Source organism: Aeromonas sp. 602200 (genome assembly GCF_049173895.1).
In the GTDB taxonomy this organism is placed as follows: Bacteria; Pseudomonadota; Gammaproteobacteria; order Enterobacterales; family Aeromonadaceae; genus Aeromonas; species Aeromonas veronii_A.
Genome location: NZ_JAAKSL010000012.1, coordinates 1 through 57,671, shown reverse-complemented (window position 1 = coordinate 57,671; position 57,671 = coordinate 1). Strand labels below are relative to the sequence as shown.

The following is a 57,671-nucleotide window of genomic DNA, read 5'->3' as shown; positions in this document are numbered from 1 at the left end:
ACCGCCCTGGGAGTTGATGATGCGGTAATCCTGATAGTGGCCGAGCCCCTTGTGCTTGGCCTCGGGCAGGCTTTTGCGAATGCCGAGCAGGTAGCCGTAGAGGTTACAGAAGGTCCCCCCCTGGGTGAAGATGCCGGTGGCCCGCTCGGGATCATAGCCTGCCAGCAGCGCAATCTGGCGCACCACCTTCTTCTCCAGCTCCTCAGCCACTCCAGCGTATTCGGAGTAGACCAGATTGGGGTTGGCCAGAATGCCCATCTGGGCGCCGTAGATGGCGGGATCCGCCGACATGGTGATGACGTTCTCGACGCTGGAGGGATTCTCCCAATCCTTCGACAGGGCGGCGGCAAACAGCAGCTCGGCCATCGGCTCGCCCGGGGTGCGCATGGTGGCGGGCACCGGCATGGTCTCGCAGAGATCGGCCAGACGGGCACGGCCATCAGGCCAGGCGTTCAGGCGGGCATCCGGCGCCAGGCCACGGGCCCGAAATTCATTGAGGGTGGCAAATCCGGGTTCGCGAAAGACGGGCCAGAGATCGGGATTGCGCGAAAAAAAGTTGGCTTTGACGGTGGCGAAACGGGCGGAGAAATCGGGGTGGACGGCATTGACGCTTTCGTCTTGCAGATAAACTAAGTCACTCATTTTTATACCATTAGTACAGCAAATGTGTGGCCGTTATACCCCTGTGCCAGCGGGGCTGACAGTGACAATATCTAATGGCCTACCCTACTTTTTGTCATGTATCAGCCATCACAAGGGCTGGCAAAAAGGCGCCTTTGAGGCGCCTCTTTATATTTCGTGATCTTGCTCCCATCCTGGCTGACAGCGCCCTCACTACCGGACCGCCATCAGCGCAGCCCTCAACGCAGGGAGGCCAACAGCCACTCGGCAAACTCCGCCAGCTCGCCCTGCTGTTGCGGAAAGGCCGCCAGCCAGGGATGCAGACGGGCGGCGACAGCGTCCGGTCGATAGCCGCAACCCGCCAGTTCGGCCGCCAGCAGATCAAACGGGGCCGGCTCCAGAGTATCGCTAAAGAGCTGCGCCCGGGTGATAACCCCTTTCTCCACATCAAAGTGCAACTCCACCCCGCCCCAGCTGAACCGCTCCTCCAGCAGATGGCTGAACGCCGGTGCATGACCGTAGTTCCACTCCCAACTGCGCTGACGGGCGAAGGTCTCGGCAAAACCGGGCAGATCCGGCATCTGCACCGGGGAGATATACTCGGGCTCAACTCGCGCACCGTAATGGTGGAAAAAGGCCTCCTGCAGCGCCTTGCTCACCTGTTGATGGTTGATCCCCGGTAGCAGTTCGCACAGATTGGCCACCCGACCGCGCACCGAGGTGATCCCCTTGGCTGCCAGCTTCTTGGGGTCGGGGTTGAGGTAGTTGGCGAGCCGACCGAGATCGGCGTCCAGCAGCAGGGTGCCGTGGTGGAATCCGCGATCCAGAGTCTCCCGATAGGCCGACCCCGATACCTTGCGCTCCCCGTCCGGGGTCGCCACCAGCAGATCGTTGCGACCGGAGGCAAAGGCTTCTATCCCCAATCGCTTGAGCCCGTCCAGCACGATGGCGGTGGAGACGCTCTTGTCATACTCCGGCTTGCCCGCCATGAAGGTGAAGCAGCTGTTGCCAAGGTCGTGGAACACGGCGCCACCACCGCTGCTGCGACGCGCCAGGGTGACCCCGTCTTCTTCCATGCGGCGGGTGTTGCACTCCTTCCACGGGTTCTGGGCACGGCCAATCACCACGGTATTGGCATTGCGCCAGAGGAACAGCACCCGCTGGCCGGGGTCCATCTGGCGGAAGATGCACTCCTCAACGGCCAGATTGAACAGGGGATCGTGAGAGTCGGAGACAAGCAGACGCAAGCGGGACATAAAAAGACCTTATCCGGAACTGGGGGCAGCATGATAACACTGACGGGGTACCATCACTGAGCTGTCGCACATTAACCGGTGCGCAGCAGCCGCGACACATTTGCGTCACACCTGACCGCCCCATAAAAGTATCTATTGATATAACGACACAGCTTGACGTGCAACCACGGAAAAAATGCAGTCAAGCCACAATGACAACGATAAAAACGGGAAAAAGTGGCTAGAATGCGACCACTTCGATAGGCCATATGACTCTCTTATTGGTCACATAACTTGCAAAAAAACGGCATGTATCCATCCCGTGTGATGAACGACACAAAAATGACTTTCCAACCCCCCTATACCCTATTGCAAACGCCTTTTCTCCCCTTGCAGGTGACACAAAATTGCTTGAATCTAGCCTAGACATCGCTCCCGAGAGAAACGTTGTATGACGGAGAACGCAGCCCCCCGCCAGCCCCTCAGCTGGTTTATGCCAATGCTGGTCAGTATGGTCATCGCGACCCTGACCTCTCCCCCCGTGCGAGCCGGCGAGCAGGTCATCGTCCAGTTGCCGTGGCAACACCAGTTCCAGTTTGCCGGTTACTACGCGGCCATCGCCAAAGGGTTTTATCGGGAGGCCGGTCTGCATGTCACCCTGCGCGAAGCGGACTCCCGCACCGATGTGGTCAGCGAGGTAATCTCGGGAAAGGCCCATTTTGGCATCAGCGGCAGTGATCTGCTGCTGGATCGGGCTGCCGGTCGTCCGGTGGTGGTGCTCGCCGCCCTGCTGCAGCACTCGCCGCTGGTTTTGCTCACGCTGGATCGGCCAGATATTCGCAACCCGGCCGATCTGGCCAACAAGCGACTGATGCTGGAGCCTGGCTCCAACGAGCTGCTGACCTACCTTTCTCACCAGACCCGCAGCCGCGCCTGGGTCACCCACCCCTACAAACAGGGGATACAGGCACTGCTGGCGGGCAAGGTGGATGCCATCAGTGCCTACAGCACTACCGAGCCCTTCTATCTGCAGCAAAGAGGCATCCCCTATCGGGTCTTCAGCCCGCGCACCATCGACTTTGACTTCTACGGCGACAACCTGTTTACCTCCGAGCGGGAGCTGATCACCCGACAGGATCGGGTCTACGCCTTCCAGCAGGCCAGCCTCAAGGGGTGGCGCTATGCGATGGACCACCCCGAAGAGATGATCAACCTCATCATGGAGCAGTACCCGACCGGGGCTGGCCGTGAACAGCTGGAGTTCGAAGCTCGCGAAACCAGAGCGCTGATGCAGCCAGATCTGCTCGAACCCGGCTACATGCAGCAGGAGCGCTGGCTGCAGATCGCCAAAACCTATCTGGAAGCGGGCATGCTCACGGTATTGCCCAACCTCGACCGCTTTATCTACGACCCGGCTCAGGAGCGGCTGCGCCAGCAACGGCTGCTGCTCGACAAGAGCGTGGCGGTGGCCATGCTTATCACCTTTACCCTGATGACCCTGCTCGGCATCTTCTTGCACCTCTATCTGCGCCTGCGCGAGGAGGCGCGGGATCGCCAGCGGCTGACCCGTGAACTGGCCCAGAGCGAACAGCACTATCGCTTCGTGGCGGAGAACAGTGCCGATGTGATCTGGACCATGGATGCCGCCAGCTTGCGCTTTCGCTACGTCAGCCCGGCCATCACTCCTCTGAGCGGCTACGAGGCTACAGAGCTGTTTGCCCTGCCCCTCAAACAGCTGCTGCCGGATGCCTCAAGGCAACTGCTGCGCGAGGAGATCTCCGCCACCCTGGAGGCCTGGCAGCGGGGGGAACATGACCAGACTCGCCGGGTCATTCGCACCCAGCTGCGCCACAAGGATGGCCATCTGGTGGCGACCGAAACCATCACCACCCTCCATGGCAACCACAATGCCCAGCCGGAGGCGATCCTCGGGGTCACCCGGGATATCACCGAGCGGGCAGCGCGAGAGGAGATGATGCGCCGCCTCGCCTTCTACGACCCCCTCACCGGGCTGCCCAATCGCCGCTTGCTGCAGCAACGGCTCAAGGAGCTGATGGAGCAGGAGGCACCCCGTCCGCTGGCGCTGATGTTTATCGATCTCGATCACTTCAAGCCGATCAACGACACCTTCGGCCATGAAACCGGGGATATTCTGCTCAATATGGTGGCCGAGCGGATGAGCCACTGCGTGCGCAAACAGGATCTGGTGGCACGGCTGGGGGGCGACGAGTTCGTTATCTTGCTGCCGGAGACCGGCGACGAAGTGCTGGCGGTGGCTGACAAGCTGCACCAGCAGCTGCGTCATCCGTTCCAGCTGGAGGGACAGGAGCTGCTCATCTCCAGCAGTATCGGGCTGGCGCTCTATCCCGAGCACGGGGAGGATGCCAAAACCCTGATGCACCACGCCGATCAGGCCATGTATCAGGCGAAGAATCGCGGCCGCGGCCGGGTCTGCCTCTATACCGAAGGCCTTGATCCCGAGCAGGGCGCACTGCTGTGGCAACCCGGCCACGAGTGCGGTCACCCGCGCATCGATGCCGAGCATCGCCAGCTCTTCGTATTGACCAACCGGCTGCTGGAGCGGATGAAAGATCAGCACGAGGATCCGGCCCCGTTTCTGGAGAGTCTGGAGAGCCTGTTCGACATGGCCCGTCATCACTTCGCCTTTGAAGAGCAGATGCTGGCGGAGATCGACTATCGGGAACTCGTCAGCCACCGTCAGGATCACCAGCGCCTGCTCAACAAGGCAGGCCAGCTGCTGCACGCCGCCAAAGCGGGGACTCTGGGCAACGACGAGCTGCTCAACTTCATCATTCAGGAGCTGGTGGTCGGCCACATGAGTCAGGCCGATCGCCGCTACTTCCCTCTGTTCAGATCTGAGCGCAGCCTGTCGGTTGCGGAGGTGGTCACCTAGTCCCCCCTGTTCAGACCCGAGCGTAACGCGCCTCTTGCGAAAGGGGCGACCTAGTCACCGCGCAGGGCAACTACTGGGTCGAGACGCACTGCCCGCAGCGCAGGAGCGACCCCGGCCAGCAGGCCCACCAGGGCGCTGCAACCGAGCGCCAGCAGCAGATAGAGAGGATGGAGGGTGAGCGGCAAGCCGGCCGCCAGCAGGGTGAGCAGCAGCTTGAGCCCGCCGAGCAGGGCCAACCCCATGGCTCCGCCCAGCAGCGCCAGCACCACGGCTTCGAGCAGGAACAGCAATAGAATGCGCCGCCGTGGACAACCCAACGCCATCAGCAAGCCCACTTCGGGGATCCGCTCCTGCTGGGCGATGCTCATGATGCTGAAGATGCCGACCGCCCCGATCAGCAGTGAGATAATGCCGAGCCCGCCAACCGCCAGCTTGATGATGGAGAGTATCTTGTCGAGGCTGGTCAGCATGTCCTGCTGGGAGGTGAGGGTGAAATCCTCGGCGCCGTGGCGGGCGATCAGCACGCGCCGGATCTGGGCGGTGATCTCGGCTTCCGTCTGTCCGGCGCGATAGATGACGTCGATCTCCTGCAACCCCTCCTTGTTGAACAGCGCCTGGGCGTGAGCGGCGGGCAGATAGATCATGTCGTCCAGATCAAAGCCGAGAAATTGCCCCTTGGGGGCCAAAACCCCGGCCACCCGAAAACGGCGATCACCGGCGCGCAGCAGGTTCCCCGGTGCATCGCCACCGGGGAACAGCTCTGCTGCCACCTTGGCACCCAGCACCGCATAGGCGCGGGGCATGGCACTGTCGTCCGCGGGCAGAAAACGCCCCTGCACCAGGGTGAGTCGCCAGCCTGAGAGCGCCGCCGAGCCTGTGCCCAAAATAGCGGTGCTGCGGGTGAGCCCGCGGCTGCGCACCTCCCCCTGCCCCTGCACCACAGGGAGCGCCGCCTCTACCCCTGCCAATCTGGCGAGGGCATCGGCATCCTCCAGCAGCAGGGGACGGCTGCTGGAGAGGATGCCTGGCGGGCCGCCTGCGGTTTCGGTCTTACCCGGGGTCACGGCGATCAACCGGGTGCCAAATTGGGAGAAGCTGTCGAGCAGATAGAGCCTGAGCCCCTCGCCGATGCCGGTGAGCAGGGTCACCGAGGCGATCCCGATGGCGATCCCCAGCGCCGACAGCAGACTGCGGCTGCGCCCCGCCAGCAAGGCGTGCCAGAGCCAGAACAGCAGATCAGCGGCGCGCATCAGCCACCGCTCCACTGCCCGCTGCGCAGGCTGCTGACCGGATCTTGCCGTGCTGCACGGGAGGCGGGCAGCCAGCTAAAAAACAGCCCGGTCAGCAGGGCCGCCGGTATGGTGCAGAGGGTCGCGAGCAGAGGGACAGCCGCCGGAAATCCGGGCCAAATCACTCCGGCGAGGGCAACCAGGGCATAGCCCAACACAGTGCCAAACAGCGCGCCACTGCCGCTCAGCAGCAGCGCCTCCCACAAAAACAGCTGGCGGATCTGGCGACTGTCAGCCCCCAGCGCCTTGAGCAGGCCGATCTCGCCGGTGCGCTGGCGAGTGCTGATCAGCGCAAGATTCATCATCATGATGCCGGAGACCAGCAGGCTGATGGCGCCGATGCCGGCAACTGCCAGGGTGAGGGTCGAGAGAATGGTGGAGAAGGTAGCCAGCATGGCGTCGCGGCGCACCACGGTCACATCGAGCACCCCGTGGCGCGATTGCATCAGCTGCTCCAGTCGCTTGACCAGCGGCGGCACCGCTTGCCCCGCCAGCGGCTGGATCAGCAGCCGAAACAGCCCCTCGGTGTTGAACAGCCGCATGGCGCTACCGACCGGGATCAGCGCGGCCTCGGCCATGTCCATCCCCAGATTGCTGCTCTGGCTGGTGAATACCCCCACCACCCGAAAGCGGCGATTGTCAAAACGCAGCCACTGACCGACCGGATCGACCTGACCGAACAGCTCACGGGCCACCTTGGCCCCGAGCAGGACGGCCGGTCGATCCTCTGCGGCATCCCCCGGCAACCAGCGGCCGGAGAGCAGCTCCAGCCCGTGGGTATCGCGCAGCCCGTTGCTGCTGCCAAGCAGCATGGTCTGGCGCAGCCGTGCCCCTTGTTTGGCCTCGGCAAAGCCCATCACCAGCGGCACCAGCCGCACGTTTGGCTGGTGCTGGCCAAGGTAGTGCATATCATCGAGAGTGATCTGCCGCAGACTGTTGCCGGTGACCGGCGGCAGCCCGCCGGTGGTCTCCTTGCGGCCGGGGAACATCACCAGCAGATCCTTGCCAAGGGAGCTGAACTGGTCGGCCACATAGCGCCTCGCCCCCTCCCCCAGCGCGGTGAGCAGCAGCACCGAGGTGACGCTCAGACTCACCGCCAGGATCAAGACCAGCGCCCGTGAACGCTGACGCAATAACGCCACGGCGGCAAAGCGGATCACATCGGGCCGCCGCATTCAGCCACCGCCGCTATCAATGTTGATGCGGCCATCGTTCATCAGGATCCGCCTGCCCGCCCGCTCACCAAGGCGCGGATCGTGGGTCACTACCACCAGCGTGATCCCCTGCTCCCGGTTGAGCCCCTCCAGCAGGGTAATCACCTCCTCCCCGGAGCGGGAGTCGAGATTGCCGGTGGGCTCGTCGGCCAGGATCAGCCGCGGCGCCATTGCCATGGCCCGGGCGATGGCTACCCGCTGACGCTGACCGCCGGAAAGCTCGGCAGGGCGGTGTCCGGCCCGGTTCTCCAGCCCCAGCTCTCCCAGCAACTGCTGGCTTCGGCGATGGCGCTCGGCGGGGGCGATCCCGCACAGCATCAGCGGCAGCTCGACGTTTTCACGGGCGGTGAGGCGGGAGATGAGGTGAAACGACTGGAACACGAAACCGATGCGATGGCCGCGCAGCTGGGCCAATGCGGGTTCTGACAGGGTGGCGGTATCCTCCCCTCCCAGCCAGTAACGCCCCTCATCGGGCCGATCCAGCAGCCCCAGCACATTGAGCAGGGTCGATTTGCCGGATCCCGAGGGGCCCATCACCGCCAGATACTCCCCCTCGGCAACCCGCAGGGAAACGCGGTCGAGGGCAGCCACCTCGCTCCCCCCCAGAGTGAAACGACGGCTGACGGCATCAAGGCGAATGAGATCACTCATCCGTCTGCTCCGTGGCGGCGCTGAAAGGGCCCTCCCCGACAATCTGTCCGGGCTGGGCTGCCAGCCGATCACCGGCAGCGAGCCCCTCGGCCACCTCAATCCAGTTCCAGTTCTCCACGCCCCAGCGGGGCACCACCCGCACCAGCGTATCCCCTTCCAGCCGCAGCACGCTGCCATCGTCGGCCCGGCTGCTGGCCGCAACCCGCAGCACATCGGTGGCGCGGGTCACCTCGACCTCAAGATCGGCGCTGTAGCCGATAAGCAGGGGCACATCGGTGGGCAGGGCAGTGAGCGATGCCTCCACCTCGACGGTGCGGGCCTGCTTCTCCAGCTCCTTCACATAGGGGGCGATACGGGTGACGGTAGCGGCAAAATCGCGCCCGGGCATGGCATCGAGCAGTACCCGGGCAGACTGGCCCACCTTGAGGCGGGCGGCATCCACCTCATCGATGGGGGCTGAGACATACAGACACTTATCATCGATAAGATCGATCACCGGAGGCATGGCCACTCCGGGCGGTGAGGGGGTCATGTATTCGCCCAGCTTGCTGTTGACCTCCGCCACCACGCCGGCAAACGGCGCCAGCAGGCGACGCTCGCTCAAGCGAGCCTCCACCTGGGCGACCTGCGCCTCGTCGACCCGCTCCTGCTGACGGGATGCCTGACAGACATAGCGGCGGGTATCGGCCAGATTCTGGGCCTGCTCAGCGAGGGTGCGGGAGGTGAGATTTTTGGCCAGCAAGGTGGCCAGCCGGTTGGCCTCCCGCTCGTAGTAGGCCGCCTCGCTGCAACGCTCCTCGCGCTGGGTCTTGCCAAGGGCCTGCTGGGCACGGGCACGGGCAAGATCGGCGTGAATGTCGTCACTCCAGAGGGTCAGCAGCAGATCTCCCTGCGCCACCCGCTCCCCGGCCTTGACGGCGATCTGCTCCACCACGCCGCCACCGGGCAGACTGAGCCCGGCCCGCTGACACGACTTGATGGTGCCAGCCCGAGTGTTGACCACAGTGACCAGCACATCCCCCCGCCCGACCTCTGCCAGCCTGATCGGCGTCGGCTGCGGTCGCCACCACCATGCCACAGCAGCCACCGCTACCACGGCGCCACTTCCCCACCACAACCAACCTCTCTTCATCGCGCATCCTTTCGCTAGTGACTCCCGTCATGAGCGTCGGGAGAGCAGGGCATAATAGAGCAAGGGTATCACCACCAGGGTGAGCAAAGTGGAGACCAGGATCCCGAAAATCAGGCTGATGGCCAGTCCGTTGAAGATGGGATCATCAAGGATAAACAGAGCCCCGGTCATCGCCGCCAGCGCCGTCAGCATGATGGGTTTGGCCCGCACCTGCGCCGCTTCGATCACCGCCTGCTCGAACGCCACTCCGGCGCTGCGCTGCTGCTCGATAAAGTCCACCAGCAGGATGCTGTTGCGTACGATGATCCCGGCCAGGGCGATCATCCCGATCATCGAGGTAGCGGTAAACTGGGCTCCCAGCAGGGCGTGGCCCGGCATCACCCCTATGATGGTGAGCGGAATGGGAGCCATGATGATGAGTGGCACCAGATAGGAGCGAAACTGGGCCACCACCAGCAGATAGATGAGGATCATCCCCACCCCGTAGGCGATGCCCATATCGCGGAAGGTCTCGTAGGTGATCTTCCACTCCCCGTCCCACAACAGCGCCACCTCTCCCAGTTTATCCGGCTGCTGCACGTAATATTGGGGCAGGTCGATATCGGCACCGGCTGCAAACATGCCGTAGAGCGGGCTGTCGGTATGGCCACCCATGTCGGCCACCACCATCACCATGGGCTGCATGTTCTTGTGCATGATATAGCTGGGGGCCACCTCATCACGGCGACTCACCAGCTCGGAGACCCGCACCAGCTGGCCGCTCTGGCTGCGCACCTTGAGGGCCAGTACGCCCGCCAGATCCCGTTTGTCACCGGGTGCCAGTTCGATGCGGATCGGCACCGGATACTTGGCACCGTGCCCCTGCAGCCAGCTGGCATCCTGATAACCCACCCCGCCATTGAGGGTGTTCACCAGATCCCCGAGATCGACCCCGAGTAGGGCCGCCTTGCTGCGCTCCACCACCAGCCGCCACTTGGGCTGCGGGTCGGTCAGATAGATATCCACGTCCACCAGATCCGCCGTGGCCACAAAACGGGCCTGTACAGCGCGAGCGGCCGCTTCGCGGGCGGCCTGAGTCGGGCCATAGATCTCGGCAACGATGGGGGACCAGACCGGCGGGCCAGGCGGTACCTCAACGACTTTCAGGTTGCCCCCTGCCGCACTGGCGATGGCCTGCAGCGGCTCCCGAACCGACTGGGCAATCTGGTGGCTGCTGCGATCCCGTTCATGCTTGTCCACCAGATTGACCTGAATATCCCCCACGTTGGCGCCGCTGCGGATAAAGTAGTGACGCACCAGCCCGTTGAAATTGATGGGGGCGGCTGTGCCGGCGTAGATCTGGTAATCCTTCACCTCCTCCACCTTGGCAAGCTCACGCCCGACCGCCAGCAGGGTGCGCTCGGTCTGCTCCAGGGTCGCCCCCTCCGGCATATCGAGCACCAGCTGAAACTCCGACTTGTTGTCAAAAGGGAGCATCTTGAGCACCACCCACTGCACCACCGGCATGGCGGTAGCCGCCCCGACCAGCAGCAACACCACCAGCCAGAGTTTGCGTCTGGCGCGCTTGGCGCCATCACCAATCAGGAAAGGGGTCATCAGCCGGTGAAAAAGACCCGCCTTGGCCTCGCCGTGGGTACCGAGCACCGAATCCTTGAGCAAATGGCTCGCCAGCCAGGGTGAGAAGATGAAGGCCACCAGCAGGGAGATGAGCATCCCCATGCTGGCATTGATGGGGATGGGGCTCATGTAAGGGCCCATCAGGCCGCTGACAAAGGCCATCGGCAACAGGGCCGCAATGACGGTCAGGGTCGCCAGTATGGTCGGCCCCCCCACCTCGTCCACCGCCCCCGGAATAAGCGCCTTGAGCGACCCCTTGCCCAAACCGCGATGGCGGTGGATGTTCTCCACCACCACAATGGCGTCATCCACCAGAATGCCGATGGAGAAGATCAGCGCAAACAGCGACACCCGGTTGAGGGTAAAGCCCCACGCCCAGCTGGCAAATAGGGTCAGCGCCAGGGTGATGACGATGGCAACGCCCACCACCAGCGCCTCGCGCCAACCCATGCTCGCCAGCACCAGCACCACCACCGCCGTGGTGGCAAAAATGAGCTTGCCGATCAGGGTGTTGGATTTGGTCTCGGCGGTGACGCCGTAGTCCCGGGTCACCGTCACCTCAACCCCGGCAGGGATCAGTCGGTTCTGCAAACTTTCGACCCGCGCCTCCACCCGCTTGGCCACCTCGACCGCGTTCTGGCCCGGCTGCTTGCCAATGGCCAGGGTCACCGCCGGATAACTGGCTTGCCCCAGCCCCATCCAGCTGCGCTTGGTCGGAGTCTCCTGACCCAGAGAGACCCTGGCCACCTCCCCCAGATAGACCGGCTTGCCGTCGTGCAGCCCCACTACCAGCTCGCGGGCCTCCTGCTCGCTTTGCAGAAACTGCCCCACCTGCACCTTAATCTCACTGTTGTTCTGCTCGATAGCCTGTGTCGTGCCCACCTGATTGGCGGCCGCAAGTCGCTGGCTCAGCTCGCCCCAGCTGATGCCGTGGGCACTGAGGGCCGCCGGATCCGGCATCACCCGCAGCACGGCGCTCTGGCTGCCCAGCGTGTAGATATCGCGGGTACCGGGAATGCGCTTGAGTTCGGTCTCCAACTCATGGGCGACCCGGGTCAGCTCGGGTGCCCCCAGTTGCTTGCTCCCCTCTTTACTCCATAAGGTCAAACTGACGATGGGGACATCATCGATCCCCCGGGGTTTCACCAGCGGCTGACCGACTCCGATCCCCTGTGGCAACCAGTCGCGGTTGGAGTCGAGCTGGTTGTTGAGATCGACGATGGCCTGCTCGCGGCTCACCCCCACCTTGAACACCACCACCAGCAGGGCGCCATCGGGTTGGGAAAAAGAGTAGAGGGTATCAATGCCCTTTATCTGGGAGACCACCTGCTCGGCAGGGGTGGTAACGAGAGAGGCCACTTCAGCCGGGCTGGCTCCCGGGAAGGGAATATAGACATCGGCGAAGGTGACATCGATCTGCGGCTCCTCCTCCTTGGGGGTCACCAACACCGCAAACAGGCCGAGCAACAGCCCCACCAGCGCCAGCAGCGGAGTGATGGCCGAGCCCTGAAACAGGGCAGCCAGCCGACCGGCAGGTCCCAGCCTCTCCTTGTTGCCATTCAGCTCGCTACTCATGGGCCACCTCCTGCTGCTGCGCCCAGGCATCGGGAGCCAGCTTGTCACCGGCTTGCAGCCCGGCCAGGATCTCGCACTGTCCCTCGACGCAATGGCCGACCCGCACCGGCGTCAGGGCCCAGCCAGCGGGCTGCTGCAGATAGACGCCATTGAATTCCCCTTGCCGCAGCAGGGCGCGATCCGGCACCTGCAACACCTGACGTTCACCCTGCTTGAGCTGCACCTTGAGCCACATGCCGGGCAATACCCCGGCGGTTTGCGGCGGCAAGTCGAGGCGCAACTTGAAGGCGTGGCTCTGGCTGTCGGCATAATTGAAGCGGGTCAGTTTGACCGGGGTAACAAGCTTGCCATCCGGCAGCAGCACCTGCACATCCGCAGGCTCACGAGCCAGCGTCAGGGCGGATTGGGGCAACTCCACCTCCACCCGCAAGGTGTCGAGAGAGAAGCCGGAGAGCAGCGGGGTACCGGGGGCGACAGTCTCCCCCAGCTCTACCAGCCGTTTGGTCACTACCCCTGCATAGGGAGCCAGAATGCGGGTATAACCGTAAGCCTCGCGGGCCTGAGTGAGGGCCGCATCGGCAGCGTTCACCTCGGCGCGGGCGGCGCGATCAGTCGCCTGGGCATTATCGAGCTGGGCGCGGGTGATCACCCCCTTGGCAATCAGCGCCTGAAAGCGGGCAAGCTGGCGCTCGGCTTCCACTTGCTGAGCCTGCGCCCGCGCCAGCCGCGCCTCGGCACCCGTGACGGCGGCAAACTGCTCCTTGCCGCTGATCTCCAGCAGCGGCTGCCCCGCCTGCACCTGATCGTTCACATCCACCAGCATACGGGAGACCCGGCCGCTGGTCTGGGCCGCCACCGTCCCCTGATTGATGGCACTGACGGTGCCATCCAGCGTCAGCCAGTCGGTCACCGCCTGTGGCGCCACTGTCAACAGGGGCACTGTCAGTGGGGCAATAGGCTCCCCGTCTGCGGCAAGGGCCCGGGGGGATGTCATGGCCTGCGATGTCATCACCATCAAGGTGATCCCCAGCAACCGGATCTTTTCCATCATTATTCTCCTTCCCTGGCATCATCAGTCACTTCACGGGATCAGGCGGTATGGGACTGGCGCACCTTATCCTTTCCCCGAGCTGGCGCCTTGGTCAGCACCCTGGCCAGCCCTCTGTCAAACAGCAAGATCCCGGCCACCATGGCCGCTATAAACAACATTATCATGGGCTGCCCGCTGGAAATGAGACTCAGAGCAGGCCCCGGGCAGATACCCACCAATCCCCAGCCGATGCCAAACAGCGCGGCCCCGCCGATCAGACGGCGATCCAGCCGAGGGGCTGGTACGGCGACGATGGGCTCACCCAGCACACTCTGGCGACGGGGTTTCACCAGCAGAAAATAACCCGGCATAAAGACCAGCAGGGCCCCTCCCATCACGAAGGCGAGGCTGGGATCCCAGGCCCCGGCCAGATCGAGAAAACCGGTGACCCGGGCGGGATCCATCATGCCGGAGATGGCCATCCCCAGTCCGAACAACACACCCGCAAACAAACTTGTCAGCAACTTCATGGCGATCAGCCCCTTACAGCAGATGATGAGTGACGAAGACGGTGATAAAGCCAGCCGCCATAAAGGTCAGGGTGGCGACGATGGAGCGCAGGGAGAGCCGCCCCATGCCACAGATGCCGTGGCCGCTGGTGCAGCCATTGCCAAGACGGGTACCGATGCCGACCAGCAGACCGGCCAGCAGCACTACAGGCCAGCCGGGCAAGGTGGTGAATGCGGGCATGGTGGCCCAACCCAGAGTCAGCGCCAACCAGGCGCCCGCCCCCAGCCCCAGCAGAAACAGCACCCGCCACGGTGCACTGTGTTGCAGCGCGCCGGCCAAAATGCCGCTGATCCCGGCCACCCGGCCGTTGAACAACATCAGGATCAGGGCCGACAGCCCCGCCAGCATGCCACCGCCCAAAGAGAGCAGCCATTGGCTTTCCATCATCAAGATTCCTTATTTTCCGAGTGACAAAAATGGGTTTGCAACGCTCCCAGTACATCGGCCGCCGCCTCGCTCACCAGCGAGTAGTAGATCTGCTGGGAGACCTTGCGCGAACGGATAAGGCCGTAGCGCTTCAATACCGAAAGTTGCTGGGAGAAGGCCGACTGCCCAAGTTGGCTATGGGCCAGCAGCTCCCCGACCCCCTTCTCCCCCTCCACCAGCTGGCAGAGCACCATCAGGCGTTCGGGATGAGCCAACGCCTTGAGCAGGGAGGCGGCGGCTGTCGCATGTCTGTTCATCTCGTCGAATTGGCTCATAAGAGTAAATTAGCAATTGCTGATATTTGTTCTATTGTATAAAACAACCCTAAATTAGCAATATCTAAAGTAGATAAGGAGAAAGACCATGACAGTAGATAACGGAGTCAGAATCGTCGCGGGTTGCATGTTGCTGCTCTCGCTGATCCTTACCACCTGGGTTCATCCGGGCTTTGTCTGGTTGAGCGCTTTTGTCGGGGTCAACCTGATCCAGAGCGCATTCACCGGTTTCTGTCCGGCCGCCATGCTCCTCAAGCGCCTGGGGCTGAAGTAACAGGTCGCGCAAGACAGGGGCGGTCCTGCTAGCGGGGCGTCATCGCGCGGCGATGGCTATCGTCGCTCCCTGATGCTTATGGAGGTAGCCAGTCGGCCCCATTATTGACAAACTTGTATCTAAATGTTGCTGGAAGGTCGATAAGGCTTTACCTCACCGCTCTGGATGAGTACCATTTTGCCGTTCTTAACACAGCGGAGACCATCAGTGGGCAACTCATCAAGTGACAGTTGTAGACCGACCCTCATCGTCGGTACCAAGGTCGCGAGCTAGCCGCAGGTCTTTCTCTGCCGTATGCTCGCAACCCTGCGAGAAGCGGAAATCCACTCCCCTCTTCTCCCTTTTTACACTTGACGTCAGGTGGTCTGGCTTTGCCATGACACCTTGCCTGCATAGTTTCTGCTTCCCACAAGGAGGCTGCTATGCGTTTTATCTCAATCAAACCGGCTGCGGATCGCGCGGTCGCAACAGGTTCTGTTGCACCCCGGGCTCACCCCCTGCTGAGCAAGCTGGGGCGCGGCATGTTGCCACGCTGGCTGGGCGGCAAACCGCGCCAGCACCACTATAGGCTGCAGATCCGCTGCGAGGATCGCGCCGATATGGAGCAAGTGCTGGATATGGTGAGCCACACCCTGCAACCGGCCGGACTGCAACCGATGCAATCGATGAAACCGGGTCGCGGCGGCGGGCGAGAGCTGGTGCTCAATGTGCACTGCACTCCACCCCAGCGCCGCTATCTGGTGCAGTTTGTTCATCAGGTCGGAGTAGCGCATCCTGTGCGCTGGGAGCTGCGTCCGCGCATCGACACGACTCCCGAACTCAACTGACGCGCATCCTGCTGCACTAACGACCGTTCAAGGGGCCAGCCACGCTGGCCCCACTTGTTGCGTCCTCTCCGAGCGTCAGGGCATCTGATGATGCTCGCGCCCCGGAAGCTAAACCCGGGACGCTGCGTTTTTCTGCTGGCCATCCGCTCAATCCCCCTCTGATCCATCCGCCACCCGGCGTTTCATCATGGATTGTGCCAAGCCAGCTTTCATAAGAAGGAGTACGCCATGAAGATGTGGCAACAACTAGACATGCTCTCACTGCTCGACACTCTGGCCAGCCTGCTGCTCGCCTTTGTGCTCGGCAGTCTGGTCGGGCTGGAGCGCCAGTACCGCCAACGTACCGCGGGCCTGCGCACCAACGTGCTGGTCGCAGTGGGAGCAGCCCTGTTCGTCAGCCTAGCCCAGCGAATCTATGACCTGCACGGCGGCAACTACAACGTGGTCCATGTGGTGGCCTATATTGTCTCCGGCATCGGCTTTCTCGGCGCCGGCGTCATCATGCGCGAGTCGGGCAATATCCGCGGCATCAACACCGCCGCCACCCTGTGGGGCGTGGCAGCGGTCGGCGCCGCCTGTGGCGCCGGGCTCGCCATGGAGGCCATTCTGGGTGCCCTGTTCGTGCTGGCCGCCAACACCCTGCTGAGACCGCTGGTCAATCAGATCAACCGTCGCCCGGTAGACAATCTGGACACAGAAGTCACCTACAAGGTGACAGCCCTGACCCCCCGTGAGCATCAAAAGGAGGTGCTGCACTGGCTCGAAGAGATGCTGGAGCAGGCCAACTATCCCATGAGCGAGCTCGACATCGAGCCATTTGGCGAGAGGGATCTGGAGATCTCGGCAGTGCTGCTGGCTACCTCCATCGATGGTGATGAGCTCGACGCCCTGATGGTGAAACTCGGCATTCATCCCCATATCAAGCAGATATTCTGGCGCGCCAGCACCACGGATTGAGTTGTCGGTCAGAGGAATGGCTCCATCAACCAACGGCAAAAAGCCCCGCCAGCAATGGCGGGGCTTTCTCATATGGATGAGCGAAGAGTGGCTAGCGACGACTGCGCCAGCGCACCTTGGGGGCGATCACCTGGGCAGTCTGCGCAGGGGGATTACCCGCAATCAGTTGCTGCATCAGCTCGAAAGCGGCGTGGGCCAGCGCCGGACAATCCTGCGCAACCGAGTCGATGCGCATAGGAATGCAGTCGAGCAGGTCGTGATCATCGAAGGTACACAGCCGCATCCCCGTCTCCATCAACCCCGCCTCGTTGAGGTAACGTAGCACCCCTTCCAGCAGGGTAAAGGAGGCGGTAAAGAGCCCCTTGGGGGGCGCTCCCAGCTCGGCCACCAGCTCGGCCATCAGCTGATAACCGGAGCTCGGCTGATAGTCACGATGGCGTACCCGGGCTGCATCGGCTTCAAAACCGGCGCGATGGAGCCCCAGCTCATAGCCCGCCAGCCGGTGACGGCTGGGGGAGAGATCCAGCAGGCCGCCGAAGTAGTAGATCTCCTCGCCGCACTCGCTGGCCATGTCCCGCACCAGTTCTGCGGTGGCCTTGCAGGCATCCGAAATCACCATGGGCAGGCGCGACTCGCCGATATGGCGGTCGAGCTGCACTACCGGCAGACGATCGTGGATACGGGCATAGATGTCATCACTGTGGCCACTGGAGGCGACAATCAGCCCATCCACCTGACGGCTGATCAGGTTATCCACCACCCGCTGCTCGAGGGCGGGATCATCTTCGGAGCAGGCGATCAGCAACTGGATGCCCGCCTCCCGGCAGTGGGTCTCGAGGGCACGGGCGATGCGGGCAAAACCGAAGTTGGTGAGATCGGGGATCACCAGCCCCCAGGTGTAGCTGCGGGTCTCGCGCAGGGAGCGGGCGTGAAAGCTCGGCAGGTAGTGACACTCCTCCGCCACCGCCTGAATACGCTTGCGGGTATCGTCGGCAATCCGGTACTCCGCACTCTTCCCGTTGAGCACCAGACTGGCGGTCGCCTTGGACACCCCCGCCAGTTCGGCGATCTGGGCAATCGTGATCCGTTTCTTCTTCTCCACCTGGCCTCCCGGCTGACTAGAACCGGGCTATTGTACTAGGCACGCCGACAGCGGCCAGTGATTGAGGCAAATTTTGCTGCCATCATCGCCGTTACCTGATGAAAGTTGCGGCTTTTCTCCGGGGAAGTAGCGCGCCGACAGGCTGTGTCGCCCCTCATCGATGAAGCACTCCAGACTGGAGCGATCACACAGGACGGTGATCCGCCCGCCAGCCCATGGGCTGCTGCGAGTCTCCCACGCCCCGCTCTGCCAGTTCTGGCGCCGCAAGGTGATGCGCCCCGGCTGCCACACCAGCTCGGCCACGGCACCGAACCAGAGGCTCCCCTCACCGCAGAGATCCAGATCGAGCCAGGCCGAGTCGATGGCCAGCCCCGGAAACTCGCCGAGCGTCCCCTCGAAGCGGGTCAACTCTCCCTTCAATGCCGCAAGCTCCGCCACAGGCCGCTGGCAGAGCCACTCATCCTGCCAGAATAGCTCCCGCGGGCAGCTCATCTGATGGATCCAGCCATAGGGGATAGTGGGTTGGCTCATCTCGTTCTCCTCCGGCAGCCCCAGCCAGCCAAACAGGAGGCGGCGACCCTGAGTGTCCAGGGTAGTTTGCGGCGCATAGAACTCGAAGCCCCGGTCCAGCTCGTGGAAAGCCCCGTGCTCGAAACGCTCGCCGTCGAAGTTGCCAGAAAGCCAGCCGCACTGGTAGAGGTTGCGATAATCCTCGCCTGCCGGGGCAATCCCCTGCGGGCAGCTGATCAGCACATGACTCTCCCCCAGCGGGAAGAGATCCGGGCACTCCCACATATAGCCAAACTCACCGAGACCGCCATGTCCGCTACCGGCGATGGGGCCCACCCGCTGCCAGCTTTGCAGGGTGTCGCCGCGATAGAGCAGCACTTCCCCCTTGTCATCCAGGGTGCGCGCGCCCAGCACCATCAGCCACTGCAGGCCGTCGTGCCACACCTTGGGGTCGCGCACGTGGCCGCTGTAGCCTGCGGGCAGGTCCAGAACGGGCCCCAGCTTCTCGAAGCCTCCCTCACTGTCGGCGCGGGCCAGACACTGATAGGCGGTGCGGCTGCCATCCGGGTATTTGACATTGCCGGTGTAGATAAGGGTCAAACGCCCCTGCTCATCGCTCACCGCCGAGCCCGAATAGCAGCCGTGGCTCTCATAGGCTTCGGTGGGCAAGAGCGCCACCGGCTCGTGGTGCCAATGCAGCAGATCGGTGGAGGTGACATGGCCCCAACCCTTGTTGCGGTGCTCGCAGCCCAGCGGATTCCACTGGTAGAAAAGGTGGTAGCGCCCGTCATGCTCGATAAAGCCGTTGGGATCGTTGAGCAGCCCCACCGGGGCTGCCAGATGCCAGCGGGGCCGATGGGGATCGGCCGCCGCCTTGAGCTGTCCGGCCAGCAGCGACCGGACAATCTGGTTGAGAAGATCGCTTTCCTTCATCACTCCACCTTGTACTTGAGCAGGTAGGATGCGGCGAAGGCGGCACCAAAGGCGATCACCAGCCCGATGATGTAGTGAATAAGGCTCATGGGCTGGACGATGGCCATGCCGGGAATACCGGTCAGCCCTACCGCCGTCATCCCCACCTTGGCCGCCACCACGTAGGCGCCGCCGCAGGCCCCGCCAAACAGACCGGCGAGGAAGGGTTTGATGTAGCGCAGGTTGACGCCGAAGATCGCCGCTTCCGTGATACCCAGCAGGCAGGACATGGCCGCCGGCACGGTAATGGCCTTGATCTTCACATCGCGGGTCTTGAAATAGACCGCGAGGCAAGCCCCGCCCTGTGCCACGTTGGCCATGGCCCAGATGGGCAGCAGGAAGTTGACGCCAATTTGCGGATTGGCCAGCAGCCCCGCCTCGATGGCGTGGAAGCTGTGATGGATGCCGGTGATGACGATAAGCGAGTAAGTGCCGCCAAATACCAGCCCCGCCAGCCAGCCCGCCTGCTCATAGAGGGCGCTCAGACCGAACGAGATGCCATCCCCCAGCACCCGCCCAGCCGGGCCGATAAAGAGCAGCGCCACGAAACCGGTGATGATGACGGTGAGAAACGGGGTGAGGATCAGATCCAGCGCATCCGGAATGCGCTTGCGCAGCTGTTTCTCCAGATGGGACATAAACCAGACCGCCAAGAGCACCGGGAAGACGGTGCCCTGATAGCCGATCATGGCGACATCGAGCCCGAAGAAATCCATGGTCTTGAAGCCACCGGCCACGCCCCAGGCGTTGGTTAGCGCCGGGTGGGTGAGGATGCCGCCAAGGGTCGCCCCGAGGTACGGATTGCCGCCAAACTCACGTGCTGCCGTAAAGCCGATCAGAATGGGCAATATGATAAATGCCGCCGAGCTGAACATGTCGAGCATCACAAACAGAGCGCTGTCGGCATTGGCCCAGCCGTAGGTGCGCACCATGCCGAGCAGCCCCATCAGCAGGCCCGAGGCGACGATGGCCGGGATGATCGGCACGAAGATGTTGGAGAGGGTTCGCGCCAACCGCTGGGCTACGTTGAGCTTGGCCGCCGCCATGTCGGTCAGCTCCGCCTTGCTGGCGGTGCCGGTACCGGTCAGCGCCACAAACTCCGCATAGACCTTGTTGACCAGACCGGTGCCGAAGATCACCTGAATTTGGCCCGCGTTGCTAAAGCACCCCTTAACCCCCTCCAGCTTGTCGATGGCGGCCTTGTTTACCTTGCTGTCATCGGCCAGCACCAACCGCAGCCGGGTGGCGCAGTGGGCAGCGCTGACGATATTCTCCTTGCCCCCGAGCAGGGGCACCAGATCCTTGGCTATCGCACTGATATTCATATTCTTCCTCTTATGACCCGCCACGCTGGCGGGCCCTTGTCACATGAGAGTAGGGGCTGTCGAGCCGGGCTTCTAGCCGCAGCTCAACAGCCGCTTGCGCTTGATCGCAAAAAGGCATCCAGTTCGGAGCGGGTCGGCAGCGCCGTCATCGCCCCCTTGGCGGTGGTGGCGAGCGCCCCGCAGCCGTGGGCCTGAGCCAGGATGGCGGGTAGCTCGGCCAGAGTCGGCAGCAACGAGCGCCCGGCCAGCGCCACCAGCAGACCGGCGACGAAGGCATCCCCCGCCCCCGTGGTGTCGATGGGCGTCACTTTCTGCCCCACCCACTCCAGCAGCTCGCCACCCAAACGGGCCACCACACCGGCCGCCCCCCGGGTCACCAGCACCAGCGCCGGGCCAGAGAGAGTTGCAAGCCCGGCGACCAGATCGTCCTCACCGCTCAGCAGTTGCAGCTCCTCAATGGAGAGCTTGACCACATCCGCCTGCGCAATGGCATGACGCACCAACGGCAGCATCTCGGCGGGGTTGCCCCACACCTCGGGGCGCAGGTTGGGGTCGAAGCAAACCCGCCCGCCTGCCGTCTTGATGGCCGCCATGGCCTGCAGGCAACTGGTGCGCACCGGCTCGTTGGCGAGCGCGATGGAGCAGGTGAGCAACCACTGATCGGCATCGAAGCGGGGCAACTCATCCGGGGTGAGGAACTGGTCGGCACTGGGGCGCACCATAAAGGTGAAGCTGCGCTCCCCCTCGTCATCCAGTTCTACCAGCACGGTAGAGGTGCGATGGTCAGGATCGAGCCACAGTGCACCGATATCCACCCCCTCCCCGCTCAGGGTGTCGGCCATAAAGCGGCCGAACGGGTCAGCACCGACCCGGCCGATAAAGGCCGCATCACCACCGAGCCGTGCCACGCCGACCGCCACATTGGCGGGCGCACCACCCGGACACTTGAGGTAGTGCAACGCCCCTTCCGGGATCAAGTCCACCACCGCATCCCCCATTACCCACACACGATTCGTCACCTTGCTACTCCACTGCTGCATCGGATCCACGGTCAAACCCGAACTCTGTTCTGTTGGCTGGCATTATCAGCTAAACCGTTTTAGCCAACCAACAGATCTCGGCACCGGTTGCCATTTTTGTGATCGGGATAACGAACTAGAACCAGGTTTCCATCTGCACGCCAAAGTTCCACTCGCCACCGGCGGTGAAGTTGCTCTGGCCCATGGCATCGTCGCTGGCGTAGTTGTCGAGCTCGGAGGACCAGTCCATCCAGCTGGCGAACACCCGCAGCTCGGGCCGCTCGAAGAAACCGGCGGTCTGCGCCTTGAAGGTGGGGGCGAAGGTGAGCTTGGTGAAGTTGCCGTTCACCGCCTGGCGTCCCTTGTAGCCCTTTGGATCGAGATCCATGTATTGCCAGGCTGCCTCGTAGACCAGCTCGACGTTCTGGCTCAACACCTGCGCCACCCGGGTATTGAAGGTGAGCCAACGGTACTCGTCCCCTTTCACGTAGCGATCCTGACTCTGCTCGGCCAGCAGGGCCGGGGCAAAACGCCAGCGCGGATTAAGATCGGTGGCGCCAAACACGGCGACCCGCACCGCATCGGCGTCCGGCAGCAGTTCGCTGTCAGAGCCCAGCCCCTTGACCTCGGCCCCCAACCCATGACCGTACAGCACCGCCGCCTTGGCAAAACCGGGGTTGATGCCGAAGAAGCTCTCGCCGTGGTAGGCCAGCAGGGTGTGTGCCCCCTTGTCCGCCGCCTCGCTGCCCACCCCCTTGTCATTGATGCGGGCGTCATTGTCCTTGGCCGAGAGACCGTTCACCATCCACTGCCAGTTACCGACCCGGTTGTTCATGGTGAGGATATAGCTCTCGATATCGGAGAGACCGCTGGCGCTGATGTCGCCGTAATCCCGGCCATAGAGGGAGAAGTTGGCCTTCCAGCTATCGGCCAGCTGCACGTCGTAAACGCCGCCGCCGGTACCAGCCAGGAACACCACGTCGGAGTCGAGCCAGTGGATGTCAAAGTTATCCCGATCAAAGCGCTTGCCCGCCCACAGTACCGCATTCTTGAAGGGGCCGTAGAAGCTCGCCAGATTGCCGATCTCGGCAAACACCTGACGGGTATTGAGGCTCGAATCGCTGGCGGTCCAGTCGTTGCTGGTCTCCACCCCGTCCGCCAGCATCAGCTTGTAGCGGGCCCAGCTGCCATCCTCGAAGGTCTGGGTTTTCAGCAGGTTGGCCTCCATGTAGGTGTCATCCTCGTTGCCAAGGCGACCGACAGCCCCGCCCACGGATCCTGCCGGGGTGATGTAGGGGCCACCGCGCCCGCCGTTGCCATTACTGTTTACCAACAGGCCCGAGCGGGCATAGCCGTGAAACTCGAAGCCCTGGGCACCAGCGGTCTTCTCATCCACCTTCTGGCTGCGGTTGTCGGCCACCTGCGCCTGCTCGCTCGCCGCGCTCGCCTTCACTTCCGCCTGACTGGCACGGCTCTCTGCCGCTTCTGCTCTCGCTTCAGCCGCCTGTACCCGCGCCTCCAGCGCCGCCAGTCTGGCCTCGACACTCTCACCTGCAACACTCGCCTGCGCCGCCCACAGCGGACTGCTCATCCCCAATCCCAGCGCTACCGCCAGCGCCAACTTGCTCTTGAACATCATCATCTTCCTCACCTGTCATCTGTGGCCCGAACGGGCGCTGTTGTTATCGACAGCCAGAGCATAGCTAAACCAATTTAGCTAACTCAATACGACAACTAAACCGTTTCAGCAACAGTGTGAGCGGGATAACATTTGTACAGCAGGAATTGGCGGGAGTTGTGAGGAGGATCCCTCATCAGGATCCACTCAATAGGGCGGATCCTGGCGAAATGACGGGCAAAAAAAGAGCCAGCACAGGCCGGCTCTGTTTATTCGGGTCGCTGAAATCAGCTGGTCAGATCGTCGAAGAAGCGTTTCACCCCTTCGAAGAAGCCTTCCGATTTCGGCTTGTGGGTCTTGGCAGCAGCACCGCTGAACGACTCGTCCAGCTGGCGCAGCAGCTCTTTCTGCTGCTCGGTGAGGTTGACCGGGGTTTCGATCACCACCTTGCACATCAGATCCCCTACCTGACCAGAGCGCACTGACTTCACGCCCTTGCCGCGCATGCGGAACATCTTGCCGGTCTGGGTCTCCGGAGTGACCTTGAGCTTGACGCGGCCATCCAGGGTCGGCACTTCAATCTCGCCACCCAGGGCAGCTGCGGTGAAGCTGATGGGCACTTCGCAGTAGAGGTTGTTGCCGTCACGCACGAAGATCTCGTGCTCTTTGACGTGCACCTGTACGTAGAGATCCCCTGCCGGAGCTCCTGCTTCCCCCGCTTCCCCTTCGCCGGAGAGACGGATGCGATCGCCGGTATCGACGCCCGCCGGAATTTTCACCGACAGGGTCTTGGTGCGCTGGTAGCGACCTTCACCGTGGCACTTGCGGCACGGATCCTTGATGATCTTGCCGCGACCGTGACAGTGCGGGCACGCCTGCTGCACCGCGAAGAAGCCCTGACGCATCTGCACCTGGCCGGAGCCGTGGCAGGTCGGGCAGGTCTGGGCACTGCTGCCGGTGTGGGCACCGGAGCCGTTACAGACTTCACAGTGAACCAGGGTCGGCACCTTGATCTCCTTGGAGACCCCGCGTACCGCCTCTTCCAGCGTCAGCTCCATGGTGTAACGCAGGTCGGAGCCACGGGCCGGGCCACGACGGGCACCACCACGGCCACCGCCGAAGATGTCACCGAATACGTCACCAAACATGTCGGCGAAGTCGGCACCGCCGCCAAAGCCACCGTGGCCACCGCCACCCTGGCTCGGGTCGACACCGGCATGGCCATACTGGTCGTAACGGGCACGCAGGTTGGCATCGGTCAGGACCTCGTAGGCTTCCTTGACCTCTTTGAACTTCTCTTCGGATGCGGCATCACCCTGGTTACGATCCGGGTGATACTTCATGGCCAGGCGCTTGTACGCCTTCTTGATCTCGCGATCGTCGGCATCTTTCGCCACACCCAGTACTTCGTAGAAATCGCGCTTCGACATACTCATCCTGTGGTTACGCAGACGGGCGTTGGTTACCCAACGCCCGTGAATTCATTGACCAAGCCGATGGGCGAAGCGGACTCCGCCCATCTGGGTAGGGCTTACTTCTTGTCGTCTTTCACTTCTTCGAACTCGGCGTCGACTACATCGTCGTCAGCCTTGGCAGAAGAGGAGGACTGACCGGCATCAGCACCGGCTGCACCCTGGGCCTGAGCCTGCTGCTGGGCAATTTCCATCAGCTTCTGGGACGCTTCCAGCAGAGCCTGCTGTTTGGCTTCGATAGCAGCCTTGTCGTCACCCTTGATGGCCGCTTCCAGCTCGCTCAGAGCGGCTTCGATCTTGGTCTTGTCGTCGGCAGGCAGGGCTTCACCGGCTTCGGTGATCTGCTTGCGTACGGAGTGGACCAGACCATCAGCCTGGTTGCGAGCCTGTACCAGCTCTTCAAACTTCTTGTCCTCGGCCGCGTTGGCTTCGGCTTCGCGTACCATGCGCTCGATCTCGTCATCAGACAGACCAGAGGAGGCCTGGATGGTGATCTTCTGCTCTTTGTTGGTCTCTTTGTCTTTCGCAGAGACGTGCAGGATACCGTTGGCATCGATGTCGAAGGTAACTTCGATCTGCGGCAGACCACGCGGTGCCGGACGGATGCCTTCCAGGTTGAACTGGCCCAGAGACTTGTTGTCGCTGGCGCGCTTGCGCTCACCCTGCAGCACGTGAATGGTCACGGCAGACTGGTTGTCTTCGGCAGTGGAGAACACCTGGGACTTCTTGGTCGGGATAGTGGTGTTCTTCTCGATCAGCGCAGTCATCACACTGCCCATGGTTTCGATACCCAGAGAGAGCGGGGTGACGTCCAGCAGCAGTACGTCGGTCTTGTCACCGGACAGTACGGCGCCCTGGATGGCAGCACCCATAGCCACGGCTTCGTCCGGGTTAACGTCTTTACGCGGCTCTTTGCCAAAGAACTCGGCAACGGTCTTCTGAACCAGCGGCATACGGGTCTGACCACCAACCAGGATCACGTCGTCGATCTCGCCAACTGCCAGACCGGAGTCTTTCAGGGCGACACGAACCGGCTCCAGAGAGTCCTTCACCATGTCTTCTACCAGGGATTCCAGCTTGGCGCGGGTCACCTTGATGTTCATGTGCTTCGGACCGGTGGCATCTGCAGTGATGTACGGCAGGTTGACGTCGGTCTGCTGGGCAGAAGAGAGCTCGATCTTGGCTTTTTCGGCGGCATCTTTCAGACGCTGCAGAGCCAGCTGGTCGTTGCGCAGGTCGATGCCCTGCTCACGCTTGAACTCGTCTACCAGATAGTTGATGACGCGGTTGTCGAAGTCTTCACCACCCAGGTGGGTGTTACCGTTGGTCGCCAGTACTTCGAAGGTGGTTTCGCCTTCAACTTCGTCGATCTCGATGATGGAGATATCGAAAGTACCGCCACCCAGGTCATATACGGCAACCTTGCGCTCGCCCTTGACCTTGTTCACGCCGTAAGCGAATGCAGCAGCAGTCGGTTCGTTGATGATGCGTTTTACATCCAGACCGGCGATGCGACCGGCATCCTTGGTAGCCTGACGCTGGGCGTCGTTGAAGTAGGCCGGAACAGTGATAACGGCTTCGGTTACCGGCTCGCCCAGGTAGTCTTCAGCGGTCTTCTTCATCTTCTTCAGCACTTCGGCAGAGATCTGCGGCGGTGCCATTTTCTTGCCCTTCACTTCAACCCAGGCGTCACCGTTGTCAGCTTTGGCGATGGCGTACGGCATGATTTTCAGGTCACGCTGCACTTCTTCATCTTCAAAACGACGACCGATCAGACGCTTGATGGCGAACAGGGTGTTTTTCGGGTTGGTGATGGCCTGACGCTTGGCCGGCTGACCAACCAGGATCTCGCCATCATCGGCATAGGCAATGATGGACGGAGTAGTACGATCGCCTTCTGCGTTCTCGATCACGCGAGCAGTGTCGCCATCCAGAATAGCGACGCAGGAGTTGGTAGTACCCAGGTCAATACCGATGATTTTACCCATTTGACGAATCTCCAAATACTTTGAATAAACTGGCGAGGAACTCGCCTTAATGCGTTAACGGCTAGGTGGGGGCTGCCAATCTGGCTTTCAAGCTCCCGGCATCAAATTTTTTGTGCCGCCGCGGCCTTGCTACCTATATGGGGTCGCCGGACGCAGCTTCAAGTCCCAACCCTAAAAAACCACACCCTTTGTCATGGTTGCGCGGTCACGTTGAGCCGTAAAACCGGGCAAGATGAACAGGTGCTGCACTGCGAAACAAAAAGCCCGCCACAGGGCGGGCTCGGGCACCCACAGCCAATCAGTCGACCGCTTTGGCGATCATCACCATGGCCGGACGGATCACCCGACCGTTGAGGTCATAGCCTTTCTGCATCACTGCGATCACGGTGTTCGGCGCCACATCGGCACTCGGTACCATGCTCATCGCCTGATGGGCATTGGGGTCAAACGGCTGGTTGATCGGGTCGAGCGCCACCAGACCAAACTTGGCCACGCCGCTCTGCATGGATTTCAGGGTCAGCTCGACACCTTCGATCATCGGCTTGAGGGCTTCGTTCTCCTTGTCGGCCAGTTCGATGGCTCGCTCAAGGTTGTCCAGCACCGGCAGCAGTTCGTTGGCGAACTTCTCCAGAGCAAACTTGTGCGCCTTCTCCACATCCAGCTCGGTACGACGGCGCAGGTTCTCCATCTCGGCGGCGGTACGCAGGGCGCGTTCACGCTCTTCCGCTGCTTTTTGGATGGCGGTTTCAAGCTGCGCTTCCAGTTCGGCAATACGGGCCTGCTCGGCTGTCACTTCACTGTCTACATCGGTCGGCTCGACTGGCTGGGCTTCCACTTGCTCCATCGCTTCAACCTTTTGCTCTTCGTGGTTCATGACATCTCCAATTCCGGGGTTACTTATGAGGGCCCTGACGTCTGGTTGAGCGACCGGACGACAACAGACCGACTATGTTGGCGCTATTATGGGGATGCATCCCCGGCTTTCAAGGGGTAAAGGGCAATCAGGGTTGCTGAATAGCCGCAACCGTCGGTTTATCCGGGTTACCGCTCATCGTTTAACCAGTTGCCTCAAGGGGATAGCCACCCCCGTCACACGGGAAAGCGTCACAAGCGGAGCAAAGCACTGTATACTGGCCCGCAATACCCATCCCAGATCTGACTGACTATGGATTCTCCGTTCAAAACCATCGCCCTGATTGGCAAACCCCACCATGAGGGGGCCAACCAGACGCTGACCGGCCTGCATCAATACCTGACCGCCCGCGGCTTTCGGGTTCTGGTGGAGAGCCGGGTCGCCCAGACCCTGAGCATCCTCGATGAAAACGTGATGGATCTGGTGCAACTGGGCCAGCAGGCCGATCTCGCCATCGTGGTCGGCGGCGACGGCAACATGCTGGGGGCGGCGCGAGTGCTGTCGCGCTTCGATGTGGCGGTGATCGGGGTCAACCGGGGCAACCTCGGCTTTCTGACCGATCTCTCGCCACAAGATTACCTGCTGCCGCTGGAGCAGGTGCTCTCCGGTCACTACAAGAGCGAACACCGCTTCCTGCTGGAAGCCTCGGTCTATCGCCACGGCGAGCGCAAATCGAGCAATCTGGCGGTCAACGAGGCGGTACTGCACCCGGGCAAGATCGCCCACATGATCGAGTTCGAGGTCTATATCGATGGCAGCTTTATGTATAGCCAGCGCTCGGACGGCATCATAGTGGCCACCCCGACGGGCTCCACCGCCTACTCCCTGTCGGCAGGTGGCGCCATCCTCACCCCCAAGCTCAACGCCATCACGCTGGTGCCCATGTTCCCGCATACCCTCAGCAGTCGCCCCATCGTGCTCGATGCCGACAGCGAAGTACGGTTGCTGGTCTCACCGGACAATCAGGACGATGCCATGCAGGTCAGCTGTGACGGTCAGGTGACCCTGGCGGTCCACCCGGGAGACGAGATCCTCATCAAGAAGAGCCACCACCAACTTCATCTGGTTCACCCACTCGACTACAGCTACTTCCACGTGCTGCGCAACAAGCTCGGCTGGGGCAGCAAGCTGTTTTAATCGGCGCTGACCGACAACGGCATTGCCAGAGAGGGCGCCTGAATTGGCGCCCTTCTCTTTTCTGTCGTGGCAACATCCCCTGCACTCTCATATCCGTACCGCGTGCCAATAGTCAGTACCGCATTCTCATAACCATACCGCACTGGCGCACCTTTCCTGTACTAAAAATGACGGTGCCCTCTTTACTGTATATAATACCAGTATATACTGGATGCATACACAGTAATGTTGACCCATACAGGATAAGACCATGCTGACCCAGCTGACCGTCAACAACTTCGCCATCGTCAAGTTTCTCGAACTCGATCTGCAACCGGGCATGACCTGCATCACAGGGGAGACCGGTGCCGGTAAATCCATCGCCATCGACGCTCTCGGTCTCTGCCTCGGAGAGCGGGCAGAAGCCGGCATGGTGCGACCCGATAGCGACAAAAGCGAGGTCAGCGCCCGCTTCCTGCTCGACAACAACCCGGCCGCCCGCGCCTGGCTAGCCACCAACGAGCTGGAAAACGAAGGTGAGTGTATCGTCCGGCGAGTCATCTCCGCCGAGGGTCGCTCCCGCAGCTATATCAACGGCGTGCCCGTCCCCCTCACCCAACTCAAGAATCTGGGCCAGCTGCTGGTCAACGTACACGGTCAGCATGCCCACCAGATGCTGCTCAAACCCGACTACCAGCTCGCCCTGCTCGACGGTTATGCCGGTCACCATCTGCTGCTCGACGAGGTGCGCCAGCACTATCAACAGTGGCGCCAACTACAAAACGAACTGAACCGGCTCAAAGCTGAGCAGCAGCAGCGGGAGGCCCGTCGCCAACTGATCGAGTATCAGGTGCAGGAGCTGGACGAATTTGCCCTGCAACCGGGGGAGTTCGAAGAGATAGAAGAAGAGCACCAGCGTCTCGCCAACGGCACCGAGCTGATGCAGGAGTGCGGGGCTTGCCTCGATCTGCTCTATGACAACGAAGAGACCACTATCGCAGGGCTGCTGCAATCGGCCGTCGATCGGGCCGAGGGGCTGGTCAGCATGGACAGCCGCCTCAACCCGGTACTGGAGATGCTGAATGAAGCCCTGATCGGGGTGCAGGAGAGCCACAGCGAACTACGTAGCTACCTCGATCGGCTGGAGCTGGATCCCGAACGTTTTAACGAGCTGGAGGCCCGCCTCTCCAAAGCAATCAATCTGGCCCGCAAGCACCACGTCAAACCGGCAGATCTGGCTCAGTACCATCAGGAGTTGGCCTCTGATCTCGCTCGCCTCAACTCTGACGAAGAGCGGTTAGAGGGGATGGAAGATGAGCTGGCCGAAGCCCGTCAGGCTTTTGTCCAGGCCGCCGAGGCCCTGAGTCAGAGCCGTCAGCGTTACGCCCAGGAGCTGGGCGCCAAGGTAACCAGCAGCATGCACGAACTGGCGATGCCCGATGGCCGTTTTGCCATCGAGGTGCGCCCCGATGCCCAGAGCAGCCTCTCTCCGCTGGGTATAGATCGGGTGGAATTTATGGTCACCACCAACCCGGGCCAACCGATCCAGCCGCTTGGCAAGGTGGCATCCGGCGGTGAGCTGTCCCGTATCAGCCTCGCCATCGTGGTGATCAGCGCCCGCAAGATCTCCACTCCGACCCTGATTTTCGATGAGGTGGATGTGGGGATCAGCGGCCCGACGGCCGCCGTGGTAGGTCGCCTGCTGCGCCAGCTCGGGGAGTCCACTCAGGTGATGGTGGTCACTCACTTGCCTCAGGTGGCAGGCAACGGCCACCAGCATATGGTGGTGAGCAAGCATACCGATGGCAAAACCACCGAAACCCGGATGGATGCGCTCGACCAGAATGCCCGTCTCAATGAGCTGGCACGCCTGCTCGGTGGCGACCAGATCACTGACAACACCCTGGCCAATGCTCGCGAGCTGCTGCGCCGTTGAATCAGGCCAAAACGCCGATTTGCAGCGATGGCGACTGACAGGGCTGACCGAACATGCTGACTTCGCAGGCACAGGCGAGCGCCATAGCCTGCACAGTCAGCAATAGCCAATAGCCAATAGCCAATAGCCAATAGCCAATAGCCAATAGCCAATAGCCAATAGCCAACTGTGAGAACCGAACACGCGTCAGGATTACCGACCCAGATCAATAAAATGGCGAGTTAGGCGAAGCTGGCAGCAACATGGGAGTGGATCCGGTTGCCTTCATGTGGCGGATTTCGCATAGTGTTGCCCCCCTTTATGGGTATCCAATTGTGAGGCTTTGTCTATGATCCACGTTTTTGGTCACAAGAATCCTGATAGCGACAGTATCTGCAGTGCGCTGGTTATCACCGATTGGCTCAATGGCCAGGGCCGTCAGGCCACCCCATGGCGTCTGGGTGACCTGCGCACCGAAACCCGTTTTATTCTGGAGCAGGCAGGCGTCAGCGAACCCGAGTTGCTGACCAAAGATCTGACCGGTGAAGATGTCTGGCTGGTGGATTTCAGTGATCTGGAACAGGGTCCTGCCACACTGGCACAAGCCAATGTACTGGGTCTGGTGGATCACCACCGTCTCGGTACCCTGGTCACCCAGTCTCCGCTGGATGCCTGGATCCGTGCCGTCGGCTGCACCTGCACCATCGCCTTCGATCTGCTGAGCCAGCAAGGCACTGTGACCCGCAGCCAGGCTCGCCTGATGCTGGGCGCCATCATGAGCGACACCCTCTGTCTCACCTCGCCGACCACCACCGAGCAGGACAAGATCGCTTGTGAGCGTCTGGCACCGCTGGCCGAAGTATCGCTGGCCGAATTCGGCCAACAGCTGCTGATGGCCAAAACCGACCTGAGCGGCCTGACTCCAGCTCAACTGCTGCAGCAGGATGAGAAGGCATTCCAAGCCGAAGGGTTGAACTTCATCATGAGCCAGATCGAAGTGGGCAGCGAACAGCAACTGGCCGAGCACCTGCCAGCCCTGCAGCAGGAGATGGCCCAGCGCGTGGCGAGCGAAGGGCTCGACTTCTTCGTGTTGATGGTGACTGACCTGACTGCGGCTGCCAGCCGTATCTACTTTACCGAGCACGCCAAAGTACCGGCAGAGTCCAGCTACCACCCGGGCTTTGTCAGCCGCAAGAAGCAGGGTCTGCCCTGGGTGATGGATCTGCTGGCCAAGGCCTGATCTTCCCTCGCCATCACCTATTCCAAAGCCCTGCCTCTGCGCAGGGCTTTTTCATCGCCACCGCCAGCCGCACTCCCCCCTCTTGCTGACCATCTTGCTCACCACTGCGGTCTCTCGCTTACTCCTTTCACGGCTTATTGACAGTTAACGCCATAACTTTGCTTACATATTTGCGGCTGTTATTTATCAGGGCTTTGCTGCAGGATAATCGCCGCGCACAACCTTTTCCGTTTCCATTCAGGTGATCGATGAACATAACCCCCAAGCAGAGAACCCTGGCCATCACCATGCTGATCGCCGTGGTGCTCCTCGGCTGGCTGCTCTGGCCCAGTCAACCACCCAAGGCGATGCTGACCGCTCAGGTGACCCGCGAGGATATTGCCCAAACTGTACTGGCCAGTGGTGTGCTGCAGGCCGTGGAGCAGGTGGATGTGGGGGCCCAGGTCTCCGGTCAAGTCACCAAGCTGGCCGTCGAGGCAGGTGATCAGGTCAAGCAGGGAGACCTGCTGGCAGAGATCGATCCCTTGATTGCCCAGAACAACCTCAAGACGGCCGAGGCGGAGCTTGCCAGCAACCGCGCCCAGCTCAAGATCAAGCAGGCTCAACTCAAACAGAACGAGCTCGCCTGGCGGCGCCAGCAGCAGATGTTCAAGCAGGAGGCGAGCTCACGGGCCGATCTGGAGAGTGCCGAGGCCCTGTTGGCGGTCACCCGAGCCGAACTGCAAAACAGCCAGGCCAATATCGACAACGCCCTGATCAAAGTTGATCGGGCCAAGACCGAACTGGGCTACACCAAGATCCTGGCACCGATGGATGGCACCGTCATCAGCATTGTGACCCGTCAGGGCCAGACCCTGGCTGCCAGCCAGACGGTGCCGACCGTGCTCAAGCTGGCCAACCTCGAGACCATGACGGTCAAGGCGCAGATCTCCGAAGCTGATGTCACCAAGGTCAAAGCCGGCATGCCGGTCTACTTCACCCTGATCGGCGATCCGGATACCCGCTATCAGGGTACGCTTCGCGCCGTGGAGTTAGCGCCCACCAACATCAACGATCAGGCTACCACCGGCACCACCAGCAATGCGGCCGTTTACTACTACGCCCTGTTCGATGTGCCCAATCCCGACCATACCCTGCGGGTCGCAATGACCACCCAGGTGACCATAGTGCTCGGCGAGCGCAAGCAGGTGCTCACTGTGCCGCAAACCGCCCTCGGCAAGTCGTTGGGTGACAACGAGTATGAAGTCACCGTGATCAAGGAAGATGAGACGACCGAAACCCGTCATATCAAGACCGGTATGAAGGATGAGATCCGCATTGAGGTGATCAGCGGGCTGAGCGAGAAGGAGGAGGTGCAGCTCAATCACGGAGCCCCCGCCGACAATGATGAGATGGCGGTGATGCTATGAGTGAGCCCCTGAACCAGCTGCCGTGGATCCAGCTGAAAGGGGTCGAGCGACGCTACCAGAGCGGCGACAGCGAAGTCACCGTGCTCCACCCTCTTGATCTCACCATCACGGCAGGAGAGATGATCGCCATTGTCGGCGCGTCCGGCTCCGGCAAGTCGACCCTGATGAACCTGCTGGGTTGTCTCGATAGCCCGAGCAGCGGCCAGTATCTGTTTCGCGGTCAGGACACCGCGACCATGGATGCGCTGGCGCTGGCCCGGCTGCGCTGCCACCACTTCGGCTTTATCTTTCAGCGTTACCACCTGCTGCCTCATCTCGATGCCGCCGCCAACGTGGAGATCCCCGCCGTCTATGCCGGCACCAGTCGCCCGGATCGCCAGGCGCGCGCGCGTCAGCTGCTGGGCAGACTGGGTCTGGCCGATCGCAGCCACCATACCCCTGGCCAACTCTCCGGCGGTCAGCAGCAGCGGGTCAGTATCGCCCGGGCGCTGGCCAATGGCGGCGAAGTGATCCTCGCCGATGAACCGACCGGCGCACTGGATAGCCAGAGCGGCAAGGAGGTGATGGCGATCCTCAAGGAGCTGCACGCTCAGGGCCATACCATCATTCTGGTCACCCACGATATGAACGTGGCCAGCCATGCCGACCGGATCATCACTCTCAAGGATGGTCGGATTGAACAAGATAGCGGCCCCTGCCAAACGGCCGTGTTGGCTCCAGCCACCGCTGTAGCCCCTCAAAAAATAGAGCCCACTACAGGCGCCAAGGGCCACGACTGGGATCGTTATCGGGAAGCGGGACGGATGGCGATCCATGCCATGCTCGCCCACCGGATGCGCACCTTCCTCACCATGCTCGGCATCATCATCGGTATCGCCGCCGTGGTGAGCGTGGTCGCTCTTGGTCAGGGGGCGCGCGCCAAGGTGATCGACCAGATCAATGCGATGGGCACCAACACCATCGAAATCTTCCCGGGTAAAGGATGGGGCGATGAGAAGATGGCCAGCATCCAGACCCTCAACAAGGGGGATCTCGATGCCCTGTTGGGGCAACCCTATCTTGCGGGCGCCAGCCCCGAGATCGGCAGCTCCGGCCAGTTGCGCTACCGCAACAAGACCAACAGCGGCAACGTGACCGGGGTCGGTAACGATTATTTCAAGGTGAAAGGGATGACGCTGGTCAGTGGTCGCTTACTGGAGTGGCAAGATATCCAGCAGCGTGCCGCCGTCGCCGTGGTGGACAAAAAGAGTATTACCAGCCTGCTTGGCAAGGAGGATCCTGTAGGCAAGGTAGTACTGGTCGGCACCTTGCCGGTGCGGATTGTCGGGGTGGTTTCGCAGGAGACCGGCTTTGGCCCCACCAGCCAGTCAGTCAATATCTGGCTGCCCTACAGCGCGGTGATGAGTCGCCTCATCTCGCAGCACCACTTCAGCCAGATCACCATCCGGGTCAAAGACGGGGTACAACCGGCACTGGCCGAGCAGGCGGTGATCGAGTTGATCACCAAGCGTCACGGGGTGAAGGATTTCTTCACCTTCAGTAGCGACAGCATCATCAAATCGGTGGAGAAAACCACCGCCACCATGACCCTGATGGTCTCGGCCATCGCGGTGATCTCGCTGATCGTCGGCGGGGTGGGCGTGATGAACATCATGCTGGTGTCAGTGGTCGAGCGCACCCGCGAGATCGGCATTCGCATGGCCGTGGGCGCCCGCCAGTCGGATATTTTGCAGCAATTCCTGATTGAAGCCGTGATGGTGAGCCTGCTGGGGGGTATCTTCGGCGTCGGCCTCTCGCTAGGCATTGGTGCGCTCTTTGCACTGCTGGTGGACTCCATCAAGATGCAGTTCTCGCTCTTCTCCATCCTGATGGCCTTTGGCTGCTCGTCACTCATCGGGATCCTGTTTGGTTACCTGCCGGCACGCAATGCGGCGCGGCTCGACCCTGTTGTCGCACTGGCGAGGGAATAACAATGCACAAACTCTCCTGGCTGGCTCTCTCTATGGCCCTCAGCGGCTGTAGTCAGCACAGCACCTATCAAAGACCCGAGCTGGCGATCGCCCCTGCATGGCAACAGGCAGAGGGCGCCCAACTGGCTGCGCAGGCTGGCCTCTGGTGGCGGGAATTTCATGATCCCCAACTCGACAAACTGGTCGAGGCGGTTCTAGCCGCCAACCCGGACATGCATGTGGCGGCCCTCAAGCTCAAAAGCGCCAGACTGGGCGCCGAGCAGGCCGATACCAACCTCACCCCCTCGGTCAATGGCACTATCGCAGCCAGTGGCAACAAGGATCTGAAAACCGGCAAAGGCACCAACAGTCTGGGCCCCTCGCTGAGCCTCAGTTACGAAGTGGATTTGTGGGGCAAGCTTGCCTCGGTGCGAGATCAGGCAAGCTGGGAGGCGGCGGCAAGCGAGCAGGATCTCGCCAGCACCCGACTCCTGCTGATTGGCAATACTCTGGAGCAGTATTGGCAACTCGGCTATCTCGGCTCTGCCATCGCACTCGGAGAACAGCAGCTGGCCAACCTGACGCGAACCGAGCAGCTGACCCAAACCAAATACCAGGCAGGCGCCATCACCCGACTCGATCTGGCGCAGGCACGCCAGCAACTGGCAGGCAAGCAGGCTGAGCTGGCCTCCCTCAAGGCGCAGCAGGAACAGGCTCGCAATGCCCTGCGTCTGTTGCTGGGCCGCAGCAGCGGGCCGCTGGAGTATGCACCCGCTTCCCTTGCAAAGCAGGCCATTCCTGAACTTGCGGTGGGTATTCCGGCCGATGTGCTGGCCCGCCGCCCCGATGTCAAAGCGGCCGAATTGAGGCTGCGCAAGACGCTGGCTAAAGGGGATGAGATCCGCACTAGCTTCTACCCCAGCCTGACCCTGACCGGCAGCGCCAGCACCGCATCCGATAGATTGGCGCAAGTGCTGCAAAATCCGGTCGGTACGCTGGGAGCCAGCCTTGCCCTCCCCTTCCTTGAATACAACCGCACCCAGCTCGCCATTGAAAGCTCGGAGCTGGATTACCAGATCGCCGAAACCGAGTTTCGCAAGCAGCTCTACACTGCACTGGTGGAAGTGGAAGACAATCTGGCCGCCCGCCACTATGGCCAGCAGCGACTCGATTATCTGCAGGAGCAGCTGAGTTATGCCCGGGAGGCCGAACGACTGGCCAAGGCTCGCTTCCAGGCGGGTGCGACCGGCGTGCAAGCTTGGCTTGATGAGCAGAACCGACTGTGGGATGCCCAGCAGAGCCTGCTGGCACAGCAAAAAGAGCAGCTCACCACCACAGCCAAAATCTATCGCGCCCTGGGTGGCAGCGATAGCGTGACGCCCCGATAGCGCTTCACCTGGCTATCCCCCACTCTGCCTACAGAGTGGGGAATATCATCGCCATAGACCATACAGAATTTCCTCTCCCACACTGCAGCCGAACTTCATTGCCCATTATCAGGGGCAGTCATGGCAGCGCAGCCAATTACATGCATCGGCGACCCTGAATATACCGGCCATACCTTGCGGCTCTCTCTATACCTAACGCCCCCTGACCGGAGATAACGATTACCGGATATTCCATCAGCAGAGAGCTCTACTCTTGCCGAACGACGCACCGTGAATCGTGAATCGTGAATCGTGAATCGTGAATCGTGAATCGTGAGAAACATATCCGAAGCTCGTATCAGCACAACGCATACAAATAGCGATATCGCGTTGGTGAGCCACAGGACAAAATTAATCGTAAACAACGAATGATATTGAGTAAAGGAACTGCGGGTAAGGCGAGAGAGAAAGGATACAAACGAGGAATGCAGATAACAATGAGGTGGAAATACTGGTTGGATAACCACGAGTAAAACGGCAAAAATAATGCCGCCCGAGGGCGGCATTATTCAATCTCTGAACCTGACGAATTAGATCAGGAAATCGTTCAGGTCTTTACCCAATGCGACTTGAGCAGCAATGGCTTTCGGCATACGGCCTTGACCGGTCCAGGTTTTTTCCTGGCCATCTTCTTCGTACTTGTATTTAGCCGGACGCGGAGCTCGCTTGCTCTTGGCAGCGCCAGTTGCAGCAGCCGGAGCAGCGGCAGTCGCCAGTAGCTCACGAGGATCAATACCAGCCTGCTGCAGCATTTCGGTGAATTCATTCAGCTTGCGCTGACGCTCTTCCTGTTCAGCACGCTCCTGTTCAACAGAATCGGCGCGCTCTTGGTAAACCAGGTCAAACTTCTCTTTAGCTTCCAGCAGTTGCTCAAACGGCAGCTCACGAACAGCCGCACGCAGACTGCGAATGTTCAGCAGAACTTTCAGAAACTCGTTCATTATTTCCTCACAAAAAGTCGGTCACAGGGATTACCGTGTCAGAATAGCATGGACAATTGATAACAACATACCGTTTTCTGTATTTACACTCCTTTTTTTTATTTTTCACTCACCATACTCTCTTGACGCGAAGCGTGATAACAAATCAATGCTCAGTTGTGATTGCTATACAATCTGACAGATGATGATCTCAGATATTACAGGGCTCATTAATATCCCACTACATGCAGTCAGAAGATTCTCTTTATAGTGACACCCGATATGCCCTCCCCCCCGCCCAGTTACCCATCAAGCAAGGTGAAATAAAAAAGCCACAAAGCAATTCCTCAGCAACGACGACTTAAAAGGCCATAATTTTTATCCATAAAAATCATGAACTTACAACATCAACCCATATATCTAAAGACAAATAAACAATCTGTTTTTTAACATAACCGATCTTACCCGGTTGTTAAATTACGCTAATTTGCGCGAGCATTACTTTGTGCCGATTGATCAACACCACTGATCACCGGTATAGCTACAGAGCCACTCAGCAGAGGTTCCGCAGGATAGAGTCTGAGCGCTTCCAGACGCATCGCATCGGCTGCCTCTTTGCGACCCAGAGCGTTAAGTGCTGTCACCATATTGGCGTATATATTAGCTCGTGGTGTATGAAGTACGAAGTCCTGCCCCCACTCCAGATAAGCTTCCAGTTCATCCTTGTTGTTTGTCTGCAAACCGACCATCAGACGAACCGAGTTCACATCAAATTCAACTCGTGTCAGCCATGCCATAGGATTGATAATCTCCAGCAAGAGCGTCGGCTCCTTATAACCTCCCCGCTCGTATTTGGTGACGACCCAGGCAGTATGAAGGGCTGTCAGCATAAATGGGACAATCAATAGAGGGATAGCTATTGCCATAAATCGGAGCAACAACCAGGGTCGATACTCAATGTCCAACCACGATGGGCTACCGCAACTCACGAAACGGGTTTCTTCAATCTCGGTGTCAACGACATAGATCAGCGTCAGCAACAACCACCACAACACGATTGCATGGTAAAGGGGATATTCCGTCTGAGTATGGAGCAATATCGGTGTCACCAGGGCAAGCAGTGCCATGGCATTTACCCAACGCACCTTCGTCAGGCGCCACAATAATGCGCCCCCCATAATCACCATACCAACCATGGGAGCCACCCCTCCCTCAACAGCCCAATAAAGGAATTCGTTGTGGGGATGGTCAAGATTGTACTCAATCTGCACCATAGATGGATTCAGCGCCTTATCAGCCATGTAGTGATGGAGAAAAACAGATTCAAAACTGCCGTATCCCCAACCACTCCATGGTGCTTCGGCAATCAGCTTGGCTGCATAAGGCCAATAAATAGATCGCATACCACCAGATTGATAAATCTCCAACCCGCGCTTTGCTCCTGCCATCCAGTACTGTGATAGCAGGCCAAGGGCCACCGCAAAAATAACCAGCGCCAACATACGCCATAGCACTCGATGGCGATGGAGTTGCGGTATCAATAAAAACAGAGCTAGCAGACCGCCAAGTTGACCCACTCGGGATTGCAAAACAACCAGCAACAGTGTTGCTGATAGAATGACGCCATAGCGCAGAGCCATCAGAAAACGACCACCCTCTCGGCGTAATTCCAGCCAAATAGCAAGGGCAAGACCAGTTGCCATAAAGGTTGCCATCACGTTTGGCTGTTGAAAGATCCCGTAAGGACGATTGGTTTTAGTGTCGTAGCCAATCCAGTTACCGGGTGTCAACAGATAGAACTGTATCAGACCGAGCAAAGCCTCCATCGCGATCGCTATCAGGACGATATAGAGCAAGCGATCACGCTGCAACCGATTGAAGCGCCATTGATAGAGCCCGAATAAAAACAGCAGACCAGCAAAAAGCCCCAATAATCTTGGAATGGCATAATCCCTGAGTGCAAAACCTGGATAGAACATCGGCAGCAGTAGCAAGAGTGCCCCTATCCATAAGCCCGCTTGTAATGGAGAAAAGAGCAGACGCTGGCGTAACGTCACTTGCCACAATCCTAATCCAATAGCCAGCGAGGCAAACACCCATCCCCATGCGTTAAAGGGTAGATATAGCCCTGCTCCTCCCGGGTTGTGCATAAAAAAATGCACTCCAAGTAACCAGTATAATGAAGATAAAATCCAATACAAGTTGCTCATATATTATTTCCGTATACTCAACGAGCCCCAAACCCTGTCAGCATTGTTTTAATAGTTTTGATTACTATTAATAGATCAAGCCAAAGCGAAAAGTTTCTAATATAATAAAAATCATATTCTAATTTTATACGAGTACTATCTGTATCAGCTGAGTAGCCATGCATCACCTGAGCCCATCCACTTATACCAGGACGAACCATATGACGATACATATAGAATGGTAATTCAGACTCAAACCTCTCCACAAAAAAACGCTGTTCAGGTCGTGGACCAATCAAGCTCATATCCCCTTTAAGAACATTAAAGAATTGCGGGAGCTCATCAATTCTATATTTACGAATAAAATGACCAACACGAGTAATCCGTTTGTCAACTTCCTGAGCAAAATATGCATTGTCTAATGATGAACTGTCATGCATACTACGGAATTTATATATTACAAAATCTTTATTACCCAGCCCAACTCTCTTTTGCTTAAAGAAAGCAGGGCCAGGGCTTTCCAGTTTTATTAATATTGCTGTTATCAATAACACCGGCATAAAAAAGGGGAGTGCAATTATAACAACCAAAAGATCAGCTAGTCTTTTTAAAAAGAAATAAAACAACGAGGGAATAGCGGAACCCAAATCATTTTCATATAATTGCTCAACACTGACTCGGCCTGTTAATGATGCATATATAGTTTTGCTGTGATAGATTGGTATCCCTAACAAAACGAAATCAGTTAATAACTTTTGCCATTCACTCGTCAAATCAGATGAGTGAAAATCAGCAACTACGGCACTACCACAAAACAGAGAAAAATCAGGTTTGTGAAGAATATTCCATTCAACAGCAGTCAAGGCACACAGTTTCTGATAATTACCAACCGGGATGATAGAATACTTAACCTTGCCAGATCGTGCCCCTAAATAATAAATAAGCCAGCAAGACACTAAAGCCAGTATATACGAGCTTATAATTACTGGCCTACTATACTCAAGACGAAACAGCAGCAACACACCGAACAATATTCCATACACCGCGGTTACTGTTGGAATCATATAAGATAAAGCATTAACTCCAGGATAGCAAAGCACTCGACTCAGGAAAAAACCAGCAGTAATACATGTTATAAAGATGCCTAAAAGTGAATTTATCTTTACATCATCAAGGGTATTCCAAAAATCCCCTCCCCAAAACAAAAATGCAGGTAGTAATGTTGATATCAAGGATGTAAAAAAGAACGTTATAGTATAATTAAACCGTACAAGGTCATACCAACGACCACCATATGGATAATAGCTATTATTTATCATGAAAAACTCATTTAGTTATCAACCAAAGGGGTGAGCGCCATCGATATGCTGAGCCAATATATCAAAATATATGCCAATGATTTTTTTTTCATCGAATCTGGCACTGACTAATTGCCTCCCAGCATTACCCATCAAGGTTCTTTGAGCTGTAGTCATTCGTATGAATGTCATCATCGCATCAGCCAATGATGAAACATTTCTAGCTTGACAGAGTAACCCGGTTTTCTCATGTAGCAGTACATCTCTACATCCAGGAACATCGGTAACAATAATTGGCTTTGCCATTGCAGCAGCTTCGATCATAGTTCTTGGCAATCCTTCGCGATAAGAAGGTAACACAATACAATCACTTTCCATTATGAAAGGCCTAACATCATGTGTAGTACCGAGATATTCCAGCACACCGTCATTGATCCATTCATGCAACTGTGCATATCCGATCGCTCGTGGGTTATCAGCCTGAACATCGCCTAACAATTTAAACTTTATGTTTGGATGACTAATGTGAATCTGCTTTGCGGCTGCTACATATTCTCCAATCCCCTTATCCCATAACAACCGCGCAATGAGCAAAAAACTAACCGAGTCATCTTCAGCAAATTTCTCTGAAGGATAAAAAACACTCAAATCAACGCCCTCGCCAGGCAGTAACAGAGTCTTTTTTTCATCTACCAACTGTCTTGATACAAATTCAAGGCGATCATCTTCATTTAAGAAAATGACTAGCTTAGGATATTTAAAAGTGAATTTATAAAGCAATCTTACTACTTTAGGCACCCAACCATCATTCATAAAAGCATATCCTAACCCAGTAGTTATAGCCAAGGCAGGTGTGCGACAAAGATGTGCAGCAAAAGAACCATATATATTTGGTTTTACCGTATAATGGATAATTAAATCCGCATTAATTCTCCTATATATTCTTACGAAATCAAATATTAATTTCAGCTCAACAATTGGGTTGACTCCTTTAGGGGATAGTGCCAACGGTATAAATGAACACCCCAAATCACAGAGCGAAAAAACTGTATTATCAGGTGGAGCAACAATGGTTATGCGATATCCATGTTGTATAAGTGCAGATAATAATCCGCGGCGAAAATTCCACATTGACCACGCGGTATTGCTCACCATACAAAGATGTTTGCTCATGTGTAGTCCTGGTACAAATTTAACCAACGCAGACAGATCGTCTCTATTGAATAATGGTTAATAACCCGAGTCCGAGCCTCCTTGGTCATCACCTCTCTCTCAAGCGGCGAGAGCATCATAGCCTGCTCAATCGCGGTAAATAGCTGCTGACTATTTTTAGAGGGGACAAGCAATCCAGCAGAGCCAACCACTTCCCTCACTCCACCACAATCGGTGGCAACCACTACCCGCTCAGTAGCCATAGCTTCAGCCACAACTAAACCAAACCCCTCCCAAGCGGATGACAACACAAAGATATCTGCTGCACTCATCCAATCTTCAACATCATAGCGCAGCCCCAAGAAATGAACTCGCTCGCTAATCCCTTGTGCGCTAGCTATTGTGGTTAAGTATTCTTTTTGCTCACCCTCACCTATAATGACTAACTTAATATTATTGAATCTCGAAGATAACATCGCAAATGCAACAAGCAAATTTGTATAGTCCTTGGCAGCGGTCAGTCTACCTACCGAAATTAACAATATGTTATTGTCATCAATCCCAAGCTGAGAGCGTAATTTATTTCTGACTGTGGCATTAAAATAAAAACGCTCCGTATCAATACCGTTATACATGACTTTCATTCGCCCGGCAGATACCGCACCTTGTTTAATAAAAGCCTCAACTGCCTCTTGGCTTACATTTGTGTTAAGATCACATAACCTTTCGGTAAATCGGTATGCCAATATCCGCCACCCCCCCCCCTCATTAACACTATGCGCAGAGCAGATAAGCTTCGGAAATGACACAAATAATCGTAACAACCGAGCAAAAATATTTGCATGCACCATATGGCTATGCACCACATCCGGTTTATATTGATTAAGTAACCTGATCGCCTGCCAGTATGCTTTGAAAATACTAAATGGAGTTTTCCTCATCTGCAATAAAACGATGTCTGCTGCAGTCGAATGTGGGCGATTGCTAATTTCACCGGTCATCGAGATAATTAATATATGGTGGCCCAACCTAATAAATTGATCTGCCAAATCGCACACTTGTCGTTCAGCCCCCCCCATACCAAGGCCTGTGATTACCATCGCAATTTTCATGCTATTTCTTCAACCAACAGTAAAGAATGCACTGGAGACTTCTGACACATGCTTTGACCTTGCCGAACAATCGAGTATCTCGGATCACCTGGTCTCGATAAAACAAACCAAAACCACATGGATTACTTCTTAGATTTTTTTTAAAATTTGAGGTGTAGCCATCAGGAAGATATTCACACAAGTATATTACTTGGTCTACATAAAAAACTATCTTACCTATATCGGCAATTTTATTCCATATATATAACTCTGGTACAAACTTTTCGCCCGGGAACTGAGGAAAAGGAAACTCACGCATAACATTAGTGCGAAAAACATAAGCCAGGTCACCTTTTAATATATGCCCTGCCATGATGGGCTGCATTATCATTGACTTGCTCCATGCGGTGTCGGAGATACCAATTATATGACCAGATAATGTTGCTTTTCTAAAACACATCCCAACAAATTCCGAGCCAATATGATTCATAACATCATATAGCTTGGCAACAGCATCACCAGTTAATAAGTCATCACTATCCACAATGATAATCCAATCACCGGTCGCATGAACCACACCTTCATTTATAGCGCGATGCTTCCCTCCATTTTCTTTATAAAAATAATTGATTGAAAAGTCAGATTTAACTCTATAATCAAAAATAAGCTCGGCGGTACCATCAGTGCTACCGTCATCGATTACAAGCCATTCAAAGTCCCGCCTTGTCTGCTGACACAAACTGTCATACAACCTTGGTAAAACATATGCTCTGTTATAAGTTGGCGTCATTATTGTTATCATTGCACGACCTTACACACGCAACCTTTATATTGATGAATGAAGTATATCGACATCGTCGCAGCCATCATCAAAAAAGCATTAGTTATGTAAACGATGTAAATGTCACCGGAACGAAATACTTTTAGCAACAACCAATAGTTGAACATGCTTATAATTAAGAGAAAGAACCACTTGCACATTATCAAAAAATATTTTTTGTCACGGTATAACCGTTGCATTAAAACGCTATCCACAGCGAAAAAAGAAAGCGCAGGCAACATCATAATGGCTAATTCTGCTGCTAACTCATAATCTTTTCCAAAGATAAAATAGACAATTTCATGTAGCCATAACCAACCCATTAATTGCAAGATACATGCAACTAATAACAGCCCTAAACAGACCGTATGTATTTTTTTTACTCTGCGCCCATATAACATCATTGGGGCTATAGACTGCACAACTATACCAAGTACAAGTACGCCCTGTTCTAGCATTTGACTAGCTACGCCATACATGGCTAGTTGTTCATACCCTAAGTAATGCTCGATGAAAAAGCGATCAATCCTCATATAAATCAGCATCAGCATTAATGGAACCCAGAGCGCCCCACCTCGACTTAACATTACCACTGCCACTTTTTTATGCCAGTCCCAGATGCCACCTCTAAAATAAATAACACAACTCAGTGACATAGCTAAAAACATTGCTTCTATTGCCCTGCTTGAATAGATGATGACATAAGATGAAAGTAAAAAAGCGAGGCTTACCAAAAGCACCCTTAATAATAAAATTGCAAGACGAATCGCTACAACAACACCTATATTTGTGGTGGCCTGATAGTAGTTGGCTATTACTGAAAATGGTTCATTAAAAATGAGCGCCAGTGCCAATAGCATCAGCATTAATCTTACATCTTGATCTGCGACAATAAAATTTGCGTAGATTAATGTGACAAGCAAAGCAACCAAAGCGAAAAGTAGACGAAAAACAAATACTGAAGATAGTATCTTCCAACGCAAATGAGGATGCCGAACTAATGCCGGAACAACAACTTCCGAGCCGGCAATCAATGTAACTGATGACAATAAAATGACGGCATTAAGCGAATATAGCCATTTCCCATATAATGACACACCGAGTAGATGACTAATTACCCCCTCGCAAAAAAAAACCAACCCAATGGTCACCATTTTTTCAAATAATAGAATACTAACATTAGTAATAATTGCGGCATATTCTCGATAAAATGCCACAACCAGGCCTAATCGCATCCAAGTTGCCTCATTATAGAAACAGGTAACTCAATTTCTAGCCAGCAAAAAATTAACATTGTGTACTGGTAGCTTCACGATGTTCTCCGTTATTGTATGCTGCTTCGCTAGCCACACCAGATCACAGATACCATCCGTCGGTTCGAATGCAGCAGGAGCATGCATCAGGATCTCGCGCACTTGCTGTTGATCAAAACGGTGACAAGCATCATCCAGCGAGGCCAGCAAGGGGCGCAGTCGGGACCAGGGCAGCCAGCTCTCTTGTGCCACCATGATCCTGGGGTGTTCGGTTCCTCTGGCATCATCACCAATCAGTAACTCTTCGTAGAGCTTTTCGCCCGGCCGCAACCCCGTCACCTCTATGGCGATATCACCATCGGGACGCTGCTCATCACGCAGTGTCAGGCCGCTGAGGCGTATCATGCGCTTCGCCAGTTCCATGATCCGTACCGGTTGACCCATATCGAGCACAAAGACGTCGCCCCCCTCCCCCATGGCGCCAGCCTGGATCACCAGCTGGGCAGCCTCAGGTATGGTCATGAAGTAACGGATAATATCGGGGTGAGTCAGAGTGATGGGCCCCCCCTTATCTATCTGCTGTCTGAATAACGGCACCACTGAGCCGGAAGATCCAAGAACATTGCCAAAACGCACCATACAAAAACGGGTGCTGTGCTTCTCGCGGGTCAAGGCTTGCAAGATCAACTCGGCCAGACGCTTGCTGGCCCCCATGGTGTTGGTTGGCCGCACGGCTTTATCGGTAGAGATCAGCACGAATGTTTCCACCCCAGCCTCAATGGCCGCCTGTGCCGCATAAAGAGTGCCGAATACATTGTTACGTACCCCTTCAATGATGTTGAACTCAACCAGAGGGACATGTTTGTAAGCAGCTGTATGGTAGACGGTCTGGATCCTGAAGCTCTGCATCACCGTCTTGAGACGATGCTGGCGCTGCACTGACCCCAGTAACGGCACCAGATCCGTTTCGATTTCTTCACGCTGACACTGCTCCCGCAGGTTTTTGTGCAGGACATAGAGGGCGTATTCGGATAGTTCGAACAGTACCAGGGTGGATGGCCGACACCGCAAAATCTGGCGGCAGAGCTCAGAACCAATAGAGCCACCGGCACCTGTCACCATAACCGCTTTGCCTGTGATATTGGCTTCCATTAATTTTGTCACCGGCTCTACCGGGTCTCTGCCCAACAGATCGTCGATGGAAACCTCATTAAGCTGATCTATGCGAGCCGAGCCATTGACAAGATCGGCCATCCCCGGGATGGAAAGCACTTCGCAAGAGAAGGGCTCAAGTGCATTGATCACCTCCTGACGACGCGCTCTAGTGCTGCTCGGCATGGCCAGCAAAATCTTCTGTACCCCATGGTGGTCAATCAGGGCTGGCAATTGAGCACTGTGATAAACGGTACAGCCCTGGATCACGCATCCCTGTTTGGCGGGATCGTCATCAATAAAGGCGACGGGATAAAACTCATTACCTTGCAACAAGGCCATTTGCAGCTGTCGACCCGAAGAACCCGCTCCATAGATCAACACCTGGGTACGAGCCAGACGGGTGGTATTGAGCAGCGCTCGGAAAAACAGCCGCACACCACCGACCAGCAACACCAAAAAGGAGAGATAGATAACAGATACCGTTCTGGGCAGAAAGATATCGAAGTAAAACGCAGAGAGAACAAAGAAACAGGTTGAAAGAAATGCCCCTAGCGAGATTGTCCATAAGACCCTAAAGCTGACATATCGGAGTACTGCGCGATAGAGCCCCAGCCGTACAAACAAACTGATGCTGACAATGATAATTGCGCCAAGGAGTGCCCAGTGATGAGGGCTATCGATGGGCCAGTTATGTTCAAGCCGGATCCAGTACGCTCCCCAATAGGTCATGGTGATCAAGAGCATATCAACGGCGACAGAGATGACACGCTTACTGGATCGTGATAGGGAGCCCAGACAAGTCAGTAGCCAGCCCCCTCCGGGTAAAAGCTCATTTTTCATTCTGGTACTCCTGCATTCAGGTGATACGCAAGAAAGGCTAACGGCAAGTAGGCAATGACCAGACCGATCACACCATCGAGCTGGCCCAATACAATCATGACAGCGATCGGCGCAAGCCATAGGCTATTTATAAGAAGCACAGCCAATGTCACGTTTCGATGACTTTGCCAACGTCTCGCCAGATATTGATAGCCATGAGTACGATGCGCCTCGCTCAGACGACATTTCAGACGATAGCGATTCAGTAACGTCCAGGTCGCATCAACCACAAAGACTCCGAGCATGACGAGCCATGCCCACAGGAATTGAGATGAAGAAGCAGTATCCAGCAGCATCAGGGAAGCCAGCATCAAGCCAAGAAATCCGCTGCAACCATCTCCCATAAAGATCTTGGCGGGCGGAAAATTCCAGCACAAGAAGCCAGCAGCCGAAATCCCCAGTAGCAGGATCAAACTGGCAGACGACCACACTCCCCCAACCAGATAGTGAAATAACGCCATGAACAGACAGACTACAACGGCTTCACCTGCCGCCAAGCCATCGATGCCATCCATAAAGTTGTAGAGATTGATAAACCAGATCACCCCCAGCCAGGCCAGCAGGTAACCAAACCAGGCAAGATCCAGCTGCCAACCAAAGAAGATCAGCGCAGGCAAACCATTAACCGCAGATACCACCAGAGCTGCCGCCATGCTCTGCACAATCAGGCGGGTTCGAGGCTTGAGAGAGATGTGATCATCGATAAAACCAACCAATGCAATGCCCAGCGCCGCAGCCCATATCAATGCAAAGCTGCTCTGGGATATGCCGAAGGGCAGTGGGATCAGGGTGACAAACAACGGGGCTGCCAGCAGAAAGGTCGCCACGATAGCCATGCCACCGCCTCTCGGGGTAGGCACCTGATGCGAACTGCGATGATTGGGTTGGTCAAGCAAGCGGGTCTGGGCGTAGCGCCTGAGCAGGCCGGTCATGGTGATTGAAAGAAAAAGACAAAATATCGACAACAAAACAAATGCCAGCATCAAGACGACTCACTATGGATTGACGCCATCAGAGATAGGGTCTGAGAGAGCGAATAGGGTGCCGACCATTGTAATCGGCTCTGAGCCTTGTGGGTATCCATTTCCAGAGAGCCATAAATCCGTTGTAGCTTGGCATCAATCCCCAAACAGCGTCCAAGCACTCTTATTACTCTTGGTGGGAGATAAAAGAGCCGACAGCTAACTCCTTCTGCTTCTGCAATCGCCGCCAACAACTGAGACGTCGACACTGCGACAGGATCTGCGACTAAAAAGACCTGGTTCACTGCGGCAGGGTGCGCCATCGCATGGGCAATGAAGTCACACAGATTAGGTAACGCCAACAGGCTACGCGCATTGGTCAAACGGGCAAAGGGTAGCGGGATCCCTTTGTGCACCCAGGTCATCATGCTGGCAAAGTTAGCCTTCACTCCTTCTCCATAGATAAGAGGAGGACGAATGATGGTTACAGCCATACCACACTCTTTCGCGAGTGCCATCAGCCCCTGTTCCGCCTCATACTTCGAGCGTCCATAGGGATCTTCTGGCGGACTCTGCACATTCTCATCAAATGGCTTGCCTGGCTCGGTCTGCTCGCCGTTCACTTTGATCGAGCTGATAAAGATGAAGCGCTTTACACCGGCCTCTGCCGCCTGCCGAGCAAGCGTGAGGGTGCCCTCTGTATTCACCGCTCGAAATGCTGCCAGGGGATCTGTCGCTGTATCCGACATCACATGCACCCTTGCAGCACAGTGAACAACCACATCCACCTGTTGCAATTGGGCTGTCCAGTTGGCATCCGCAGTCAGAGAGGGAGCCTGAACATGGTAAGAAGCCAGCGGGTGACTTCGCACCGCGCCTTTCACATTAGCTCCACATCTAATCAGGTGTTCACAGACCGCTTTACCTACAAATCCGTTGGCACCTGTGACCAAGACTGTACTTTTGATATCTGCCATTACCGCCAACGCCAACCGTGAATATTGAAGAAAGTCACCATGGAACGCCCAAACATCCAGATGTGGCGCCAGCCTTTGCGGGATGCATGCCCACCGTGATGAACGACCTTCACCTGAGGGACATAAGCAATCCGACTGATCTTTCCTGCCCGCAAACTGATGTCAAAATCTTCAAAATAGAGGAAAAACCGAGGGTCAAACCCTCCGAGCTGCTGCAGAACATCTGTGCGAAACAGCATAAAACAGCCACTTACAATCGGTGGGTCCCATAGCACGTCATGATTGTTGAGCTGATCTGCCATCTCATATTTCGCCAAGCGCGTCTGGAATAACTTCTTCACAAACGCGGGCGCAAAACCACGCAGCAATAAATCAAATACGGTTGGATAGCGTTTACAAAGCCGTTGTACCTCACCATTTTCCCATGTAGCGAAAGGCGTCAATAATCCACAATCCGGATGTTGCTCCATAAACTCGAGCGCATTTTTCAGTGCATCTGGAGCAACTTCAAGATCCGGGTTAAGGATGAGGTGGTATTTTAAACTGCTATCATATCGCATGGATTGATTGTGTGCGATCCCAAAGCCAGGGTTATCATCACGGCCAATATATTTTATTGAGTTAAAGCATTGGATGGATTCTATATATTCTTTAATTTTTTTTGATGGTTGACTACTATTATCAATAACAACTAGGTTAGTGGATAAATCATGATGATTAAATGAGTTCAACGCATCAAAAAGCTTATCAAAAACTGTACCTAACAATATCTTATCAGGATTAAATAACACCATTGATATTAAGAGCAACGTTGAAAAACCTCATCAAACAACACAGCGAAACGATCACTCCATCTGGGCACTCTTGCTTTCATATGGTCATGCGCGAAAAATAATGTCCCGCTAGGTATAGAATAATGACAATTGCTTTTATTTATAATCTCTCTATGATGCCAAACCATTTCGCCAAAGTTAGTCGAGAGAATAGGTATTTCTGCAAGCGCATATTCGTAGTATTTTACTGGATCAACAAACCGGGTAATCTCGTTGATAACAAAAGGGATGATTGCCACATCAAATTTCGAGATTTCTGACATGACTTGACTATGAGGTATGGCACCTTTCAAAATAACATTTTTTGGCAAACATGTCGGGAGTCTGCTCTTGACAGGGCCAAATAGATGAACAGATGATGTTGGATTTAAATTGGCTAGCTCTATTACCCATTTCCAATCAAACCAACTAGCAATCGTTCCAATGTAACCAAAAACATGCCCCTGACTTTTGTCAACATCTTGCTCTTTAGTTACCCCATCAGCACAGGCATTTAAAACTAGCAACTTTTTATCATGAATAAACTTGTCATATAACTCATGGCTAGAACACATTATGATATCAACCTCTTTGATGAGATTAGCTTCCATTAGAGCCATGTGTGTTCTAGATAGGCCATGATAAAAAGATGGAAAGTCATCCATAGCATCATAACAGGAGAAGTCCCAGCCTCTTGCCTTGAGTAAGGCAAGAGAAAGGCGACATGGCTTACCTATAACAATACCAGCCTTTTCCGTTCCGACAAACTCAAGAATTGAGTTAATCAACTTATTAATACGACTACCATTGAAGAAATCAAATAATATTTCAATAGGTTCTAAAGGCATTAAAGAACCAGCCGAAACAATCTGCACATGATCTATGTTTGCAAGACCTGATGGTTCCGGGGCATGGCGCCCCGGAAGAAGATCTCCAAAATTAGGAAATCGGCTTGGATATGGTTCAACCCATAGTAACTCATCAACTCCATACTTAACTGCCATTTTCGCAAAAAAGTGTGGACGTTGATTTATACTACTCCAAGGTACAGGTGATATATATACCAGTCTCATATTTGCTTGCTATTAAAGTAATTTCTTACTATCTCTACAATGCGCTTACTAGCATTACCATCGCCATAAGGCGATGCACCAATAGCCATCTTATCGTATGAAACTTTATCGGATAGTAACTGAGATGCCTCACGAACAATATCTATTGTCTCTGTACCGATTAATCTGACAACCCCATCTGTTACGGCTTCAGGACGCTCTGTGTCACGACGCAAAACCAGTACAGGCTTACCAAGCGCCGGAGCTTCCTCTTGAACTCCACCTGAATCAGTAAGAATAAGATATGCGGACTTCATCGCCGTCACAAATGGACCATAGTCAAATGGCGAAACTAGCTGTATACGCTCATGGCCACGCAGATAACGGTCAGTAACCTCACGGACATTCGGGTTGGGATGCACAGGGAAAAGCACATAAATATCTTCGTGCTTTTCTATTAACTCCAAAATCGCCTTACAAATATTTACTATTGGTTGACCAAAGTTCTCTCTTCGATGAGATGTTACTAATACAATTCGCTTATCTTTAGGGATCTCGATACCAAGATTAAAGTCCGTCTTGGCTGTTTCTAGAAGTGCATCAATAACTGTATTTCCAGTTACAGTAATCTGCTCTTGTGAAATTCCCTCACGAAGCAGATTTTCTCTGGAAACGGAAGTTGGTGCAAAATGCAAGCATGCCAAGTGGCCAGCTAGAACTCGATTTGCCTCTTCAGGGAAAGGAGAATATAGATCATGAGTTCTTAGCCCAGCCTCTAGATGTGCAAATGGTATCTTTTTGTAAAAGCATGCAAGAGCGGTAACAAACACTGTTGTTGTATCACCCTGAGCTATAACCATGTCGGGCTTTGCCTCATCCAGCGTTTTATCTATGCTCAACATTAGACGTGATGTCAGCTCTGGTAGCGTTTGTCCCGGAGTCATCACATTAAGGTCATAGTCCGCTTGAATATTGAATAGGGCAAATGCTTGATCTAACAAATCACGATGCTGAGCCGTTGCCAGAACAATAACATCAAAGTCATCAGCATTCTGTAACGCTTTAACCACTGGAGCCATCTTAATGGCCTCTGGCCGAGTGCCAACAACACACATTATTTTTTTCATATTGATTCCCAATGTATTAACTCAGAATATCTCTATCAAACTGCTCTGCGCGAACACTCCAACTATTTTTCTCAGCCAACTCTCTCAATTTACTTATATATTCAGCATCACCAATAGATTGCGATGCCAATTTGATAGCTTTAATAAAACTTAAAGCATCTGCACCAGAAAAGACTTCTTCATAAACTGTGCACTCATTCATACATTCTGTAACAACTACTGGTTTCCCCAAGGCAAAATATTCGAACAACTTCAGAGGGGACGTTGAACTAGCAATTTCACTAGGCTCGAATGGAATAAAAGAAATATCAAATAACTTAGCATATGATGGTAAGTTATTATACTCGACTGCACCACAATATATAATATTATCTTTTAAAGGAAGTTTCTCCAGTCCACCTTGATAATCCGGCCCGATAAAAATAAACCCAAAGTCTGGCATTTTGGAAGAAATCAAGTCTATTAACTCATACCATAACCAAGGTGCCATCGCGCCGAAATAACCAACAGTTATCCTATATTTACTCCGAAATGCCACCAAATTGTCAGGCAAAACACAGTCAGTATTTATAGCTTTTCTGTAATGCTCAACGTCAACGCCATTTGGTATATATGAACATATAGAGCTATCCACATGTGTGATTGCTTCCATGTATAGTTGCTTAGCAGTAGTGATAATATAGTCTGCACAACCAGAAAAAGCTTTCTTTTTCATATCGAGCAAACGTAAAATTTCACGCTGACTACCAGAAATCAATGGATCTATGTGATCAACATAATCATATATAACATAACCACTTTTTTTTACCTTTTCTATCGTTCTTGATGATGCCATTAAGGATGTACTTAGGAAAATGTGGTATGCATGAGGAATCAATGCAACAGATTCATCATTTGATAACCATACATTAGTAGCCACATTTCGAAACCCTTTTACTCCATCGCCTGTGGTCATATAGATAACTATATGGCCAAGATTACCCAATGCAACGGATAAATGCTGTGGACGCTGAAATAATGGTATATCCCAATCAATATTTCTTTCAAAAACAATAATTTTTTTAGTATCATCCTTTTTAGACAATACCGTCTCATTAAATAAATGCCAGCTAATGTCCACACAACTTACTTTTTTGTAATTACCTCCACCGAGAGATCTCAACTGCCGCACTACTGAGTGCGCTTCACCAACCAGTTTATTACGTAATGGAGAAGGCAACTTCCAGTATATATTTTTAGCCACCTTATATAAAAACCGAATTAAATAATCTTTCATATGCTATTAAGTAAATACACTGATTAACTCGCCCGTTTCGAAATTGATATTATTGTATCAACTAAATCCCTATATTTAGAATACGTAATATCTTTGTTCATATTACAGAATTCATCGGCAGATAATTGAGGCGTAACTGGGTTGCAATACACCCTTACCATGGCATCAGCTAGATCAGACTCATAGTCATGCCTCGTTGGAATGCTCCATATAGGACCATCATAATTTTCTATATCAACAGCCCTGTCAATTATTTCAAACCCATTTTTTCCATAAAAATCACTCGCAAGACCAACATTTGGCATAATAACAGGCAAGTCGCTTTTTACAGCTTCAAGTAGAGTCAATGGTCCCCCCTCAAATATTGTTCCGCTTACAAAAGCATCACTCATAGCAAGAAACTCATCAACATTTTTTACTTGACCACAGTAGTACGCCCTATCCACAAGGTCATTAACAAGGATAAACTCTTCTATTTCCCGTAAAAGATCAGGTTCATACGCAGGGCCGATAATAACAAGTACCGAATCTGGGCACTTTGTCGCTATAGACTTAAATGCACGTAATACAGCAATATGATTTTTTTGATGATTTATAGCCCCGACATCGATGTATACAAAGGCATCTTCAGCTATACTAAATTCAGTTCTTAATTTAAGCCTAGAGATATTTCTGTCAATTTTGTCAAATGGTTCGAAATTAATTCCATTTGATATTACAATGCACTTTTCCTCAGGTACAGCTAATTTAGAAACACTATAGTTTTTAACCGCACTAGACACAGCAACAAACACTTTTGTCAATTCAGCTGCACGCTTAAATTCAGCCTTCTGAAGCGGATTAAACCACATATACAAATTATGTATGACTTGAATAAATGGAATGTTATTTTCATGGCAAATACCTACACCATTAATGGAATAATGTGTCATGACAATTTTAGGTTTTACTACTTGAAGTAAATCGATATAAGCCTCATCACTATAAGCCATACAATGGACACTCATGCCTATATCTCGGGCTCTTTGCACCGACACACCTTGTGTCCCCAGAACCAGCAATAATACTCGATAGCCATTTTCCATTAGGAACTCATTAAGCTCCAACACTACATTCTCAAGCCCCCCAGCCTCAAAATTATCAACCTGAACAATAAGATCATATTCATGATTTATATTGACTGAGGAGCATGATGACTTACTGACATCTATAGAACTAGCTATTTTTTTTTTCCCCTTTAGGGTTCTATAGCACAAGCGAGCAAATTCCCCTCGAAAAGTATCAACTGGTAATAACTTATATATTATAGGGGTAATCTCATTTCTTAATTTATGTACAGATGACGATGACTTATTTGTAAAAAAGTCGTATATCTGATGGGAGCCTACTTTACGAACGCACTTTAATTTTTCATAAACAGAAAAGTTTTCTGCTACCATGGACATTCGCAGCTGCGGGTCAGGCAGATTCCCTAACAAAAAATCTGAAAGACGAATATATTTCATTCCTAAAGATTTAAAATCACCTATATCTTCACAATCCACTATAGGTAAAATACCCATCGCAAGATACTCAACCAACTTAGTAGGACATGCAACATTATTAACAATAATATTTTCTCTCAAGATAAAGCCATAATGGCACTCGGCATATAAAGATGTCAATTCATCATGAGATTTTGATTGAATATCAATTTTGTCTTTCAACTCATGTGGCAACATGGACATAAATATATCTGGTTGAGGACAGTAGAACCTATGATGACAGATATTTATGGTTTTAGACATCGCATCGATCATCTTTGATACTTGTTGCCACTTATGCAACCCACCTGCATATACTACTACTGGTTTTCCATCTATATAAGGACGCTCATTTAACGTCGGTGGCATAGTTGGAAACATAGGAAATGAAACAATATCCGCTTTAAGACTATCTCTAAACTTTTGTGTGAGATAACTCTTCATTGCATCAGTGACAACAATAACTAGCCCTGCCTTATTTACAGCTAATTGCTCTTCTTTCTCATATAGCACGGCACTATAAAAATCACTATGCATACGAAACTCTTCGGGGACCACACCATGAACATCTAATGCCTTTTTGATAAATGGAACATACATTAATCGTCCAAATAAATTATCTCTCATTCTCAATACACTATGGAAATAGATTTTTCTACAGCGTAGGACAGAGATTAAAGCTAACATTCTGACCATTAATTTTCTTTTCTTGCCACCAGTAATTCTCAACACCAGCACTTTGCTCTCTGGTCTATCAAACCATTTATCACGACCTTTAAGCTCATCACTTTCAACATATACACGCCAGCGATCAGTAAATAATCTATCAATAATTTGAATACGCTGAAAATATCCATCACTTTGCCTTTCCGGATAGGGATACCCCCCAAAGAAAACAATCCCGTCAAAGCGAATAATGAATGATATTGCATGTTTTATAAACCACTTAACCTTTTCAATTTTTGTTTGTTTAAATTGTGGGACTGGTGATTTTGATATGTTGCTCTCAACTAAAGATGGCTCATCTTTCTCTATATTTTTTTGATGAGCAGTTATGACACGATGCATAGCAAAATTACAATCTACACGATGATATACCGCATCTATGATAAGATCTAACTTTGATAGAAGTAACTCTTTATCCTTCTGGGTAAGGGTCTTATCGTGTAGGAATTTTGTAATGAGAAGAGTTATTTCATTCCAAATCTCTTTTATATCGCCAAATTTCTCAGCTAAAGTTATTTTAAACTGAAGTTCATTATCAGAAACTATGTTTGCAGCACGTAGCGCACCAAGAATATTATTAAACTCTTCATCAAAATAATTTAATGTCGTGGTTAGTTCATCAATATACTCTAGTATAAAATACTTAAATTCTTCAGGTGACTTAACGTTATTTAGTGCATACAAGATATCCATTTTGAAAGATACAAATGGTTTCTCTGGTCTTCGCTTCCATGTAATAGAATGTTTTTGTTCTAGATATTCCTTATTTATAGCAGCACGCCCACTGAAATATTCATATTGCAACTGCCCAAATGATGCAGATCCCCAATGATGAATAAAAACATCACGAGCAAGATACACTGAGTAACCTAAGTTTCTAGCTCGAATCAAGTAGTCATCATCTTCAAAGCCGCCAGGAAAAAACTTCTCATCTAGACGACCGATCTCAAGAATAGCTTTCCTTGTCAGAAGAACACAAAAAAAGGTTATATCAGAGTCAACTACATGACCCTTCCATGTTTTGTATCTTTTTTCTGAGAATGAATTTATTTTATTAAATAAGGATGAATTCAATTCACCTCTAAAATTCAGACATGAATTTAGCTCAACCTTATAATCAACTGGAATACATTGCTCACCATCAGCTTTATTTGTGACACTGCTAATAATATCGACATTTTTTTCTATTAATCTGTCTAACCAATAGTCAGAAACAATGACATCACTATTAAGAAGACAGACATGAGAAATCTCATCGTTATCAATAAATAAATCTATACCAATGTTATTACCACCCGAAAAACCAAGGTTTTTTTCTTGCTGTATATGTTTCCATTCGCCACCCGTTACAGATGAATAATAATTCATCATATTTTTTATTTTATCTCTTTCAATTTCTTCTGATGCATTATCAATTAATATGACTTCATATTTTGTTTTGTTTTTAGCAAGGCGGAGGCTTTCCAGTGTAACTTGAACAGCATTTGACGCGTTATATGATACAATAACAACACCAACTTTATAATTTGCCATAAATAATTTCGCCAATATCTGGTTAGTAATATACTTTCTAAATATATATACGTTAAGACTTAAAGTTTTAACTTAGTTGCTGTTTACAACGGTACTTATTTTTGAGATGCCAGAATATTCATAATAACTTATATATCATGCTCTTTTTCCACAAGTCTATGTGCCAAGGACTGTGCTTGAGCATCCTTCTCTGCTACCTCACGTGCAAGCGCTTGTGCATGCGCGTCCTTCTCTGCTACCTCACGTGCAAGCGCTTGAGCATGTGCATCCTTCTCTGCTACCTCACGTGCAAGCGCTTGAGCATGTGCATCCTTCTCTGCTACCTCACGTGCAAGCGCTTGAGC

At 54.7% G+C, this 57,671-nt stretch carries 45 protein-coding genes (1 of these 45 running past the window's edge); 10 read left to right on the top strand and 35 right to left on the bottom strand.

The annotated features are described in order from the left end of the window. A protein-coding gene (locus tag G5221_RS14555; RefSeq protein ID WP_421263478.1) for a pyridoxal phosphate-dependent decarboxylase family protein crosses the window boundary here: on the bottom strand, positions 1–642 show its 5' portion. 1,053 nt of this gene lie to the left of the window's left edge; only the first 642 of its 1,695 coding nucleotides appear in the window; it begins with the start codon at positions 640–642; the stop codon falls past the left edge of the window. 218 nt (positions 643–860) lie between these two features. Continuing rightward, positions 861–1,877, bottom strand: coding sequence for a lipoate--protein ligase A (locus G5221_RS14550; RefSeq protein WP_421263477.1), 1,017 nt, complete (start codon positions 1,875–1,877; stop codon positions 861–863). 430 nt (positions 1,878–2,307) lie between these two features. Here G5221_RS14550 and G5221_RS14545 point away from each other — a divergent pair, with 430 nt between their 5' ends. Next, entirely contained in the window at positions 2,308–4,770 is a 2,463-nt protein-coding gene (locus G5221_RS14545; protein WP_421263476.1) for a diguanylate cyclase domain-containing protein, read from the top strand. 50 nt (positions 4,771–4,820) lie between these two features. Here the strand turns inward: G5221_RS14545 and G5221_RS14540 are convergent, their stop codons facing one another. The 9 genes from G5221_RS14540 to G5221_RS14500 are packed head-to-tail and all read right to left on the bottom strand — an operon-like array spanning position 4,821 to position 14,549. After that, positions 4,821–6,020 carry an ABC transporter permease gene (locus G5221_RS14540; protein ID WP_106842559.1) on the bottom strand — a complete coding sequence of 400 codons (1,200 nt, stop codon included), beginning with the start codon at positions 6,018–6,020 and terminating at the stop codon, positions 4,821–4,823. After that, on the bottom strand, positions 6,020–7,234 hold the full coding sequence (locus tag G5221_RS14535; RefSeq protein ID WP_106842558.1) for an ABC transporter permease: 1,215 nt from the start codon (positions 7,232–7,234) through the stop codon (positions 6,020–6,022). The genes G5221_RS14540 and G5221_RS14535 overlap by 1 nt, the downstream gene beginning before the upstream one ends. Continuing rightward, positions 7,235–7,924, bottom strand: coding sequence for an ABC transporter ATP-binding protein (locus tag G5221_RS14530; RefSeq protein ID WP_040066014.1), 690 nt, complete (start codon positions 7,922–7,924; stop codon positions 7,235–7,237). After that, a complete protein-coding gene (locus G5221_RS14525; RefSeq protein ID WP_106842557.1) occupies positions 7,917–9,056 on the bottom strand; it encodes an efflux RND transporter periplasmic adaptor subunit in 1,140 nt (379 codons plus the stop codon). Before G5221_RS14525 ends, G5221_RS14530 begins: the two co-directional genes overlap by 8 nt. Positions 9,057–9,083: 27 nt before the next feature. Further along, positions 9,084–12,248: an efflux RND transporter permease subunit gene (locus G5221_RS14520; protein WP_421263475.1), complete on the bottom strand. Its 3,165-nt coding sequence runs from the start codon at positions 12,246–12,248 to the stop codon at positions 9,084–9,086. Then, positions 12,241–13,296: an efflux RND transporter periplasmic adaptor subunit gene (locus tag G5221_RS14515; protein ID WP_421251144.1), complete on the bottom strand. Its 1,056-nt coding sequence runs from the start codon at positions 13,294–13,296 to the stop codon at positions 12,241–12,243. The genes G5221_RS14520 and G5221_RS14515 overlap by 8 nt, the downstream gene beginning before the upstream one ends. Positions 13,297–13,337: 41 nt before the next feature. After that, the gene (locus tag G5221_RS14510; RefSeq protein WP_421251128.1) at positions 13,338–13,808 is read right to left on the bottom strand and encodes a DUF6691 family protein; all 471 of its coding nucleotides are present in this window, start codon (positions 13,806–13,808) and stop codon (positions 13,338–13,340) included. A gap of 13 nt (positions 13,809–13,821) precedes the next feature. Next, the gene (locus G5221_RS14505) at positions 13,822–14,235 is read right to left on the bottom strand and encodes a YeeE/YedE family protein (protein WP_194495910.1); all 414 of its coding nucleotides are present in this window, start codon (positions 14,233–14,235) and stop codon (positions 13,822–13,824) included. Further along, positions 14,235–14,549 (bottom strand): ArsR/SmtB family transcription factor, encoded by a 315-nt coding sequence (locus G5221_RS14500; RefSeq protein ID WP_005338008.1) that lies wholly within the window; start codon positions 14,547–14,549, stop codon positions 14,235–14,237. The genes G5221_RS14505 and G5221_RS14500 overlap by 1 nt, the downstream gene beginning before the upstream one ends. Positions 14,550–14,637: 88 nt before the next feature. Between G5221_RS14500 and G5221_RS14495 the strand changes: the two genes are divergently transcribed. From G5221_RS14495 to G5221_RS14485, 3 genes are all read left to right on the top strand, one after another. Next, positions 14,638–14,823, top strand: a complete 186-nt coding sequence (locus G5221_RS14495; RefSeq protein ID WP_201990468.1) for a YgaP family membrane protein — start codon at positions 14,638–14,640, stop codon at positions 14,821–14,823. 422 nt (positions 14,824–15,245) lie between these two features. After that, positions 15,246–15,650, top strand: coding sequence for a hypothetical protein (locus G5221_RS14490; RefSeq protein WP_421251130.1), 405 nt, complete (start codon positions 15,246–15,248; stop codon positions 15,648–15,650). Between the two features lie 228 nt (positions 15,651–15,878). Then, a complete protein-coding gene (locus tag G5221_RS14485) occupies positions 15,879–16,607 on the top strand; it encodes an MgtC/SapB family protein (protein ID WP_201990472.1) in 729 nt (242 codons plus the stop codon). A 91-nt stretch (positions 16,608–16,698) separates the two neighbouring features. Here the strand turns inward: G5221_RS14485 and G5221_RS14480 are convergent, their stop codons facing one another. The 8 genes from G5221_RS14480 to grpE all read right to left on the bottom strand — a co-directional run bounded on the left by G5221_RS14480 (position 16,699) and on the right by grpE (position 27,487). Further along, positions 16,699–17,709 carry a substrate-binding domain-containing protein gene (locus tag G5221_RS14480; RefSeq protein WP_421251131.1) on the bottom strand — a complete coding sequence of 337 codons (1,011 nt, stop codon included), beginning with the start codon at positions 17,707–17,709 and terminating at the stop codon, positions 16,699–16,701. A gap of 27 nt (positions 17,710–17,736) precedes the next feature. Beyond that, positions 17,737–19,152 (bottom strand): glycoside hydrolase family 32 protein, encoded by a 1,416-nt coding sequence (locus G5221_RS14475; protein ID WP_421263474.1) that lies wholly within the window; start codon positions 19,150–19,152, stop codon positions 17,737–17,739. Continuing rightward, the gene (locus tag G5221_RS14470) at positions 19,152–20,516 is read right to left on the bottom strand and encodes a sucrose-specific PTS transporter subunit IIBC (protein ID WP_043818633.1); all 1,365 of its coding nucleotides are present in this window, start codon (positions 20,514–20,516) and stop codon (positions 19,152–19,154) included. Before G5221_RS14470 ends, G5221_RS14475 begins: the two co-directional genes overlap by 1 nt. 83 nt (positions 20,517–20,599) lie before the next feature. Beyond that, a complete protein-coding gene (locus G5221_RS14465; protein ID WP_421263473.1) occupies positions 20,600–21,556 on the bottom strand; it encodes an aminoimidazole riboside kinase in 957 nt (318 codons plus the stop codon). 115 nt (positions 21,557–21,671) lie between these two features. Further along, complete coding sequence (locus tag G5221_RS14460) at positions 21,672–23,177, bottom strand: carbohydrate porin (protein WP_421263472.1); 1,506 nt, start codon at positions 23,175–23,177, stop codon at positions 21,672–21,674. A 263-nt stretch (positions 23,178–23,440) separates the two neighbouring features. Further along, positions 23,441–24,583, bottom strand: a complete 1,143-nt coding sequence (gene dnaJ / locus G5221_RS14455) for a molecular chaperone DnaJ (RefSeq protein ID WP_005338032.1) — start codon at positions 24,581–24,583, stop codon at positions 23,441–23,443. A gap of 101 nt (positions 24,584–24,684) precedes the next feature. Beyond that, a complete protein-coding gene (gene dnaK, locus G5221_RS14450) occupies positions 24,685–26,613 on the bottom strand; it encodes a molecular chaperone DnaK (protein ID WP_005338034.1) in 1,929 nt (642 codons plus the stop codon). Positions 26,614–26,911: 298 nt separating this feature from the next. Continuing rightward, positions 26,912–27,487 carry a nucleotide exchange factor GrpE gene (grpE, locus tag G5221_RS14445; RefSeq protein ID WP_005338036.1) on the bottom strand — a complete coding sequence of 192 codons (576 nt, stop codon included), beginning with the start codon at positions 27,485–27,487 and terminating at the stop codon, positions 26,912–26,914. Between the two features lie 291 nt (positions 27,488–27,778). Between grpE and nadK the strand changes: the two genes are divergently transcribed. The 6 genes from nadK (at position 27,779) to G5221_RS14415 (ending at position 36,543) form a co-directional block, all read left to right on the top strand. Continuing rightward, complete coding sequence (nadK, locus tag G5221_RS14440; RefSeq protein WP_005338038.1) at positions 27,779–28,663, top strand: NAD(+) kinase; 885 nt, start codon at positions 27,779–27,781, stop codon at positions 28,661–28,663. 250 nt (positions 28,664–28,913) lie between these two features. Beyond that, positions 28,914–30,578 carry a DNA repair protein RecN gene (recN, locus tag G5221_RS14435; protein WP_199416547.1) on the top strand — a complete coding sequence of 555 codons (1,665 nt, stop codon included), beginning with the start codon at positions 28,914–28,916 and terminating at the stop codon, positions 30,576–30,578. A gap of 328 nt (positions 30,579–30,906) precedes the next feature. Then, complete coding sequence (locus G5221_RS14430) at positions 30,907–31,797, top strand: manganese-dependent inorganic pyrophosphatase (RefSeq protein WP_040065992.1); 891 nt, start codon at positions 30,907–30,909, stop codon at positions 31,795–31,797. A gap of 248 nt (positions 31,798–32,045) precedes the next feature. After that, positions 32,046–33,206, top strand: a complete 1,161-nt coding sequence (gene macA, locus G5221_RS14425) for a macrolide transporter subunit MacA (protein ID WP_421263471.1) — start codon at positions 32,046–32,048, stop codon at positions 33,204–33,206. After that, positions 33,203–35,176 (top strand): MacB family efflux pump subunit, encoded by a 1,974-nt coding sequence (locus G5221_RS14420; protein WP_421263470.1) that lies wholly within the window; start codon positions 33,203–33,205, stop codon positions 35,174–35,176. The genes macA and G5221_RS14420 overlap by 4 nt, the downstream gene beginning before the upstream one ends. A gap of 2 nt (positions 35,177–35,178) precedes the next feature. Then, entirely contained in the window at positions 35,179–36,543 is a 1,365-nt protein-coding gene (locus G5221_RS14415; protein WP_421263469.1) for an efflux transporter outer membrane subunit, read from the top strand. Positions 36,544–37,112: 569 nt separating this feature from the next. Here the strand turns inward: G5221_RS14415 and G5221_RS14410 are convergent. The 16 genes from G5221_RS14410 to G5221_RS14335 all read right to left on the bottom strand — a co-directional run. Continuing rightward, positions 37,113–37,523, bottom strand: a complete 411-nt coding sequence (locus G5221_RS14410; RefSeq protein ID WP_216954269.1) for an H-NS family nucleoid-associated regulatory protein — start codon at positions 37,521–37,523, stop codon at positions 37,113–37,115. A 461-nt stretch (positions 37,524–37,984) separates the two neighbouring features. Then, positions 37,985–39,712, bottom strand: a complete 1,728-nt coding sequence (locus G5221_RS14405) for a Wzy polymerase domain-containing protein (protein WP_421263468.1) — start codon at positions 39,710–39,712, stop codon at positions 37,985–37,987. A gap of 17 nt (positions 39,713–39,729) precedes the next feature. Further along, entirely contained in the window at positions 39,730–41,010 is a 1,281-nt protein-coding gene (locus G5221_RS14400) for a sugar transferase (protein WP_421263467.1), read from the bottom strand. 18 nt (positions 41,011–41,028) lie between these two features. Next, positions 41,029–42,162: a glycosyltransferase family 4 protein gene (locus tag G5221_RS14395; RefSeq protein ID WP_421263466.1), complete on the bottom strand. Its 1,134-nt coding sequence runs from the start codon at positions 42,160–42,162 to the stop codon at positions 41,029–41,031. After that, complete coding sequence (locus tag G5221_RS14390; protein ID WP_421263465.1) at positions 42,159–43,253, bottom strand: glycosyltransferase; 1,095 nt, start codon at positions 43,251–43,253, stop codon at positions 42,159–42,161. The genes G5221_RS14395 and G5221_RS14390 overlap by 4 nt, the downstream gene beginning before the upstream one ends. Before the next feature lies 1 nt (position 43,254). Next, positions 43,255–44,022 carry a glycosyltransferase family A protein gene (locus tag G5221_RS14385; protein WP_421263464.1) on the bottom strand — a complete coding sequence of 256 codons (768 nt, stop codon included), beginning with the start codon at positions 44,020–44,022 and terminating at the stop codon, positions 43,255–43,257. Between the two features lie 8 nt (positions 44,023–44,030). After that, on the bottom strand, positions 44,031–45,287 hold the full coding sequence (locus tag G5221_RS14380) for an oligosaccharide flippase family protein (protein WP_421263463.1): 1,257 nt from the start codon (positions 45,285–45,287) through the stop codon (positions 44,031–44,033). A gap of 30 nt (positions 45,288–45,317) precedes the next feature. Then, positions 45,318–47,300, bottom strand: a complete 1,983-nt coding sequence (locus G5221_RS14375; RefSeq protein ID WP_421263462.1) for a polysaccharide biosynthesis protein — start codon at positions 47,298–47,300, stop codon at positions 45,318–45,320. Beyond that, the gene (locus G5221_RS14370) at positions 47,297–48,322 is read right to left on the bottom strand and encodes an MraY family glycosyltransferase (RefSeq protein WP_421263461.1); all 1,026 of its coding nucleotides are present in this window, start codon (positions 48,320–48,322) and stop codon (positions 47,297–47,299) included. The genes G5221_RS14375 and G5221_RS14370 overlap by 4 nt, the downstream gene beginning before the upstream one ends. Next, positions 48,322–49,278 carry a UDP-glucose 4-epimerase family protein gene (locus tag G5221_RS14365; protein ID WP_421263460.1) on the bottom strand — a complete coding sequence of 319 codons (957 nt, stop codon included), beginning with the start codon at positions 49,276–49,278 and terminating at the stop codon, positions 48,322–48,324. Before G5221_RS14365 ends, G5221_RS14370 begins: the two co-directional genes overlap by 1 nt. Beyond that, the gene (locus tag G5221_RS14360) at positions 49,278–50,045 is read right to left on the bottom strand and encodes a glycosyltransferase family 2 protein (RefSeq protein WP_421263459.1); all 768 of its coding nucleotides are present in this window, start codon (positions 50,043–50,045) and stop codon (positions 49,278–49,280) included. Before G5221_RS14360 ends, G5221_RS14365 begins: the two co-directional genes overlap by 1 nt. 32 nt (positions 50,046–50,077) lie before the next feature. Continuing rightward, on the bottom strand, positions 50,078–51,163 hold the full coding sequence (locus G5221_RS14355) for a glycosyl transferase (protein WP_270904441.1): 1,086 nt from the start codon (positions 51,161–51,163) through the stop codon (positions 50,078–50,080). Beyond that, positions 51,160–52,269, bottom strand: a complete 1,110-nt coding sequence (wecB, locus tag G5221_RS14350; protein WP_421263458.1) for a non-hydrolyzing UDP-N-acetylglucosamine 2-epimerase — start codon at positions 52,267–52,269, stop codon at positions 51,160–51,162. Before wecB ends, G5221_RS14355 begins: the two co-directional genes overlap by 4 nt. Positions 52,270–52,285: 16 nt before the next feature. Beyond that, on the bottom strand, positions 52,286–53,545 hold the full coding sequence (locus G5221_RS14345; protein ID WP_421263457.1) for a glycosyltransferase: 1,260 nt from the start codon (positions 53,543–53,545) through the stop codon (positions 52,286–52,288). Between the two features lie 23 nt (positions 53,546–53,568). Then, positions 53,569–57,327 carry a glycosyltransferase gene (locus G5221_RS14340; protein WP_421263456.1) on the bottom strand — a complete coding sequence of 1,253 codons (3,759 nt, stop codon included), beginning with the start codon at positions 57,325–57,327 and terminating at the stop codon, positions 53,569–53,571. A 128-nt stretch (positions 57,328–57,455) separates the two neighbouring features. Continuing rightward, a partial coding sequence (locus G5221_RS14335; protein WP_421263455.1) for a hypothetical protein occupies positions 57,456–57,671 on the bottom strand: 216 nt, incomplete at its 5' end.

Excerpts from the sequence above, each read along its gene's own strand:
- G5221_RS14365 (WP_421263460.1), bottom strand. The coding sequence starts at position 49,278 with ATGGCAGATATCAAAAGTACAGTCTTGGTCACAGGTGCCAACGGATTT.
- G5221_RS14390 (WP_421263465.1), bottom strand. The coding sequence starts at position 43,253 with ATGAAAATTGCGATGGTAATCACAGGCCTTGGTATGGGGGGGGCTGAA.
- G5221_RS14385 (WP_421263464.1), bottom strand. The coding sequence starts at position 44,022 with ATGACGCCAACTTATAACAGAGCATATGTTTTACCAAGGTTGTATGAC.
- G5221_RS14370 (WP_421263461.1), bottom strand. The coding sequence starts at position 48,322 with ATGCTGGCATTTGTTTTGTTGTCGATATTTTGTCTTTTTCTTTCAATC.
- G5221_RS14430 (WP_040065992.1), top strand. The coding sequence starts at position 30,907 with ATGATCCACGTTTTTGGTCACAAGAATCCTGATAGCGACAGTATCTGC.
- G5221_RS14345 (WP_421263457.1), bottom strand. The coding sequence starts at position 53,545 with ATGAAAGATTATTTAATTCGGTTTTTATATAAGGTGGCTAAAAATATA.
- G5221_RS14485 (WP_201990472.1), top strand. The coding sequence starts at position 15,879 with ATGAAGATGTGGCAACAACTAGACATGCTCTCACTGCTCGACACTCTG.
- G5221_RS14545 (WP_421263476.1), top strand. The coding sequence starts at position 2,308 with ATGACGGAGAACGCAGCCCCCCGCCAGCCCCTCAGCTGGTTTATGCCA.
- macA (WP_421263471.1), top strand. The coding sequence starts at position 32,046 with ATGAACATAACCCCCAAGCAGAGAACCCTGGCCATCACCATGCTGATC.
- G5221_RS14520 (WP_421263475.1), bottom strand. The coding sequence starts at position 12,248 with ATGAGTAGCGAGCTGAATGGCAACAAGGAGAGGCTGGGACCTGCCGGT.
- G5221_RS14540 (WP_106842559.1), bottom strand. The coding sequence starts at position 6,020 with ATGCGCGCCGCTGATCTGCTGTTCTGGCTCTGGCACGCCTTGCTGGCG.
- G5221_RS14550 (WP_421263477.1), bottom strand. The coding sequence starts at position 1,877 with ATGTCCCGCTTGCGTCTGCTTGTCTCCGACTCTCACGATCCCCTGTTC.
- G5221_RS14535 (WP_106842558.1), bottom strand. The coding sequence starts at position 7,234 with ATGCGGCGGCCCGATGTGATCCGCTTTGCCGCCGTGGCGTTATTGCGT.
- G5221_RS14530 (WP_040066014.1), bottom strand. The coding sequence starts at position 7,924 with ATGAGTGATCTCATTCGCCTTGATGCCGTCAGCCGTCGTTTCACTCTG.
- G5221_RS14380 (WP_421263463.1), bottom strand. The coding sequence starts at position 45,287 with ATGCGATTAGGCCTGGTTGTGGCATTTTATCGAGAATATGCCGCAATT.
- G5221_RS14395 (WP_421263466.1), bottom strand. The coding sequence starts at position 42,162 with ATGAGCAAACATCTTTGTATGGTGAGCAATACCGCGTGGTCAATGTGG.
- G5221_RS14505 (WP_194495910.1), bottom strand. The coding sequence starts at position 14,235 with ATGATGGAAAGCCAATGGCTGCTCTCTTTGGGCGGTGGCATGCTGGCG.
- nadK (WP_005338038.1), top strand. The coding sequence starts at position 27,779 with ATGGATTCTCCGTTCAAAACCATCGCCCTGATTGGCAAACCCCACCAT.
- G5221_RS14470 (WP_043818633.1), bottom strand. The coding sequence starts at position 20,516 with ATGAATATCAGTGCGATAGCCAAGGATCTGGTGCCCCTGCTCGGGGGC.
- G5221_RS14355 (WP_270904441.1), bottom strand. The coding sequence starts at position 51,163 with ATGAGACTGGTATATATATCACCTGTACCTTGGAGTAGTATAAATCAA.
- G5221_RS14510 (WP_421251128.1), bottom strand. The coding sequence starts at position 13,808 with ATGAAGTTGCTGACAAGTTTGTTTGCGGGTGTGTTGTTCGGACTGGGG.
- G5221_RS14500 (WP_005338008.1), bottom strand. The coding sequence starts at position 14,549 with ATGAGCCAATTCGACGAGATGAACAGACATGCGACAGCCGCCGCCTCC.
- G5221_RS14475 (WP_421263474.1), bottom strand. The coding sequence starts at position 19,152 with ATGAAGGAAAGCGATCTTCTCAACCAGATTGTCCGGTCGCTGCTGGCC.
- dnaJ (WP_005338032.1), bottom strand. The coding sequence starts at position 24,583 with ATGTCGAAGCGCGATTTCTACGAAGTACTGGGTGTGGCGAAAGATGCC.
- recN (WP_199416547.1), top strand. The coding sequence starts at position 28,914 with ATGCTGACCCAGCTGACCGTCAACAACTTCGCCATCGTCAAGTTTCTC.
- G5221_RS14375 (WP_421263462.1), bottom strand. The coding sequence starts at position 47,300 with ATGAAAAATGAGCTTTTACCCGGAGGGGGCTGGCTACTGACTTGTCTG.
- G5221_RS14415 (WP_421263469.1), top strand. The coding sequence starts at position 35,179 with ATGCACAAACTCTCCTGGCTGGCTCTCTCTATGGCCCTCAGCGGCTGT.
- G5221_RS14340 (WP_421263456.1), bottom strand. The coding sequence starts at position 57,327 with ATGGCAAATTATAAAGTTGGTGTTGTTATTGTATCATATAACGCGTCA.
- G5221_RS14410 (WP_216954269.1), bottom strand. The coding sequence starts at position 37,523 with ATGAACGAGTTTCTGAAAGTTCTGCTGAACATTCGCAGTCTGCGTGCG.
- G5221_RS14465 (WP_421263473.1), bottom strand. The coding sequence starts at position 21,556 with ATGCAGCAGTGGAGTAGCAAGGTGACGAATCGTGTGTGGGTAATGGGG.
- G5221_RS14525 (WP_106842557.1), bottom strand. The coding sequence starts at position 9,056 with ATGAAGAGAGGTTGGTTGTGGTGGGGAAGTGGCGCCGTGGTAGCGGTG.
- G5221_RS14420 (WP_421263470.1), top strand. The coding sequence starts at position 33,203 with ATGAGTGAGCCCCTGAACCAGCTGCCGTGGATCCAGCTGAAAGGGGTC.
- dnaK (WP_005338034.1), bottom strand. The coding sequence starts at position 26,613 with ATGGGTAAAATCATCGGTATTGACCTGGGTACTACCAACTCCTGCGTC.
- wecB (WP_421263458.1), bottom strand. The coding sequence starts at position 52,269 with ATGAAAAAAATAATGTGTGTTGTTGGCACTCGGCCAGAGGCCATTAAG.
- G5221_RS14515 (WP_421251144.1), bottom strand. The coding sequence starts at position 13,296 with ATGGAAAAGATCCGGTTGCTGGGGATCACCTTGATGGTGATGACATCG.
- G5221_RS14400 (WP_421263467.1), bottom strand. The coding sequence starts at position 41,010 with ATGATAAATAATAGCTATTATCCATATGGTGGTCGTTGGTATGACCTT.
- G5221_RS14495 (WP_201990468.1), top strand. The coding sequence starts at position 14,638 with ATGACAGTAGATAACGGAGTCAGAATCGTCGCGGGTTGCATGTTGCTG.
- G5221_RS14460 (WP_421263472.1), bottom strand. The coding sequence starts at position 23,177 with ATGATGATGTTCAAGAGCAAGTTGGCGCTGGCGGTAGCGCTGGGATTG.
- G5221_RS14405 (WP_421263468.1), bottom strand. The coding sequence starts at position 39,712 with ATGAGCAACTTGTATTGGATTTTATCTTCATTATACTGGTTACTTGGA.
- G5221_RS14490 (WP_421251130.1), top strand. The coding sequence starts at position 15,246 with ATGCGTTTTATCTCAATCAAACCGGCTGCGGATCGCGCGGTCGCAACA.
- grpE (WP_005338036.1), bottom strand. The coding sequence starts at position 27,487 with ATGAACCACGAAGAGCAAAAGGTTGAAGCGATGGAGCAAGTGGAAGCC.